Source organism: Flavobacterium sp. SP2, assembly GCF_057626655.1.
This window is the reverse complement of the sequence record NZ_JBVHBT010000012.1, coordinates 1-48,727: the sequence shown is the minus strand read 5'-3', so window position 1 is coordinate 48,727 and position 48,727 is coordinate 1. Positions and strand designations below refer to the sequence as shown.

Here is a 48,727-nt window from a genome sequence, read left to right as displayed (position 1 = left end):
GGCACCGGATGGGATGGAACCTATAATGGTCAAATGCTACCAGCAACCGACTACTGGTTTACAGTAGAGTACTTAGAACAAACAGTGAAAGAATTTAAAGCCCATTTCTCATTAAAAAGATAATGATTTTTAAATAAGATGTAAACTCCCAATGAAGTGTGAACTTTATTGGGAGTTTTTTTTAATGTAAAAATGTAAAAGTCACTTAAGAAAAAGATAAGAATTTTAAGTGCTTTTTTAATTCAATATCTAGTAAAAAACGATTATAGAAATTAATAAATCTGTAAAGTTTGAGATGTAAGTAAATAATAAGTAACGACAATGATAATTGAAAAGTTATAGTCTGTTGTATTTTAAAAGTAAAATGACATAAAATATCTAGTTATATCAATACTTTTGAAATATAAATTAATTCACTAATAGGTCAAAAAAGAATAAATCATATCAACTTTAGATTTAAAATAGATATAAATGAAATTAGCTTTGAAAGAGAAAATAGTAAACAAAAAAAAGGACAAAATATAATTTTGTCCTTTCTGTGGGGAGAGCAGGATTCGAACCTGCGAAGTTTTCACAGCAGATTTACAGTCTGCCCTCGTTGGCCGCTTGAGTATCTCCCCAAAACCGAGTGCAAATATAATAACACTTTTAACTTAAACAAACTTATTTTTAATTAAAATTCTATTTATTTTTTAATCTTTTGGTAATGAATTAAATAAAAATAAATTATTTCGTATTAAGTATTTCAATAACTTTATTTCTCAGTGCATCTCCTGTCAAGTCACGAGCTACGATAACTCCATATTTGTTTAAAATAAATGTTTGTGGGATTGAATTTACCGCATACAGCTTGGCAATTGGATCATTCCATTCTTGTAAATTAGAAACATGATTCCATGTCAGTTGATCATCTGAGATTGCTTTTTTCCATTTTTCAGCATCTTTATCTAATGAAACTCCAATTATGTTCAATCCTTTTGCATGGAACTCGTTATAAAGTTTTACTACATTAGGATTTTCTTTTCTACATGGTCCACACCATGAAGCCCAAAAATCGATAATCGTTACTTTACCAAGTGATTCTTTTAAAGATAAAACCTTACCTTCTGGAGTTTTCGCTGAAAAATCTGGTGCTTTTTTACCAGAATCTGGAATTGCGAATTTTTTAATTAATTTTTCTAAACTTTTACCTTCAGAGGTATTTTTTAGTTCATCACTTAATGAGTTATAATAGTTTTGGATTTCTTTAATATTTACATCAAAATTATTAAACATTGACTTAATTAGTAATATAGAAATAAAAGAATCGTTGTTTTCCTTGATATAATTTAGAGTAAAATCTCTTGATTCTTTTATTAATTTATCATAATTAGCTTGTATTTTTTTTAATACTTCAGTCTTTTTAAATTGCTGTGCTACGATCGCTTTAGGACGATTTACTTTTTCAAAAGTTTCTAATTTTTTAGAAAATTTATATGTTTCTCTTGTAAATTTTTGTAATTCATCATTATTATGAGTTCCTCCGTATTCATTTTTCTGAATCGAATCTTTATCCATCTTAATTTTGATATCTCCACTTTCAAGAATTACATAAGCGGAACTTTTTTCACCTAAAACAGTAATGACATGCATTTTAGGTTCAGATATTTTTCCAGTAAATGTAAATTTACCATCTTTTAGTTTGGTAGTGTCTACGTTTATTGAACCTAATGAATCATCTTGCTTTTGCAGCACAACATATTTACCATTCGGTAAATCATTAATTTCTCCTTCGATTATAAACTCTCCTTCTGCAGATTTTCTACAAGAAAATAAAGTGCTTGCTAACACAATTATAATTGCAATTTTTTTCATTTTTAAAATATTATTTTATTGTGCAAAAGTATTATTTTTTTGATGAAAATGAATAGCATTTAAGATATGTTTTGGATATGATTTGTTAAGGTTAATTTATTTTGATTAATTATATTAAAAGCATATTTAGTGGTAACTTTGACAGATTTATATTTTTAGTTATGAAAAAGATTTTACTAAGTATTCTGTTACTGTTTTTAAATTTTGGTTATTCTCAAATTTTAATCAATGAGTTGGATTCAGATAATATTAGTGTTGATGATAAAGAATTTATCGAACTTAAATCAGCAGTTCCTAATTTTCCACTAGATGGTTATGTTTTAGTTTTTTTTAATGGGACGGGTACCAATGCGAATAAAAGTTACTACACTATTAGTTTAAACGGTTTAACAACCGATGTGAATGGACTTATTTTAATAGGAAATAACTTGGTCGTCCCAGTACCAGAACGTGTTTTTACTAATAGTATCATCCAAAATGGACCAGATGGTGTAGGATTATACAGCGGTTCTTCATTAGATTTTCCTATAAATTCATTGGCAACTACAAATAATTTGATTGATGCATTGGTTTATGATACTAGTGATCCTCAAATTCCTGCTTTACAATCATCTTTAGGTGTTACTGTTCAGGTAAATGAAAATCTTAATAATTTGGGTACAACTCAATCTATACAAAGAAAAATTGATGGTACATGGGAAGTAAAAGCACCCACTCCTGGAGCGAATAATGATGGTTCTGGAATTGTTTTTAATGGTATTACGATAACTACCAATGTTGCCAATAAAAATGAAGGCGATAATTTTCAAATTACATTTACAACTCAATCTAATGTAACATCAGATCTAAATTTTCAAATTACGTTAAATAATGGAACTTTTACTACTTCAGATTTTACCGGATCAACTTCGGTATTTATTCCATCGGGTTCTAATTCTTATACAACAACTATAACATTGGTTGATGATTTACTTGATGAAGGTGATGAGATTTTAAAAATTAAATTCGGAGCCTTACCGTTGGGATTTAATCGATTGAATGATAATGTTGAAATTAGAGTTGTTGATAATGATTTTACTACGTTACCATTTGGTACACCTTTAAATCCTACCTACGGTATTGTAAATTCTACTGCGCCAGCAAACTATTATAGTAGCTTGGAAGGATTATCAGGTAATGCATTGAAACAAGCGCTTCAAGATATTATTGCAAATCCTAATGTGGTTCGGGCTCATAATTATGGAGACATTACTGATATACTTAAAGTTGCCGATCAAAATCCTTTAAACAGCAATCAAGTTTGGCTGATGTATGTTGAAACTCCAAGAGCTAAACTAGATTTTCAAACTTCTTCAAGTAATGTGGGTTCTTGGAATAGAGAGCATATTTATCCGCAGTCGCGAGGCGGATTTGCCAATGCAACGTCGGAAACGCCAGACGGAATCAATGTTTGGTTACCAACTAATGCAGATGATATTGCAGCTGGACATGCTGATGCACATCATTTACGAGCAGAAGATGGACCAGAAAATAGTTCACGCAGTAATAAAGATTATGGTTTGACTGATTATAATGGACCAACGGGTACGCAAGGAAGTTGGCGAGGTGACGTTGCAAGATCAATTTTTTACATGGCAGTTCGGTATAATGCTTTAAATGTTGTGAATGGTAATCCAGCCGATGCAACAGTTGGTCAGCTTGGCGATTTAGCAACATTATTAAACTGGAATACAACCGATCCATCGGATGATTTTGAAATGAATAGAAACAACTATATTTATACGTGGCAAGTAAACAGAAACCCATTTATTGATTATCCAAACCTTGCTAATTATATATTTGGAGCAAATTTTGGACAGCCTTGGTTTTCAACCTTATCGAATGACAATTTTTCTGAATCAAAAATTGTTATTTATCCAATTCCAACAAAAAATTTACTAAATATATCAGGAGTTACTGCTAACGCAAATCTTGAAATTTTCAGTTCTCTTGGGATGAAAGTTTTTGAAACGAGTTTTTACGGTGAAACACAATTAAAAATAAATCTTTCATCAGGAATATATTTTACAAGAATAACATCTGAGGGTAAATCGATAATTAAAAAGATATTTGTAGAGTAACTACTTTCCGATACAATATTTGAAGGTTTTAGCATTTACAATAGTTGCCGAAGATTGGGCAACAAATAGCCATCAAAATGGGCTGAACATCAATAAATACAGGACAAATATAGACAAAATGTTTAAAATTTGTTTACTATCGAATATAATCCTTTTGAACTGTTTTTAGCTTGTAAATTCCATTCTTGATACATTGGAAGCATTTCACAAAACACGTCATTATATGGCTTTGCATAGCCTTCTTTAATCATTATTTCGTTTAAAACTCTACCATCTTTTAGAATTAAATAGCCTAAAAGTCTTCCGTATTTATCAACTAAATTATTTTGTTCCTGTACTAGTGTGCAAACATCACCCAAATTAACTTGATCTTTTAAAAAATTAAATGATAAATAACCAAGTTTGATTAGTAAAGCAGCTGGAACTTGTAATTCAATTTCGTCTTTTTTAATCTTCTTACAGTAGTTTATTTCTGGTGCATCAATACCATATAAACGAACTTCAAATTCTTTTTTTGATACAATATCTTCCAAAATTATTCCATCTCCATCAACAAATTTTACAATTTTGAGCAGACTTTTTGTAATGTTGGTTTCTTTAGCATTTAATTGCATTATATTGCTTTATTTAAGTTGTTGTTTATCAGTTAATTACAATGTAAATTTAATAAAAATTATTGTATAATTGCTAAAACACACAACAAATGGCAAAACAAAAAGGACATATTAAATATGTTGGGACGTTAGGAGAAGTTCGTCACTTCAAAATTAAAGGTAATGAAGGTTACTTTGCAGGTCTAAAAGGCGGTCCAACTGCCGAGCAAGTAAAAACTGCACCAGGCTTTATTCGTACTCGTGAAAATATGTCCGAGTTTGCAGCTTGTGCTAATGCTGGTAAATCAGTGAGAATTGGTTTGTCTGCTTTAATGAAACAAATGACAGATAGTCAATTTACAGGAAGACTAACTGCTATTATGAAAAAAATAAATATTGAGGATGGTTCAGAGGCAAGAGGTCAAAGAGCTGTTTTGGTTTCGCAACAGCCACAATACTTAAAAGGTTTGGATTTCAATAGAAATATTTCCTTTAACGGCATTTTTTCTGCTCCGTTTACTTTAACTGCAAACGTAGACAGAAACGAAAGTACTTTAAGTGTTCCGGCATTTAATCCTTTGAACTTTTTAAATATTCCATCAGGTGCAACACATTTCAGAATTATCAATGCTTTATCAGTAATCTCGGATTTTGTTTTCAATCCTGCTACTGGAGCTTATGAGCCAGCAGAACCAATGTTAAATGAAACATCAAACATTTCATATTCGCCTTACACACCTGTAGACGCAGTAACAACTTTAATTGATGTTGTTGCAGCTTTACCAGATGCTCCAACGATAACAACTAATGTTGCTGTTTTGGGAAGTATTGGAATTGAATTTTATCAGCAAGTAGGAGTGAACTACTATTTGTTCAATGCAGGTAATGCTATGAAAATTCAAGAAGTGTTCTAAAAAAGACCATCAGTTTGTAAAGTTTACTACTTTAAAACCAATTACCCTTTCGAAAGAGAGGGTTTTTTGTTTTGCATCAATTTGTCTATAATGGCGACTTATATAGGGCTAATGGTGCAAATAAGTGCGAAACAACTATGAAGTTTGTTATTTGCGATACCTGTATAAAATTACTCTTCTTATATCATTTATGAGCATAATATCCTCTTTGTATTGTTTTTCTTTTTTCTCCAGAAGTTTGAGAGCTGCAACATTTTTTTGATGCTGTTCGTGTTCTACCATCATCAATCTAGATTGTGGATTGAATTCTTTTTTGAAGTCTGGAAGGCGTAAAAACGGAATTACGGAACCAACTAAATGCTGGTGCCAAAATTTTGTTTGCCATAAACTATAAGCAATGAAAAAAAGGCTTTCGCAGTCCTCCTCGTTTTGAAAAATGATAACAAAACTGTTTGTAAATGGCTCTTTTTGTGGCTTTCCGCTGTTCATCCCTTTGTTAAGCAGGAATAAATGCGGTTTTGAATAAATCGTTCCAACTCGGTGGGTTTTGATGATAAAATTGGTCATAACATTCGGCTTTAAAAATTGATTAGATTTTTAATTTTTCGCGGATTTTCTCTTGAAATGCAGGTGTGCCTCGCTACGCTCGACCTATAAAATTTTTCAAAAGAAAAAAAAGAAAAAAAGAAAGCCGTCTGTTCAAGTGGAAGGTTTCAGATAAAAAAGTTTTTTAAAAAAAATACTACCCGATACATCAACGGAAGTGTGGGCGTGAAAGCGGAAGTGAGTGTTGATGCGAACCGTTATGGGTGGAGATTTTTTTTAAAACCCGTAGGGCTTGAACTTTTTTTTCTGAATACCTGGAACTTATCTTTGCTCTCTTTTTTTTTATTTTTTGTTTTGAATATCCAATCGGAATGTTCTTGTTTAAACGGATTTAGTCTGAAGTAATGGGAGTTGATTTGGAAGATAATCGTCTTTGGAAGTGTATCAATTTTTTGTAGATGGTTGACAGAATGTGTTAAGAAAGAAGGTGTGCTTTAACCATCTGAAAAATTGATACTCTTTCTTGGATTTGATTTTTGAGGATGCCTAATCGTCTTGTGAAAAAAGGAGTTTCAATTTAAACGGAAAGTTGTACTGAAAATGGAAAGCATCTTCAAAAAACAATGCATTATAATACCTAGTGGGACGGTGCAGTAGCGCGTGCAAGTGTATCATTTTTTTATTTGCTGACTGGGATGTTTCTGATTGCTTTTGTGGAAAAGTTGATGCCATAGATTTGAAAGAAAGATAATGCTTCAAGCTTTTAATACATTTTATGAGGAACGGTATGGCATCGGCTTTTCCGCTGAAGCAATTACTTGGGATTTTCTAGCAAATAAATAAATGATACTCTTGCTGGCTTCTCTTGATTTTGTGGGTGTTGTAAAATGCTTATTCCTATACCGTGACTATTAGAAATAGAGTTGATAAGCATTTTACAATACTTACAAAAGCAATGCAAATACTACCGATTTATGTGTAAAGTTGATAAAAACAGTTACCGTGAACGTTCTTGAAAGCAAGTATAACCGTAAAGTTTCCGATGAAATGGCGAACGTTGTTAAAGACAGTGGCGAAGGACGGTGTTTTTTGTAGCTGGGTGATGCGATGGGAGCTGCAAAAAATGTTGTCCTAGAGCCAATGGCAAGCGCGTTGGGTGTGGCGGCTGTTTTACATAAATGATATTATAGCTTCATTGCAAAAAACCAAAAAAACAATAAACTCGCTTTGTGATGAACTATAATACTCAATTATGTAACACAGCTTGGGGAAAAAATTACTGGCGCAAGTTGCGAAGCGTACGTGTTTTTTCTAAAAACTGTGCCAGTAATTTTTTTTGGAGCGTTGGCAAAGGAGTGGCAACTGAAATGTAAAACGTCCTTTTTACCACAGAATGAAAAAAGATATTCACGCTATTGCAATAGTAATTAGCGAAATGAAGCAAACAAAGAATTGATGCTAGGAATACTTGGACTAGGAGCAATTTTTGTGCAGCTGAATGAGATAATGATTTTAAAAAAGATACTTCTCTTTAACAAAAAGTATCTTTTAAAATTAATAGTAAACATTAAAACGTTTTTATGAAACCAACACCCAATTGTTTGCCGTTGTAAAAAGGTGCGATAGCTGACATACTATTTTTTTCCTTGGATTTGAATATTTTTTCCTGTATCCATGGATTTATCCAATAGGCAACTTTTGTGCTTAAAATTCCAATTCCAGCACCAGCGACTACATCGGTTAGCCAATGTTTGTCGTTGTAAATTCTGAATGCTCCTGTACCAGTAGCTATAATGTATCCCGAAATACCATACCAAATGGAAACATCTTTGTATTCTTGCCAAAGGAATTCTGCTCCTGCAAATGCTGTAGATGTATGTCCTGATGGGAAAGAGTTGAAAGCGGAACCGTCTGGGCGTTCTACTTTTGTAATTGATTTTAAACTTAGTACAGAAGTTGACATTAGTAAATATGAAGTACCTAAAATGATTGTTCTGTCTTTAAGGTTGTGTTTACCTTTTATTCCAAAAGCATTAAGACCATAAACCGATGCCGCTGGAAGGTATTGTGAAAAATCATCAATTGTGATTTTTTCATCAATGTTCTCGTTGACTTCTTCTTTTATACCAGAATTTACAAATTTTAATCCATCGCTTTCAATACCAATTACACCATAACCAATTAAAACTGTTGGAATAATAAGTTGTTTGTATTTGAATTTCAGATTTTCTTTTTTAGTATTTTTTAAACTATCTTTTTGTTGTAATTGTTGTGCGTTTGAATAGTAAGAACAGAAAGCGATAATTAAAATTATAATTTTATATTTATTTGATTTCATTTTTAGTTTTTTGATTAATGTTATAAACTATTGAAAAAATAATAATTAGAAAAATACTTGTGTAAATATTTCCAAAATTTAGCCCTGCTGGTTTAGAAATATAATTTCCAAAAGTGGCACCAATTGGGTGAATTATGATGATTGCTAACCAATAAAATAAATCTTTTGAAATTTGTTTGAAACGTAATAATAGAATTGATAAAATTAATAATGCAATTAATAAGATTGTACCGCCATCTGCTCCGAGTGGTGTATCGTTAGACAGAAAATCGCCCGATGTTGTTCCAAATGTACTTGAAGTGAGAATAGCAAACCAATAAAGAAATTCAATTTTCATTTCTGAAATTACACTTGGTTTTTTTGAAATTATTTTAATGGCAAGCAGTATCAAAAAGAACACCAAAATAACTGATAATGAACCATAAATAGTGCCTAAATTTAAATCGATACAAATTAAATCAGCAATATTTGTACCGCCAATATTACCAAGAATGATGAGCAACCAATAAAATAATTGATTGAATTTTTTGGTTAGAATAGAATATAGAATTGCAGAAACAAAAGTAGAAACAAGTAGTATTGAACCAATTTTGTAGCCTAAACCCAAATCTCTAGAAATATAATTGCCTACAATTTCGCCTGTTGTTGTGGCAATTATCATTAGTACCCAATAGATGAAATTTATTTTTGGTATGTGTTTCATTTTAATTTTAATTTGAATTAGCTTTTAGTTTTTTATGAGAATAATAAATTAGGAAAAGCATTATAATTAACGAAACTATTGATGCTTGCAGTGTACCTAAATCTAATCCGCCTTTAGCAAGAGGTTTGGTTAAAAAATCTCCAAAAGTTGCACCAAATGGTCTTGTAAAAACAAAAGCTAACCAAAATAAAAACACTTCGTTAATCTTAGTGTAATAGTGAATTAAAACGACCATTATGATAATTGAAGCAGTTATCAAAGCACCTTGAATGTAGCTCAGTCCAATAACATCCCCTAAATAATCGCCAAATGCAGTTCCAAGACTGTTTGAAAACAAAACTGCAATCCAAAAATATATTTCTTTCTTATTTTCTGTTATTGGATTAACATTCAAATTTTTATATTTTGAATACCACAGATAGAGTGTAAAAAGTAAACCTGATAACAATAGTAAACTACCTATTGTATAACCTAAGTGTAAGCTACGGTCAATGAAATCAGAAATTTCAGTACCTAATGTTGTAGTAGCTATTATAACCAACCAAAACGGTAATGGTTTATATTCTTTGGTTTTAAGTTGATTGTATAGAAGCACAATAAAAAAGACAACGGTTATTGCTATTCCTGTTAAATATCCCAAATTTAAAGTCATTGAAATAAAGTCTCCTAGAGTTTCCCCTAGAGTTGTTGCAACAATTTTCATAACCCAAAACAATATTGTTATTTCAGCTATTTTATTTGTTTTGCTAATTTTTGAAGTTTCCATTTTGTACAAGTTTAATTAATCTTTGATTGTATTAAAATTCAAAATATTAAGTCGATAAAATCTCCAATCCGTTTTTTATTATAGAAACATTAATTTTGTTAGTTCTCACATTGTAATATTCTCCATCAATTTGTATGTCAGTTCCAATATTAGTTGGAATTTCAATACTTAATTTCTGAACTAATGAATGTTGTGCTTTTTTAAACTTTTCGACTTTATTTGATAACACATGTATTCCCAAATTTAATTTATCTATAAAACTCAATTTATAAACCATCACTAAATCTAACCAGCCATCTTGTAAACTTGCTTTTGGTGTTAAACTCATTCCATATCCCATTTCGTTAGAATTAGAAACAAATAACAGAAAAGAGTTTGAATTTATTATCTGATTATTAAAAGCTAGTATCGTTTGAATTGGTTTAAATTGAAAGCTTGACAATATTGATGCTTTTAAATATGCAATTAAAGTTCTTTTTTTGTAAGTCTCATACTTTTTAATAATATGAGCATCAATACCGATACCCATATTACTAAAAAAATAATGTTCATTTACTTGTCCGACATCTATAGTTTGACTGTTTCCGTTTCGGATAATTTCTGTAGCTTTTTTTATTTCTTTTGGAATATTTAAGTTAGAAGCTAAACCGTTACCAGAACCAACTGGAATAATACCCAATTTAATTTTAGTGTTTATTAAACAAGATGCTACTTCGTTAATAGTTCCATCGCCACCACAAGCAACAATACAATCAGGTTTGTTGGCAATTGCTTTTTTTGTAAGCAGAATTGCATGTTTCTTATAGTTAGAGTAATCAACCTCAATTTTAAACTTTTCCTTTGGAAAATGTTTTTCTAATTCGGTTTTACCTATGTTATGATTACCCTTACCTGAAATAGGATTTATTATGAAATGAATGTAAATCATTATTTAAGTAATTTATTTGTAAATAAATAATCCGCCGTTTGATACCAAGAAATAGTTTCATCAAGAAAAGTTTTGTCCATTGGTAATTTTTTCAAACTATTATCTTTTTTATTCCAAGTATAAAAAGCTTGCTTTTTTTGGTCAGACAAAATCATTACTTTTTCTTTTTTCATCAATACTAACTTTCTGTAAGTACCCACTAAAGCACGTTCTTCAAAGTTAGGATTGAATACGTTTTTACCGAAGAAATTACTTTCATAATTCCAATTCATCATAGAAAATAAAGTTGGAAAAACATCTATTTGAGAACATTGTTTTTTTACTTTTTGGTTCATTTCTTGAGGAAAATTGACAATAAAAGCAGGAATATGATAATTAGCAACATCTATTTCGTCTTTACCTGCACTACTAGCACAATGGTCGGCGATAATAACGAAAACCGTATTTTTAAACCAAGGTTTATTCTTTGCTTTTTCAAACAGTTTTTTAATTGCGTAATCTGTATATTTTACAGCTCCTTCACGACTAGTTCCTGATGGAATATCAATTGCATTATCAGGATATGTAAATGGACGATGATTAGAAGTTGTCATTACAAAATTGAAAAAAGGCTTATTGTCTTTATAATGTTCATCGGCAACATTTAGCATTTTAGAATAAATATCTTCATCACAAATTCCCCAAGCATTTTCAAAAGTTACTTCGTTGTCGTTGATATTATTTCGAGTTGTTTTAATTTTATCACTCAAGACACTTCCGCGTCCACGATCATAAATTGTAAAACCATTTCCACCAAAGTAAGCGTTCATATTATCAAAATATCCATCGCCACCATAAAAAAAGTTTGAATTATATCCTTTGGATTTAAAAACATTTGATACAGTAAATAAGTTTTGATTTTCTGGACGTTTCACAATACTTTGTCCTGGTGTTGGCGGAATACAAAGTGTCATTGCTTCCATACCACGAACGGTTCTTGTTCCTGTGGCATATAAGTTATCGAAGAATACACTTTTTTGAACTAAACTATCTAAAAATGGTGTTATGTTTTGCTGGTTGCCAAACTCTTTCATAAAACTGGCACTTAGGCTTTCTACTAATATAAAAACTACATTTTTTTTACTTGGTGTAGCATTTGTAGTATCAGAAATTGTCCTGTGAATAGATAAGTTATTCGATTGAAATTTACTGTTATTGTCTGTTAATTTATTTCTAATGATATTGAAAGCTTCTTTGTCGTTTACAGATGTGTAAAACTCATTATAAACCATTTGATTGTTTCTGAAAGCAGAAAAAAACGAATAAATTCCTGATTTTGAAATTTCGGCATTGTAGCGATTAGAAGACCATTCGGCTTGATTGTTTGTTATAAATGATGTGAAAAACAAACAAGAAACTAAACCAATTCCTAATACAATACTTTTTTCTTTTAAAGTTGCGGTTTGTGAGAATGTATTTTTGAAGGCATTTCTTTTATAAAACAGCAATAAAACTAAAAAAACAATAGCCGAAACACCAATTATTAATACTGGTATTGGATACGATTCTTGAATATTTTTTACAACTTCGTGTGTGTAAATTAAATAATCTACTGCAATGAAGTTAAATCGGGTTTTGAATTCGACCCAAAAAGTAATTTCGGCAAAAAAGGTAAACACGAGTATAAAGGTTACTAATGTTGTGAAAAACCAAATGAAGATTTTATCAACCCAAGAGCCAATCCATTTATTTGGAAAAATGAAGTAATAAATAATGGCAGGAAATACAATAAAACTAATTGTACCAATGTCGAAAAACAATCCTGTTAATACTGTTCCTAAAACAGTAATAATGTTAAACGAAACTTCGTCGTATTGCCATATAAAAAAAATAACTCTTACTATTTGGGAGATAATAAGGAACCATATTACAAAAGAAAGTAATAAAGAGTATCTGCTTGATAAGTTGGTTTTTTTGAACATAATAGTTGGTAAATAATATTTTAAAAAAAAAGTTAATAGTAATCTGTAAATAAAAAAAGCACCCACACGCTATGTGTAGATGCTTAAATAATAAAACTAACTAACCTTGTCTTTTGTTATAAAATTACCGTTTTCATCAAAAAATAAATCTTTGCCTTTTATCTCGGCTTCGTATATAAGATTTCCTTTTTCGGTAATAATTTTAGCTGCTTCTTTTACTTTTTGATTTTTAAAATTAGCATTTAAGTATTGCAACGCTTTTTTAGGTAATTGACTAACTGTAATTGCAATTTCAGTTTCAATAATTTTTCCATTAGCATTGAATAAAACAGAGTTTTCTATTTTATTACTTTCAAAACTAGCTTCATAATTATTTTCCTCTTTATCCCATTTTACATTTTTTGCATTGGGATATTTTGAAATTAGAGATTTAGTTACAATCTCTGGGACTTTTGTTGCTTTTACTTTTTGAGCAAAAGCGATTGTAGATAACACTAATGCCACTACAATAATTACTGATTTTCTCATTGCTATTATATTTTTTTGAATTAATAATAGCCAAAGTTGTAAACCAATGTTGTAGAAATATTGAATTTTGAGTTAAAGGAAAATAAATTTAGTTATTTTTTAAAATTTATAATTATAACCCAATCTAATTACTTGTGTTTCGTAATAATCATTACTGGTGTAACTAAAATCCTGTCCTTGAATTTCTTTTTTAATTACTAACGTATTAAATAGGTCGGTTGCGTTTATAAAAAATTCTCCTTTACCGTTTTGAACTGATTTTTTTAGTCCTAAATCAATTGAAAATCGCGATTTTATTTTGCCTTGTGGAATAATATCTGGAGCTAAATAAATTGCCGTTACTTGAGCATCCACTTTTTTAGTTAAGTGTAATGTGTTGTTCCACTTTATATTTCCGGAGAAAACATCTTGTTTTGCTGCTGAAAACGTATTAGGCTCAGGATATAAATTTTGAACAGTAAACGCACCGATCTGATTGTAATAGGCATTAAGATTAAAATTGGAAGAATACCATTTTGCAAAATCTTGCGAAATTACCATTTCAACACCAGTATTGGAACTTTTATTTACGTTTTGAAAGATGGCATAAATTAGATTACTACTCGGAACAGTTGAAGCTATTCTTGTTATAGTAGCATTGGAAAAACGATGGTAGATAGCGGAATATAAATAGCCTTTTTTCAAGTTTCTTTTGAAACCTAATTCTACTAAATTTGTGAATTGTGGACGTAAACCTGGATTACCAACTTTGATAATTTCTGCATCGTCGTACTTTGGAAATATTCTAATATCTACTTCGTTTGGTCGGTCAATTCTGCGGTTGTAAAATAATGATATTTTGTTGTCATCATTGATTTTATAAGCAAAACGGAAATTAGGGAATGGTTCGAAATATGAATATCCATCTGTAGCATAGGTAGGATGATTGAGATCAACTTCATATTCTAAATCTAAGTATTCTAGGCGAACTCCTATTTCCGCTTCAATTTTATTGGTTTCATAAATGTAGTTTCCATAAACGGCTGGAATGATTTCTTCATACGTAGCTTTACCACCTGCACTAGCATCTAAAGGTGAATTAGTTCCTGGAAAGAATTGCATATTGGTTGGAATAATACGGTTTCGAAATTTGAACCCTGTTTCAATACGACCGTATTTTAATGGCTTTATGTAATCTATATTGAAGTCAATCACACTTTCATCAGATAGCAGTTTGAAAGCATCTTTACTGGTTGAAGTTGGCAAAATATTATCGAAGAAATATTTTTCATCTTCTCTGTGAAAGGTATAGTTGAAACCTATATTCAATATATGTCCGGCTTGTTTGAATTTATGTTGATAGGCAGCAGTTCCCATAACTGTTGTTTTTAATTCATCTTCTAAAAATTGCCAAAGTCGCAATCGCTCGGAATAGTCTGCATTAAAAAAAGGTTGGTCACCGTTATCAATAATTTTTTCAGAACCGAATAAACCCGAAACGGTTAGCGTATTGTAATCATCAATAGTCCAATCAATTCCCGATTTAATTGTTGTAAAATGGGTGTTTCGGTTTCTTTTTAATTGTTGGTTAATTAATGTGCCGTCATTGTATGTTCGTGTTACAAATTCATTTTTATTTAGGGTTTCTGTGTATAGATAATCGCCTTGAAAAAACGCATTAATTTTGTTTTTACGGTAATTGAGTGATAGCGTAGGATTGATTTTTGGTGTTAGTGAATATTGTGGTCTTATTGTAGGCAAATTTTCTTTTCGTTCCCACAAAGCACCGAAACCCGACGTAAAACCCACTTTACCATTAAAGCCTTCTTTTTTATTTTTCTTATAGATTATATTGATAATTCCAGCATTACCATTGGCATCGTATTTGGCTGATGGATTATTAATGATTTCGATTTTATCTATTGCTGAAGCAGGAATATTATCTAAACCCGATTGATTTCCAAAGCCAGTTAAAGCTGTTTGCTTGCCGTCAATCAATACAGTAACTTTATCATTGCCTCTAATTTGTACTTTTCCGTCTTGGACAGTAACACCAGGTAAATTTTGCATGGATTGTAAAATAGAGCCGCCACTTTGACTAATATTGTCAGCCATAGAAAAGGTTTTTTTATCCATTTTCTCGCTGACAGTATTTGTTTTAGAAACCACTACCACTTCTTGTAAGGTTGTAGCATCTTCTTCCAGTTCGATAGTTCCTTGATCTAAAAATTCAGAAAGTGAACCAACATAAACTGATTGTGTCTTGGTTTTGTAACCAATAAAGGAGAATTCTAAAATATAGTTTCCAGATTTTATATTGGCTAATGAAAATCGACCTTCCTCATTGGTTATTGTTCCGGTAATTAACTTATTGTCATTTGAAGTTTTTAAAGAAACATTTACAAATGGTAATGCAAGTTTCGTTGTCTTGTCTTTTGTGTTACCCGAAACTGTTACTGACTTATTTTGTGCCCTTAAATTTGCTACCATTAACAGCAGCATTGTTACTAAAAGAACGTTTTTAATTCGCATCATACTTTTCCCTTTTATTTTTTTTCAACAAAGGTCTGCATGGAGTTTGAAGAAATTCTGAATTTTAGAAAACTATTTCGAAGGTGTGCATTCTATCTATAAAATAGTAGTTGACCGCCCAATGGTTTGTATCTACAATCTTTTTAATAATGGATAATCCCAAACCATTTCCTAGAGAGGATGGATTGGATTTTGAAAAACGCTCAAACATTTTTTCAGTCTGCAATGGTAAAAGTGTTCCTGTATTTGAGAATGTTATACTATCATTAGTAAGTGTAACGATAATCTGACCATTTAGCTCATTGTGATTTATGGTGTTTAAAAATAGATTACTGATTAGCATTTCTGCTAGAAAATGATTTGAACTGACTACAACATTTTCCTCTAGTTCGTTAGTGATACTTATTTTTTTTGAAAGTGCTTGTTCACTAAAAAAGGTTAGTTGATTATTGATGATTTCGTGGAGATTTATTTTTTCAATCTCATAGTATGAATTGCTATCAATTTTTGATAGTACTAACAAATTTTTATTAAGCTTGACCAGTCTTGTAGTAGTATTGTTTAGGTCATCAATTAATTTGAACTGCTCAGAGTTTAAGTCTTTTCGTTGTAATATGTTTTCTAATTTTCCTTTAAAAATTGCAATTGGTGTTTGTAATTCGTGTGCTGCATTTTCAATGAACTCTTTTTGACTTTTATAAATTGAAGTGTTTTTTTCTATTAAATTATTAATTGAATGATTAAGCCTATTAAATTCTTCAATATCACTTGTGTTTAATTTTGAATTTGAACTTTTATCAATTTCAAACTTTTCGATATGTTGCAATGTTTCGTAAAATGGTTTCCACAGTGTTAGAGATAATCTTTTGGTTATAATGAAAAGTCCAATTAATAGTATAATGATAATTATGGTAAAAACTCCCATAATACTTATTGCTAGTTCTGAATTATCAACAAGGTTAATTCTTGCAGAGAATGTATAAGGTTTTTTATTTATACTTATAGGCGCTTTGAGAACACGATATGGTTCATTTTCTTTTACCAGATTGTGATAAAAACTTCGATTAAATAAAGTATCCTTAGAAATAGTGTGCTCAAAATTTTCAATTTGTAAATCACTACTTAATTTATTGAAAATTGCAATTTCATTCTCCTTAAGTTGTGGCAAATAAAAGTTTACAAACTCTTCTTTTTGTACCACAAGTGCTTCATCCGTTTCATGTAAATAGAGCCACTGCGTGATGAAAAAGAACAGTGGCACCCCGAAAAGCATTACTCCAAGAGAGAATAACATGTAGTATTTGAGTGTTTTTTGAAGTAGTTTTTTATTCATCTTCCCATTTATAACCTGTTCCATACACTGATTTTAGATAATCGGTTGCGCCCATTTCTTTGAGCTTTTTTTTCATGTTTTTGATGTGTGCATATACAAAATCATGATTGTCTAACATGTCCGCCATATCGCCAGATAAATGCTCTGCAATTGCACTTTTGGACAAGACTTTATTTTTATTACCAATCAAAAATAGTAATAAATCCATTTCCTTTTTGGTAAACTCGATTTTGTTGCCTTTGATTTTGACCGACTTGCTTATTGTATCAATTTCTATTTCATTAAAAGAAATCACGTTGTTTCCGTTGAATTGTTTTCGTCTAACCAATGCTTGAATTCGAACTAATAATTCGGAAAGATGAAAAGGTTTGGTTAAATAATCGTCAGCACCAAGTGTCAAACCTTCAATCTTAGTTTCTAAAGTGTCTTTGGCGGATATTATAATCACACCATCCGTTTTATTTTGACTTTTGAGTATTTCTAATATTTTAAATCCATCACCATCTGTCAACATTAAATCTAAAAGAATACAATCGTAGGAATATAAATCGATTTTCTCTATTGCTATCTTTAGTGTACTTGCTGATTCACAAACAAAATCATTGCTACTCAAGTAATTTTTAATACTTGTAGCAATTTCGATTTCGTCTTCTATTATTAAAATTTTCATATTACAAAGAAACTAATCAATTTTGAATGAATATTGAATTATCAAAATAATTCTAATCTAATAATAAATCCAAAAAACAACAAAAACAACAATTTGACTTGTACTAAACTTAGATTTCGTGCAGATGAATGTGGTAATGGCTATTTATATTACAAAAACCAAAGGTTGTTTTTACCGAAATCAGGTAGTTTGTCTCCTTCGAAATGTGGAAATATTTGTGCTACCATTTCTGGGTATTTTATGGTTACTGGTAGGTTTTGTTGTTTTATGGATTTCCAATACATTCGGCTGAATTGATATACTTGATCTATTAACTCTTTTACTGTTGGAATGTCTTTTAAATATTCTTCGTCTGTGCAGCTTAATGCTAACTTTACTGGAAATGGATAATCTTTTGTTGTGCCACTTATGCTGTATTTTGCATTATTGAATAGTAAGTATTTTAGCTTTGCTATTTCTATTATGGTTCCGCTTAATGGCATTAACGCTTCGCTACTAGTATCGAATGCTACATAGTCGTTTGCTTCTGTTTTATTGATTGTAATTATTATTACTGGAATATTTAATTTTAATGTTTTTAATACTTTTTGAATTGGGTCTATTTCTTCTTTACCCATCGGTTTGTAGTAGTGGATTATTAAACGCTCGACATCGTTACCATTGTCAACCACGAAGTTTAATATCTTCTTGCCAATTGCTCCGGCTATTAAATCATATTCGTTGTCACGGAAACAATCAAATCCTTTGAACTCTCCTTTGTTGTTGAAACAAAAGGCACTGCCCACAAAGCGCGTATTGGTTTCGGCTGATTTAAAAGCACCAACACCTACAATTAATTCTTGTTTTAACTCTCTATCTAATCGCCACGGAATACCGTCTATTTTTGCCAATAGTGCAGGCGTTATGTTTTCTAGGAATGCACCAAAATAAGTATTGTTTATACTTTCTTTATAGATTACTTGTGAGGTTATTTCGTGTTTTAATAGTTCTTCTTTTACTTGGTAATATAATTGTTTGTTGTCTTGGTCTTCTTTATGAATTGGACTTATGTAAATTGCTACATATCTTGTATTTGGTGTTTTTTCTAAATTGATTAGATGGTGTTTTAGTTCTTTTACAGCTGTTGTTGTACTTTCAAAAGCTAAACTGGTATCTTTATCCATATAGAATGGTTGTTTGATGTGGTTTTTTAGTGCTGGGAAATAACCTTTGAAACCTTTATCAAAATAAGTGTAAAGAGGCAGTACATAATCTTGTCTGTCTGGTTTGTGATAAATGAAGAAAAAACGAACATTTGAATGAGGACTTGCTTGGTGTGGACCAAAACTTTTCATTCCCACTTTAGGGTCAATACCTGTATTGTTGTAAAACCTTAAATTGTTTGAGTTGTAATGTGTGTGATGTACTTCATTTTCTGGAATAGTAAAAAAGCCATTTTCATCTAATGGTAGTATCCTTTTAAATGCTTCTGTGTTTAGATAGTTGCTGTAAAAATCGTTTATGTAGTTAAAGTATGGTTTATATCTATTTCCTTTTTTTGGTACGCTGTGAGGTATGCTGAGGTGGTTCTTTATTGGTATGTTTAGTAATGGAAATACTTGTTCGAGGTTTTGTTTTGCTTCTTCTGAAAGTAAATCGAATTTGAATATTTCTTTTTTATATACTACTGTTTTAAAATAGTTTGATGGAATGTCTATCTTATCTATACTTGTTGTTGCAATTTTGGAAGTTCCGTCATAAGAAAGGAGTAATGCAGGACTTTTTGTTAGACCTGAAAACTCTACTTTTAAAGTGTATTTATTGTATGTTTTGTAACCTGTTGCAACTGCTTTAGTGTCTATAAACCAAACCTCAATATCTTTAACGTAATTGAATTGTATGGCATCTGCAATAGCATAAAAATAATTGTAAACCAATCTTGTATAGTAGTGCTTTGCAAAAGTAGTGCTGTGAAACATATCTACAGATGCCACCATTTCACAATCTTGTGTGTTTGAAAAATTGGAATACAAGAATTTGAGGTCTTGTAATTCTGTCTTAAAATTATCCCATATCTCATTGGGCAAATCTCCTCTATGAATAGGATAGAAGCCGTCTTTTTTTTCTTTGTAAAAACCAAACTCTTTCTTTACCGAAGGATGTTTGAATGGGATGATGTTTATTTTAAGGTTTTCCAAATTATAAATTATTTTTTTTAAATTATTACCATTCTTCTGACTCGAATAAAGGGTCTTTATCTCTGTTTATTTCTTTTTTGAAATCTCTATTAAATTCTTCGATAGTTTCTAATTTGAAATCCTCGTGAATAATATCGTTATATAAATTATGTATCATTCTATAATCTGTAAAGAATTTGTTTTTAGTAGAATTATCTTTATCAACTTCATCTTTTTGCTCCCATTGATTGCCAAATCCTGAACGCCAGTTGTAAAATAATAATGCTTGTTCTGGGTTTGATAATTGAGCTCGTAATATTCTTAGATACTTCCTTTTTTGTTCATAAGATAAAAACGATTCATTTTGATTTGCTACAAATTTTACAGTTAAATATAAGTGTCTATATAAGTGCGCTAAATATGTTGAATTTCCTGTAAAAAGGTCTTTTCGAGATTTATTTGCTTCACTTCTAACACTATCATAAATTTTATGGTCAATTTCTTTATCTTCCTCCTTAATACTGTCGTTATTTATTTTTTTTAAATCAAATTTTAAACCGTTTTGATTTGAATGTAAGCCAAAGAAAAATATATGATATGCTTTTTTAAGTATTTTATTAGGTTCTATTTTTTGCTTTTTATCCTTTTTTAAAATTCTTTTTATTGTATCAAATATTAATTTTAGTTCCTTGTCTAATTCTTCAAATGCTTTTCTACCATTTGTACTTATTAAATTTGATTGGGGATTTCTTATACCTTTTATTATAGTTTTTGTTTCTGAAACGGAAACTTCATTTACATTCTCCTTATGCAGACGTAACATTTCATAAAACTGACTTTCAAATTGTTGAATCTTAAATTGTTTTTGAACTTCTTGATTGGCTTTATATTGAATGTAGAACGCCATAAAAGTCAATATAGAAGCAGATATTGCAATAAAAGGACTCATTAAACCACCAATTGTATCACCAATAGCACCTTTATTTGTAAAATCTAAATTATCTGTAAATGCTTGTTGAGTGAAAATTAATGGTGCAATAAATGAAACTAATAGAAAAACTACTGTTAGAGTTAATCCAATTGGAATGTAGTATTTTTTCAATAGTGTAATAGTTTCTTTTACAAAGGTCATGTCGACTAATTTTTTTTTATTGCTCATACTTTATTATTAATTCATCTTCTAATTCAAAAGCTGACAATACTTTTTTCAATTTGTTGAATTTTGAATTACTATCAGTGTTTACTTCTATGTAGTAAGTATCATTTATAGCATATGCGCTTCTTGGTTTGTCTTTGTCTGTCGTTAGACCTAATGCTTCTTTTAGATCAGTTAATAGAAATTTTGATGGACTTTCTGTGAATAAATCAGTTATAATGTGATTGTACATTTTGGAAAACTCTTTAGTTACTACTAATTCGTCTTTGTATGTATAATATTCTAGTTTTTTATGCTTTGGTTCTGGTGCATCAAATAGCGTATATTCTTCATCGTCATTGTCTTCTGATATTGTAATGCTTGGGTATTTCCAAATTGATGTATAACGATTGTAAAGTAATTTAAAGCGTTCTTCTAGTTCCTCAACATTCCAAACGTCTTTAGTTTTTAATGCTTCATTCATCCAAAGATTACTGTATGCATAACCTTGTCGTCCTTCCTCTTTATTCATATCTCTTTTTTCAGAGAATGACTTGTTTCCTAAAGCTCCATTATTACCTGATAAGGTTAGGTTTGCTATAGTGTTTAAGTATTTTTCAGAAAATAATTTATAATCCGTATCAGTAATATCTGATTTCCATTTTATATCTGGATTTTGCGGAAATATGTGTTCAATTGTAATGTCAGCAGAACTTAAATCTACTCTTTCTGGATTTCTGAAATGTTCCATTTGCTCAAAATAGTACAATCTGTTTTTTGCTTGTGTGTTGTATAAGTCTTTATCTTTTAAAGCAGCTTCTATTTCAATATTATTAGGAAACCTTTGAGAGCTTCTTTTTTTAATTAATGCCTTTTCTATTGATTTTAAATAATTACTTCTATCAACATCTGTATACAATGTCATGAATATTTTATTTAATGCATTGGTTGGTAATCCTACAATAAATCGACGCCAAGTATAAGATTGAATTAGTCTTAACACTTCAATAAACGTATTTTTATCAATATCATTTGTAATATAATCATCATATACCGGCAATAGGAAAGGATAAGAAACATTTATTTCTAATTGTTTTATGCTTCTTAATTCTCTTTGTATTTCTACATCAGTTTCGTTTGATGGGTTTAAAAGTTTATTGTAGATAACTGAATATTGCTTAATAGTTTGTAATGTATTTTGATAGAAATCTACATCACGTTTTTTGAAGCGTGCTTTGAACTCTTCATACACTTTACTTTTGTTAGGTATCTTTTTATTGATTAATGTTAGATAATCTCTTATTAGTTCTGAAACCTTGCTTTCTTGTGAGTTTTCAATTTTTGCATTGTTTTCTATAATTTCCCAATAGTTTTCAAATACTCGTACTTGCTCTCTCGGTTCTAGTCCCATAAGGATATAGTTTCTAATTAAGTCTGCTTGAGATAATTCTAAACCTGTTGAGTTTAAACTTTCGAATATACGCTGTGGATCGTCTTTACCACGTTCTAATGAAATTTCTACAAACAATAAACGGTTTAAACCTTCAGTAACTATTGAAAAATTATCATTATTAAGTGTATTGTAAAAGAAATTGTAATTGTCAATTATTCTTGAATATTCGTTATAATCACTTGGACTATTGTCATTCATTAAGAAACGGAACGCTTTTGCATTTACATCAGTTTGCTTTAACTTTAATTTGCTACTATCTTCTTTTACAAAACGATTTATTAATATTGTTTCGTTAATTTCGGCAGCTTTTTCTTCCATATCATTAGCTAAAGCAAAACGGTATAATGCTAGATATAACAATGTCATTGTAGTCAAACGCTGTTGTCCATCAATAATGACTAATTGTTTTACATCAGAAGAAGTATAGACACCATCATGAATAAATACAATACTTCCAATGAAATGAGTATCATCATTACTGGTTTTATTTCCTACCTCGATTATGTCTTCCAATAGTTGTTTGCATTCAGCCGTTGTCCAATCGTAATTTCTTTGATAGACAGGAATGACAAATTGCGTTTTATTTTGAGTTAAGAAGTTTTTAAATACTGTTTCTGTGGCTTTCATATTGATTATTTTATAGAAGTTTATAGCAAATTACTTTATCTTCATTAGCTATTAAAGTAAAGCCATGATTTAAAACTAATAGTCTATTTATCTCCATTGGTGTTTGAGGAATGCCATTGAAAAAAATTGGATTTTCTTGCGCAAACTGAACGGTTGGTAATTCAATTAAAATACCATTTATATCTCTGTATATTACAAAATGATTTCTATTCATGATACTTATTTTTGTTTAATTCATTGGTTTTATCATACTTTCTATAAAGTCAATTTCAGGCTTACTTAAATCATATTTATCATATAATTGACTATCAATTTCTTGAATTGACTTAGTCCAATCAATATCTGAATCAGATTTAAAGTTTTGAAGCGGAACGAATTTATATGTTTTCGATGTTCCGTGGTGACTAGCTTTAGAAAGACTATGCATAAATCTTGCAAACTTGGAAGTGAAATATTTTGTAAGATTCATTGCCGAATTACCATCTAATTCTAAATTTGCACCAATTACAATGTAGGTTTCTGTACTAATAGTCCCCGGTTGACCTACAAAGGAATTAAAATTGTCATCATTTAATTCAGTACCTATATTATTTGCATATGATGTGAAAACCTTGTATTTATCAATCCATTCTTTATTAACAGTAATTTCTTCTTTATCTAAATATCCAATTGTTTTACTCTTACCATAACAGATTATAGGATTTTCAAGTCCATTTTTTACAAGCCTAAATATTTTATTATTTTTAGTAATATTCCCATCTAAACCAAAAGGTCTTCTAGATGAAACATAGTTTTGAAAGCTTTCGAATTGGTTATTATTTTTAATTTTATTAATGATTGATAAAGATTTCCAATGTCTAATGAATATTTCAGAATCATCAGTTCTCAAAGAACGAATATTTGTTTCAGGTGTTAAATCATTGTTATAAGTAAAAACTTTAGTTAAGTCTTCTGAATTATCATGGTTTTTATCTCTTAAAAAGTAACAAATACCTCCTCTTAAATTAATGTTTTGAAATATTAATTCTGGTTTTAAGAAATCATGCAGCTCTGAAATGTGAATATCATTAAGCATTTCATCTCTAAAACTATCCAAACCTTTACCACCCGCAAACCATCTCGTTGGCATAATCATTGAAATATAACTCGGATTAAGTTTTTTTGCAATATCAACAAAATGATTATAAATAGGTTTTGCGCTAGCTTGAGCACCACCATCTTTTTGTTGATATGGAGGATTGCCAACTATAATATCAAATTTCATATTTTCATTATTTATTAAAATACTTTGTTTTTTTATCAATTTATTATTTGCAATCAAATCATACGAAGTGTAGTTTTCTTCGATATGATTTACATCTAATTCAAGTAGTTTATATACTTTTCTTGTAAACTCATAAGCAATTTTTGATGTCGGTATAGAGTAAAAATTATTAGCTGCCTCTCTACCAAATTTTTTATATACTGCGTAAACAAATTCTCCTTGTTTTGCTGCTATATCTAATTGTAATGTTGAATTATTAACAGCATTTTCAGGTATTGAATTAATTATTTTCTCTGTTACGATTTCTGGTGTTACAATTTCTGAATCAGATAAACGACTAAATTTTTTCATAGCACTGCTAGCCCTTTCCATTGGAGGTAGTCCGGCATCATTTGCTAGAGTGTTTATATTTTGAATTTTATAATCCAATTCACTTAAAATAAAAGGATTAATGTGTTTTTGTAATAAGATTAGAACATTTTTATTTAGTTCTAAATTTAAAGCAATGCGCTGCTGTTCTACATTAGTATCAATTTGATTAATTAATTCGTGAAGTGATTTTACTCTAGAATCTGTTAAGAATGCAAAGAAGAGAATTCTAGCATAATACATAGCAAATTGACCTTTATAATCTACTTCTTCCTCTGAATTACCTGATTTAGTGACTTTATCATTTGGTTCACCATCTTCTGTTGGTTCATCACCTGGATCAATATCATCACCATCACCCTTAGTTGGTTTTATTTCTAAACCCTGTTTTGAATTTATTTTGCCTTGTTTTTCTATTTCAAGCCTTATATCATCAATGTTTAAAAGAGAATAATCAACAGCTATTGTTGTAGCTTCGTCAAACACACTTCTTTCACTTGAATACTTTCTGATAGCATCTAAAATATCGGCAGGTTGAACTTGAACAATTTTATTATTGTTTAAAACAACTATTGGAGAGATTTCCAATTCTCTTTTTATTCTTTCCTCTAATTTACTATTACCATTTGACTCTGTATTTACATTGTAAATTTGGGATTTATGTTCCTGCATTTGGAACATTCTATTAGGATTGAAGTCAACTAATAAGGTTTGAGGTTTCATGTTGTATTTAACAACATCACCACTTGGCTCTTTGAAGACTTTTATATATTGATTTTGTAAACGGAAAATAGCTTGGTCATATTCTTGAGGTGATGCCGTATCTTTAAAGTAGAGCATTGTATCCCATTGGGAAACAGTACTACCTGTAAGCATTCTATTTACTGTCAATGTTATTGTTTTAACATTGTTAGCCTCGCAAGTTTTTATTTTTCTTTTAACTGATTGAGTGTCTTTATAAATTTTATCACTATCAACTCCTGAAATATTTATGATTTCATAGGAATTAAGATTTTTAAATTTATAGTTTTTTAATAATTCCTCTAAAGCATCACATGAGGCACGGAAAGGTAAAACACACACAATATGTCTACACATATTTCCATCTTTAATTTTGTCATATTCAAGAAAGCTTAATAAGTTTTCATCTTCTTGTGAACCATCAATAACCTTAAGCAAATCAATTATTTCGTGCTCGTAAATGAATTTTTTATGATTGTCATTTACTTTATCTTTTGAAATAGATTTTGGTTTGAATAATGTTGAAAAAGCATAGGTTATACCATGCTTTTTCAATTCTTCCATTTTTTTACGAGAAGATTCGTTTGGATTAAAAGCAAAACGTATCATTTGGGGAAAACCATAATATGGATTATCCCATTCTTTAACCTCGTCTTTATTTAAATTATCCGAATCCCATTTTGCTTGATCGTCAGCAATATCTGAAAATTGATAAAAAGCTATTATATCATCATCTGTGAATTCACTATCCATCAAAATACGATATGGTGTACCAGAAAGGTGTAAACGAACTTTAGAATTAATAAATTTTGTAGTCGCATCAAGCTCATCTAACGAATCATCGTTTAATTTTTTTTCGCTATTAATTTCTTTTGATGTTAGCTTTGATTCTAATAAGACTTTACCATATTCTTGGGCTCTAGCACCAAAGTGAGTTTCGTCAATTATAAGTAAGTCTATTTTATTTTCAAATATTTCTTTGTGCTTTGTTTTTATTGAATCACCTTGCAAATCTTGTAAAGTAAGGAATATAACTATTTTCTCGTTTGCTTCAAGTTTCTCATTGATTATAGTATCACTTTGTAAAAGTGAATTACTATCAAGGAAACTATATCCATCAAATTTTAAATGACTTTCTACTGTTTTCTTCCATTCCTCTTTTACATCAGCTTTTGCAGAAACTACCATAACAAATTTTGCCTTCATTTCTACTGCACAGCACATAGAAGTGAAAGACTTACCAAAACGCATTACAGCATACATTAAAAGATTTTTTCTGCCTTTTTTTAATGCTTTTGTAAAACTATCAATTGTTTCTTGTTGATTTGGACGAGGTTCATAATTTTGTGTTCTAGTGTAAGTTTGAGTTATTGGAATACGACTGTTATCAAATTTATAAAACTGGTATTTTAAATCATTATTTGCATAACTAGTTCCAATGTCTTTGATAGCATCTTCTACATCACTTTTAGAAGTGTCTTTAAAAAATTCATTAGAGTAATATGGTATATCTTTAAATGTCTCACGTTGCAATCTAGCCTTGCTACTCTCTTTTTCTAAAAAATAATGAATGGAATGGTCTCTAAAAAAAGTCTCATTATCAACTTTTGCAATACTCTCAAATTTTTTTTCAAGATTTGGAAAATATTTTCTCCATTCATTTAATCTCGTTTCTATAGGTCGATAAGTATCTCCAACTTTAAGGTAATTTGGTGTTGTTTCAGTTGTAAATGCGTAAATATGTGGTTCAACTCTACCAAATATTATTTCGTTTAATATTTCAATATCTATTTTATTGATTTCAGACATACTCTTTTATTGTTTTTCTAAATTAATTTTTAAGTAGGTCAATAAATCTAATTTTTAAACCTTTCTCGCCTTTAAGTGGGTCATTTTCTTTCCAATCGATTATTTCACAATAAACACCATTATGCTCGTTAATTTTTTTTAATTTACAGCCATTACAAAGGATTATATTCAGTTCTAAATCACCAAATATATTTTCATTTTCCTGTACATTACTAATACAGCTATGTGGAATTACGCCTTTTAGTCCGTCCATTTGCCATATGTTCCAAGAAATCACATAGGCAATTTTTTGAATGTATAATAATTCAGGTTCATTTTTAAATTTATCAACATAATATTCAATAAAGGTGAAAAGAAGTGCTTCTCTTGCAAGTAATAAACTATCTCCTTGCCATTCAAAACCATAAGTGCTTTCAAACGCTAATTCAGCCGCTTTTAACCATTCTTCTTCTGTTTCAACATTTTCACTAATAATTCGTAGTTTTCTATCGAGAAAACCAATCCTATTTTTCACGGAAATAAATTTACCCGTTGTTATATCGTATCTACTTGTTAAGTACGGTGCTTCACCACATGCAACTTCAAGTCTATTTTGACTTATATAATCTACCCAAGATTTACCCTTTGGGAATTTTATTTTTTCACTATTACTCTTCCATGTAGAAGTACCATCACTATTTAGTATACTCTTATTGAAAACATTTTTTCTTTGAAACCACGCATTATCTACGGCATTATTTTGCTCATTACAAATCCATGATGGAGTAAAAACTTCAGCCATATTTTTAACTCTAGAGTGTTGAAGTAATTTATCTTTTAGAACTCTCGGCATAATAACTTTACCATTTTGACCTGTAATCAAATTAGTTGTTATTGAGGATGAAAATTGATAATCATTTCCTAACGGCTCATAGTTATCAGTAGCCCAAAATATATTCTTTTTAGTTGTTTGGTCGCACAACAGTATATCAAGTATACTTGGATACTTGCTTAATATTTTGTCCTCAATTATATCAACTACTTTTTGCATTATTTATATTAACATTTTCCAATACTGCATTATATGTATACATTATATGGAATTATACAGATTAATTTAATTAGATTTTTATAAAATTCGTTAATCACCAAAAATAGTAAAATTTAACTTCTTTTTTTTGTTTTTGTTTAACTTTAGATGATTTTTGTATATGTCCCATATTCAGGTTGTTGTAAGTAATTGCCTAAACAACTTTTTAAGAAAGTGCCGACCGTTCTTTCTGCTATATTGAAGGTCGCTCCTAATTCCACTGCTTCTTTTCGTGTGAAGTGATTTGGCAAGGCATCAAAGAATAGTTTTTTGTTTTGCCCTTTTTTGAATGGTCCATTTTCTTCGTCCTCTTGTTTTGGTAGGTTCTCGAACATTAGAATATTGTGTTTTAAATAGACTTCAATTAATTGTGATGCTGTTTCAAAATCTTCGTCTAAACACTGAATGTCGGTTGCTTGTTCTTGGGCTTGGAATTTGCGAATGCTTGTAAAAATCATACACATTCTATACAAAACCAATCCTAAACGTTTTACAATACTTTGGGCATCTTCGGAAACAAAGGCACTGATTTGACTTAAATACTCGCTGAATGTTGGGTTGAATTTGTCCCATTGTTCTCTAGTTAAATGTAATTTGGTTTTGCCACTATCGAGAAACAAAACCATTTCGTACACTGCAATAGATAGCTTTGCAAAATGGTCGGTTAAATTTACTCTGTTGCCATACGGAGAAGGGTCAATCCATTTGCTGTTGGTTTTGAAAACATAGAATACAAAACGACTGAATAAACCATCTTCGGCAGATGCAATGATATTATACACTTGTTGAGGTGTTCCCGAAAGTGCAACAGCTAAACGAGGATTGTTAATTTCGAAATACTCATTATTGGTTTTTCTGGAAATGGATATTTTTTCGCTATGGAATGCTTTTCGTAACAAATCAGAATAAGAACCCCAATCGTTTTTGAATACTTGTCCTAGTGTATCGGCTTCGGTTTCGCAAATAATACCTGTACCGTCATTTTGTTGTAAGTGTTGTATTATCTTTGCATTACTAGTATTGGCAGGAATGAATACTACTTTGAATGGTGGTTCTTCGGGAATATCCTCTTGGGTATTGTCGTCTTTCTTTTGGAAACGTTGCGCTTTTTTGTAAGCTGCCATTTTTAGGTCGTATTCTTTTTTTTGCTCTCTTGAATTTTTTAGGACTTCTTCGTGGTATTTATCGGCTAATTCTTTAGAAGATTGTAACGCACCTTTACCTGATGCAGCAGGAGCAAGAATGAAAGAAAATAAATGAGGATATACGGTTCTGCCACCATACTCACCAGTAACATTTGGTAAGCAACCTGATAGAATTGCTAAAGCACCTGTTAGAAACGTATCTCTTTCTCTTGGTTCGGAGAATGCTTCTGCACCTTGCTTAAGAATAGGAGGTAAGTTGTCGTAAACCGATTGCGGAATTGTTGGTGTGTTTAGTAAATAGTTTTCGTCGTCTATTGGCTCTTTTTTTGCATTGCTAATTGTTTTTTGTTGTATAGGTTTACGGTTGGCAAAGTCGGCAAACTTGGCAAAATCTGCCGACTGATTTTTGTAAGCACTTTGAACTGATGCTTTGATTTCTTTTTCGTCTAAATCGAAATTAGTAGTACAATAATCTAGTGTATCAGCTTCGGTTATCCCGAAGCGATTGGCATTGGACGCAAATAGATGAATGAAGTTATTTCTGTTACCGTTAGTATATTGTTCTTTTTGCTCTGTGAATTTTAGGCATTTGTCCAATAAAGTATCGGTTGCTTCAAAAGAGGTTGTTTCCATTTTTTGCGGTTTTGGAAGTGGTATTGCTTCTTCTTGAACTTCAAATATTATTGCATCTTCCTTTATATAAATTTCTGGATCATAAGAAACAAAACACAATCGGGTAATGTCTTTGCATTTTGCATCAAAATCATAACCTGATAGGTTTTTATAAAAAGTTGCCACTTGATTGTATGCGATAGCGTGTTGTGTTGCATTGGAGTTGATTTTAATGAATACTTTAATTCCTTCGCCACTTGGACTAATAAACGATGCGAAAGTGTATTTGCAGTCGTTTATTAGCTTTACCAATGTGTAGAGTTCTGTAACTGGAATGTGGTCGAAGTCTAAACCTATTATTTGAGAATAGGTGTTGAGGTTGGCTTTGGTTCTACTTGTTCCAAACGTACCGGACATTGTAAAACCATTTAAGCTGCTTTTAATTTCATCGGCTGTTTTCTCATCTCCTTTGTGTAATGCGTAACGAATTGAATTTACTTCACTTTGGTATTTATCGGATTTGATTTCTTGAAGAACATCAATAAGGTTTCTTTCTCCCAAGTTGTATTTAAACTCTTTATACACGCTTACCATCAGCTGTTTGTTTACTACTTCACTCATTTTTTCTTTGGTTTATAGTTTTCGTTAAGTAGGTTTTGAATGTCTTTTAGGCGGTAATAGATTTTGTTACCTAACTGACAATAGCCGATAAATCCGCTGTCTCTCCAACTTTGCGCTAATCGTTTGCTTATGTTCATAATTTTCATAAACTCTTGATTGTCGCAGAATAAGTCGTCTGGGTTCATTTGCTGTTTTTCTTTGAGAATAACAGTAATCTCTTTTAAATGTTCTTGGATTTCTTGGAACATTTTTTCTGAAGGTTCGTAGAATGGCATCGCTTACTTTCTTTTGTGAGTTAGTAAATAGTTGGCTGCCATTGTCTCGATTTCGTCGGTTGAGGTTTGACGATTGCGTTGTAGCCATTCGTCTAATTCTGCACGATTGAAATAGAGTTTTTTACCTTGTGGACAGAAATGTGGAATTGATTTCTGACTGGTCAATTTGTAGAGGTGTGATGCGCTTATGTCTAAATAGTTGCAGGCATCGTTGAAGTTTAGGACTTCTTTCATTAGGAGATTTTGTTCTCCAATTCTTTGCTCTAGTTTTTCGAGCTTTTCTAAAATTAAAATTTCGTTACTCATTGTGTTACGTTTTAAATTGTTTAACAATCATTTCTGACGGCTAAATTCCTGCGTAACGCTATGGTAAATAGTAAGTTAGTAATGTCTTACTACTATATCTTACTCATCTTACTGTTTTTATTTATAGTTGTTTAATTATTTCATCAATATTGTCTTGTTCTTTAGGAAACTTGTTATTGTTTTTATACAGATTATTTCGTTTTAAAGGTGTTCCTTTTTTAGAATAAAACAAATTGGATTGTTCTATTGAAGTAGGATTGAAATTGCTGAAATAATGTTCTAGTTTTGAAATTATATAACTGAATTGGGTTGTTTCGCATCTTAAATGTATTTGTGGAGCACCGAGTTTTAAGTCTAGACTGGTTAATACGCTTACTAAATTATCAACCGAAGTATGGTCTTCGTTTAAAAGTTCAATGTTTCTATTTAATGCTTGTATAACTGATTTTAATTTGGTTGTATTTCCGTTAAAGCCAAATGATAAACGAGTGTTTTTTGGTATCTTAAAATCATCTATACCTAAAAGAATATTATGAACCGTTTGAAATTCAGGAGTTGTTTTATCTAAATCAATTTCTGGAATTGGTTGTTTCAGTAATTCTCCAAATAGTTCATTTTTAGTTGATGGTATGTCTGCCAAATAATGTGGATATAATTTTTCGGTTTCTATTAAAAAACGGATTACGTTAATAATAAGTTGAGGTATTACATAGGCGGTTAATTCTGTTTTTGGAAAATTTTCTTGGTCTGTTCCAATACAAAACAAAATATCTTTGCACGACTTTACAACGTTTTGTATGATCTCTTTTTTTTGAATTTCGTCAATGTCTTTGTTCATAAACTTGAAAACTCTATCAGTCAATCGTGTAGCTTCGTTGAATAAAAGAAAATGATAAAATTTTTGTGTTGTGGTTATGGGTTCTGCCAAAGTTACTTCTACTAATGGATGCAGTATTTCGTGACTTATATCGGTGTTAGGTTGCGCCATATAGATTTCTAAACCATCTTCTTTGAATAAGTTGGGTTTGTCCTTGTGAAGCTCTTTTAATGCCTTGTAGTACTCGTTTATAGTTGGTGTAGGCTTAATAAAGTTTGTTGATAGATTTTGTCTGTAAAATTTATCATTTATAGCGTTACTTGCCCAGGGTTTTAATTCACCGTAAACAATGCTTTTAAAAATTGTTAGTTCCATATTAGAAATCGAGTTTAATTCTGTTAGCTGCTTCCATTTTCTTTTCGTCAATTATTTTGGCATATACTTGGGTGGTTCTGATGTCTTTGTGACCTAGTAATTTTGATACTGTAAATATATCAGTTCCTAACGTGAGTTGCAAAGTTGCATAAGTATGACGCGCACAATGGAATGTAATTGTTTTACTTATTCCAGCTTTCATAACCCATTGCTGTAATTTTAGATTGTGCCACGCACTGTATTTTAATCCTTTGAAAACTCTTTCTTCGGGTTCTCCGATTTCTTTTAATAAATCACGAGCTTGGTCTGACATTGGTAATGTTTCAGCTCCTTTGGTTTTCTTTTGTCTGAAACGAATGTACCACCCGTAATCATTTGAGTGCTGCACTTCTGACCAAACTAATTTATTTATATCCGACCATCGCAAACCAGTTAGGCAACTGAATACAAAAGCCGATTTTAGGATTGGAATTTCACATTCGTGTTTTAGTATGCTTTGTAATTCTTCTAACGTTAGAAACTCTCTTTCGCTGTCGCCTTGTGGTAAACAGTCTACTTGCTCGGCAGGATTAGAACGAATAATTCCATCTTTAACGGCTTGCTTTAAAGCTGCTCTAAATTTATTGAAATAAGAGTGTGCTGAATTATCAGAAAGGTTTTTATTGCTAGGTGTCTTTGCTGTTTTGGTTAAATAGTCTTTGAAGCCTTCAACAAATTTCCTATCCAATTGAGCAAATGAAATATCTTTTGGACAAAACTTTCTTAAATGCTTGATAGTACTATCCCAGTTGTCATAATTGCCTTTGCTTTCCATTCTCATTTCGGCAAGTGTTTCCATATAGATAATGAAGAAGCCTTTTAACTTCTCCTGGTCATTAAAGCCATACATTCCGTTTTGAATTTCTAAATGTCTTTTGGAACGAACACTTTCCGCTAACGAAAGGATTTTTTTGTTTTCGTCTTTTTGTGCTTGTGTCAACTTTCCTTTTTCGGGTTCTGGGATGAGGTATAAACCTAAATACTCATATTCTCGTTTACCATTTTTATAGTAATCAAGATACAAGCTAATTTTATTTGCTTTCTGTCTTTGTCTTAAAGTAACTTTCATAATACCATCAATTAAAAAGTTTATCTATCTGTGTGCGTTGAATTATTTTCTTTCTGCCAAACTTGTGTATTTGTAGTTCTCCACGTTTTATCATTCTGTTGATTGTCCATCGGCTAACGCCAATTAGTTCTGCTGCATCTTGAACGGATAAAAAGTTTTTAGATGTAAGAGAGTTGGAGTTTGCAGATTGCAAGGTTGGCAAACTTTGCATTGTTTGCTGTTGCTCAACTAATGAGTTTTGAATTTTGTCTTCCTTGACTTTTTGCTTGTAGTGTCTAGAATTACAAGTATGGCCACAATATCTGGTTAAAGTGGTTTTGGCTATAAAAGCCTTACCACAATAAGAACAGGTTTTAGGAATTGCCATATTGCTACTCATAATATGTTGCGTTGTGTTGCATAATGTAGCGAAGTGTAGCAATATGTAGCATCATTTCGCCAAGATTGTTGCCTTTAAATTTGGGCAACAAAATCTATCATTGGGCAACAATAGAACAACAAATATAACGAATAAAGAGTAATAAGGCAACAAATAAAAGAAGAATATTTGTTATAAAGTCAATAAAAATAGGTAGTTAGCAAATAAAAGAATGATTATTACTTTCCGATACAGAAATTAGCAAATATATTACCCAATAATTCATCGTTAGTAACTTCGCCAGTAATTTCGCCAAAGTAGTACAATGCTTGGCGAATATCGATTGCCATTAAATCTGATGATAGATTAGTTTGGATACCGTATTTTACTTTTGAAATTTCTTCCAATGCTTTATGTAGCGAATCATAATGTCTAGTATTGGTAATAATTGTTTCATTGTTTCTTAATGCACCAGTATTAACGAACGATAGTAATTGATGTTTTAAATTATCAATTCCAATTTTATTTTTGGCAGAAATTAGTAAAGAGTTTGAAATTTCAGAGTTTATATTTTCTACTAACTCAGATGACATCAAATCCATTTTATTGAAGATTACCAACAAGGTCTTTAATGGATATTTGTTTTTTATGAGTTCAATTTCTGATTTTAACGATTCCAAACTGTTATTGATTAACTGAGAACTATCAATCAAAAATAATACTACTTGTGCTTGTTCAATTTTTTCAAATGTTTTCTTAATTCCGATGCTTTCTACAACATCTATTGTTTCACGAATTCCGGCGGTATCTATAAATCTAAATCCGATTCCATCAATTACTAATTCATCTTCAATAGTGTCACGAGTTGTACCTGCAATATCGGAAACAATCGCACGCTCTTCGTTCAACAAAGCATTTAGAAGTGTCGATTTTCCAACATTTGGCTCACCAACAATAGCAACGGGAATACCATTTTTAATTACATTACCAACCGCAAATGAGTCGATTAATCGTTTTAAAACAAATTCTATTCGGTTCAGTAATTCGTTAAATTGTGTTCTATCGGCAAAAGCTACATCTTCTTCTGCGAAATCCAATTCCAATTCAATTAAGGAAGCAAAATTCAATAACTCTTCTCTTAATTTTGATATTTCATTACTAAAACCACCGCGCATTTGCTGCATCGCAATTTGATGTGAAGCTTCATTATCAGATGAAATTAAATCGGCTACAGCTTCGGCTTGCGATAAATCTAACTTTCCGTTTAAAAATGCACGCAATGTGAATTCTCCAGCTTGTGCCATTCGACATCCTTTGCGTAATAGTAACTGAATTATTTGTTGTTGAATAAAAGTAGAACCGTGGCACGATATTTCGATTACATCTTCGCCAGTATAAGAATTTGGATTTTTAAATATCGAAACCAGAACCTGATCGTAAATTTTTGTACCGTCTACAATCGTACCAAGATGAATTGTATGAGTTTTTTGAGTAGTAATATTTTTTTCTGAAACCGATTGAAATACATCAGCAGCTATAGTAATTGCATCTTTCCCAGACATTCTAATAATTGCAATTGCTCCAGCACCAGATGGCGTTGCAAGTGCTACTATTGTTTCGTTATTAATCATAGTTTTATTTTATTTTGCAAAGGTAGATTTTTTTGCACACATTTCTTTTAATTAAAAAAAACCGCCATGTAAAACAAGACGGTTTTCAAATATAAAAATGGTTGGTTAGTTTTTAATTGTTTAACATAACAGGCATAACAAGCATTGTTACTGTTTCTCCATCGTCTAGACCGTCAACTGGAGTTAAAATCCCAGCACGATTGGGCATCGACATTTCCAATTGAATTTCGTCTGATTGCAAGTTATTCAGCATTTCTAATAAGAAACGTGAGTTGAAGCCAATTTGCATATCATCGCCTTGGTAATCGCAAGTCAATCGTTCTTCTGCTTTGTTCGAATAATCAATATCTTCTGCAGAAATATTTAATTCTGCTCCAGCAATTTTCAAACGAATTTGGTGTGTAGTTTTATTGGAGAAAATCGCAACACGACGAACCGAACTTAAAAATTGTGAACGATCAATCAATAATTTATTTGGATTTTCTTTTGGAATAACTGCTTCATAATTTGGATATTTCCCATCAATTAATCGACAAGTAAGAATGTAATTTTCGAAAGAGAACGTTGCATTAGCATCGTTGTAATCAATTTTTACTTCTGCATCCGAAGCGCCAAGAATACTTTTCAAAATATTCAAAGGTTTTTTTGGCATAATAAAATCGGCAACATGAGACGCTTTAACATCGGTTCTTGCATATTTTACTAGTTTGTGAGCATCCGTTGCAACAAATATCAAACCTTCTGGAGAAAATTGAAAAAATACCCCAGACATTACTGGACGCAAATCGTCATTTCCTGCTGCAAAAATAGTTTTGCTGATTGCAATAGCCAAAACTTCTGCTGGAACTAATGTTGATGAAGGTTCTTCCAATTGAACCGATTTTGGAAATTCTTCTCCTGGAGCATAAGCAATAGCATATTTCCCTGAATTAGAACTTATTTCAATAGTACTATTTTCTTCAACAGTAAACGTTAGCGGTTGCTCTGGAAATGTTTTTAAAATATCTAACAACAATTTTGCAGGCACGGCAACGCTTCCTTTATCTGTAGATTCGATTTCTAAAGTGGCAGACATAGTAGTTTCTAAATCGGATGAAGAAACCGTAAGTTCTTTAGAATCCAACTCAAAAAGAAAATTGTCCAATATAGGTAAGGTATTGCTATTGTTGATAACGCTACCCAAAACTTGTAGTTGTTTTAATAAGTACGAACTTGATACTATAAATTTCATTTCTAATTTTTTTAAATTCAACTATTTTAAATTACAAATAGTTTATTTTTTACAAATATATCTTAAAGATGTTGATTTCTAAAACATATTTATTAACATTATTTGCTGTATTTTCTTTTTCTGATAATTGTAAATACTATTCCGAAAACTAGTAAAATTAGGATTGGAACTCCGACAGTTATGATTTGAGTAAAGGTATAATCTTCGATAACTTTTTGTTGGTCCAGAATTGGTAAATCAACTTCCTTGTTGCGGATGTTAATAAGTCCGTTATCGTCCAATAAATAATTCACACAATTTATCATGAATTCCTTATTGGCATACAATTTATTAGTCCATTTATCATATCCTAATTCTAATGGTTGCCCATCTTTATCCAGCTGATTTTTGATTACATCTCCATCAGAAATTACAATCATTTTGTTTTCTTTTCCGATAGGAGTGAAGCTACTTTCTTTAAAAGGCAGCACACGATTTTCATATACCGAATGAAATTTTCCTTCCAATAATACGGCAACTGGAATGTTTCCAGAATTCACAAAATCCTTTTGTTCTGGCTGTTCTTCCACCATAGCAAGACTAACTTGAACTGGACTTCCAATTGGTTTAGAATAAGGCGAGGATTGCAATAAAATAGTTTTCTTGATATCGTTTTTAAGCAGCTCAATAGGATTGGCAAATTCAAATTTTGATCCGTCAAGATTATTTACAATAGCATTAATCTTGGATTTGTCATTTTCTAGTGGAGGATAAATTACTGGCGAATACAACCAGGAATATTGTTTGTATTGCGTTTCACTTCCTTCATTTCCAGATGCTAGCGAAATTGGAGCGGCAACAATATCTTTTATCAAATCGGGTTTTATTCGGATTCCGTATTTAAAAAACATATCGTTTAAATTCAAATCTTTTGGGAATGCCAAATTGGTTCCGGTTTGCATCAAACTATCCATTTCCATCGAAACTTGATCTATCAGCCAAATGGTTTTTCCACCGTTAATAATAAACTGATCTAAAACTTGCTTCTCTGAATCCGTAAAGGCTTGAGACGGTTTTGCAATCACGGCTAAATCGTATTTTTTCAACTCCTTTAAAGTGTTTTCTGGACTTGTTGCTACTGAGTCTAATGTGAACGGACCGATATAGTAATTCTCTTTAACTCCTCGTAAAAAATCGGCTATTTGATAATCTTTAAGTTCGTTATTTCCCTGAATTACAGCTATTTTTTTCTGTCTATTTTTAGAAATGGTATTGAAGGCATTTGTAAAAGAATACTCTAAATGTTGTACTGAACTTACGACTTTTTGAGCTGTAGTTTGCGTCATAGAGTTTTTTAGTAATGGAATTTTCACCACTTTGTTTTGGTAAATCGCTATTGCCCAAGGCAAAACTGTTTCTTGAGTTTGCTTGCCTTTATCGTTCATTGTTACTTGAACTGGAAGCATTTGGTTTCCGAAAAATGATTTTTGTAACGCTTCATTCAAATCGGTAATTCCATCAATGCTTTTCTTTATTTCTGTGGCTTCTTCTTTGCTTGTGATTTTTCCGTTTATTTTGAATAAATCAAATATCAATTGTTTTTTTTCAGCACTTGCTTCTTCATCTTCAGCTATCGGATTGTAAAATCGAAACTGAATATTCGAATTATAAGCTTTAAACTCTTCAAGTAATTGTTGGGTTTCTGTTTGTAATTTCTTGAACTCACCAGGAAAATTACCTTGTAAAAAAACATCAACATAGATTGGTTCTTTTATACCGTCGATAATTTTTAATGAAGTATCGGAAAGAGTATAACGTTGATCTGCTGTTAAATCGAAACGCTTAAAAACATAATTTCCTGCGATGTTTAAAACAACCAATAGTCCGATAGTTGCAAGCAGTTTTTTTAGATTAGATTTATTGGTATTCATTACGATTTCAACGATTTTAATTTATAAACGGTCAACGATAAAAATAAAACGGCAATACTTACAAAGTACAAAACATCGCGAGTGTCTATTACGCCACGACTCATACTTTTAAAGTGATAATCCATTCCCAAGGAAGCTATTACATCGCTAAATGTTTTTGAAAATGTGGAAATTCCTTCAAATCCAAAGTAAAAAAGAAAACATAAAAACACCGAAATTATAAAGGCAACAATTTGATTTTCTGACAGAGTAGAAGTAAAAATTCCGATAGCTGTGTAACCTGCAATTAAAAATAACAATCCGAAGTAGGAACCCATTGTACTTCCCATATCAATATTTCCGGCTGGCATTCCAAGTGATGAAATAACCTGTACATATATAAATGTTGGAACAATTGCGATGACAATTAGCAAAAACGCTCCAAAGAATTTTCCGTTTACAATTTGCCAAATACTTAATGGCTTGGTCAACAGTAACTCTATTGTTCCTTGTTTTTTTTCGTCAGAAAAGCTACGCATGGTAACTGCTGGAATTAGAAAAATTAAAATCCATGGCGAAAGAGTAAAAAACGGTGATAAATCAGCAAAACCGCTATTTAAAATATTAAAATCGCCTTCAAAAACCCACAGGAATAAACCATTGAGTAACAGGAAAATTGCGATTACCAAATAACCTATTGGCGAACCAAAAAAGGATTTAATTTCTCTTAATAGTATTGATTTCATTTATTATTTTTTCATTTATTTGAAAATCGTAATTCTTAATTCGTAATTTTTAATTCTTAATTATATTAGGCTAACCAATTTATCCACGCTCCAAGCTTCAGGTTTATCGTTGAATAATTTTTTTGTAAACTCCCAAACATCATAAAACAACTCTGACTTTCGGTAGTTTTCTAAATCTTCTTCGGTTTCCCAATAACTATAGGTAAAGAAAATGCATTTATTGTTTTTATCTTTATACAGTTCTAGAAAACGGTTTCCAGGTGCATTTCGTATTTTGTCTTTCATCAGTTCAAAATTTTCCAAAAATGCTGGAATATTTTCTTCGTGAAAAGATAATTTTACAATTCGTACAAACATAGTTAATTCTTAAATTCAATAGTTATTAAATCCCTGTAATTCAAACCTAGCAAACTACTTGCCGAACCAACTTTGGCCGGATTACTCCTGAATATCGCAATTTCTAAATACCCAGCTTCATTAAAAATTGCTAATTTTTGTCCTTCGTAATTTTTTATTGGATACAAATCTGAAATTCCAATGTCCGAATATTTGGCAAAAATAGTTTTTATGTCTTTATTTTTAAAACGAATTTCGTAAGGTCGTCCTTTTGCATTTTCTAAAAATAATTTCTTGGAAATATTACAAACTGCATTTCCTAGATGATCGATATATATAATGTAGCCTTTTATCGAGTTGAAATCGGCCGAAATCGTCGCTTGTAACTCGGTTACTTCTTTTATCGCTTGAATTTCTTTTCCAATAACATTCAATAATCCGCCTTTTGCAAGATGGCACGCGACTTTTATAAATACATCCAAATCAGATGCATCGGGCAATAAGCGATCGTGAATATTGATGGTAACCATTTTTTGCGGAATTATTTTCTGGGTAAGAATACTCAAAATTCCGTTATCAGCACATATAAAATACTGGTCGTTCCACTGAATTGCAATGTGTTGCGTTTCTTTATTTCGTTCAATATCAACTCCTATTATATGTACTGTACCTTTAGGAAAACTTTCGTAAGAGGCATTCAAAATATAACTGGCTTCTGAAATATTAAACGGATCAATGTCATGCGAAATATCGACAATAGTTGCTTCCTTATATTCCGAAAGTAACTTCCCTTTCAAAGCGCCAACAAAGTGGTCTTTTAATCCGTAATCGGTGATAAGGGTAATTATTGACATAAAATTGTTTATAACTAAATGGGAAACGTATTGGTCTATTCCTTAAATTTGGAATGATTGCAAAGCTACTAATTATTAGTAAAAAATTAATTAAAAAAACCACACCTTTTGAACGAACGTATCATTGAACTCCACGACATCGCACCAAAAGATTTTTGGGGCGCACAAGACACTCATCTTGAAACAATTAAAAAGTACTATCCAAAACTTAAAATCGTAGCTCGAGGTACAACACTTAAGGCATTTGGCGAAAAAGAAGAACTCGATGAGTTTGAAAATCGATTCAACCGATTGATGCTTCATTTTACTAGATACAATAATATTGACAACAATGTTATCGATAGAGTCATTCAAAGCACAACTCAAGAAGAGCAACGCATGCCCGATCACGATAAAATTTTGGTTCACGGCATTGGCGGTAAACTCATAAAAGCAATGACGCCCAACCAACAAAAATTGGTAGAAGCCGTTTTTAAAAACGATATGGTTTTTGCCGTTGGTCCAGCTGGAACAGGAAAAACCTATACTGGTGTTGCTTTGGCAGTAAAAGCATTGAAAGAAAAGCAAGTAAAGCGAATCGTTTTAACACGTCCAGCGGTAGAAGCTGGAGAAAATCTTGGTTTTCTTCCTGGTGATATGAAAGAAAAACTGGATCCATACATGCAACCATTGTACGATGCTTTGCGCGATATGTTGCCTCCGCAAACACTGGAAGATTATATTCTTAAAGGAATAATTCAAATTGCACCGCTGGCTTTTATGCGTGGAAGAACTTTAGATAACGCCTTTGTAATTTTGGATGAAGCGCAAAATACCACACATTCGCAGATGAAAATGTTTCTGACACGTATGGGTAAAAACGCCAAATTCATCATAACAGGCGATCCAGGACAAGTAGATTTACCACGAAGAACAATATCTGGATTAAAAGAAGCAATTCTGGTTCTAAAAGACATTGACGGCATCGGAATTATTTACCTTGATGATAAAGATATTGTAAGACACCGATTGGTTAAAAAAGTCATCGATGCCTACAAGCAGATTGAAAATAATGATTAAAAATACTATTAGATTTTGGAGCGAAATGCTTGCGAATTTCTATAGATGTAATTCCTGCTTTACATTGCAATAAAAAAAATCCCGAAACAATCGGGATTTTTTTTATTTTCATTACAATCAGGGCTAGATTGGTTTTGTATTGATAAAAATTTAGATTATACATGAAAGAATATTTTAAATATTTAATTTTAGTTTCTATAATTAGCCTGAGTTCTTTTGCTCAAAACTCCAACATAAAATGGGGTTTGTATGGAACTAAAACAGTTGAAGAACGAAGAGCCACTTTTCCATTTCGCGATGCTAAGAAAGTAGTATTAGTTGCATTTCCTAGCCCATATATGTCAGGAGCGAATAGTGATACAGGTGCAACTTTGAAAATAGATAGTTTAAATTTAGTCAGATGGAACTATAAAATCATTAAATCGTTTGAATTAACTGAAAAAGAATATAAATATTTTGCAACTGAGATTATTGAATTGAATCAGTCTTCAATTGATACTTTAAGCAATTTGTTGCTAAATTATAAATTAAAAAAAGACAAACTTCCAAGGGAATATAATGTTTTAGGATGGGGTTGTTATGAACCTAGAAATGCAATCTTGTTTTTAGATGAAAATAATAATGTGTTTAATTGGATTGAAGTATGCTTTGAGTGTCATCAATTTTATCAACTTCCAAATGAAACGATTCCAAATTTCAATAAATTTAGTGGTTTAAATGAATCCTTTAAAATAATGATTGATTTTATTAAAGAGTTTTTTATTGCAAAAGGAATTAAATACGGAGTTGAAGATAAATAATATGAAAGAATATTTTAAATACGCGAACGGTTACATCAACATCAACAATGAAAACATATTCCTAACCAATTCTGGAAATTGGTCGGAAACGCATACCTTGATGGAAAAATCTCCAAAATCCATCAGAAAAAATAAATTTAAGGGTTTTAGAATATACATTTATCTATTCGTTGTAGCTTGTCTTATCATTTTAGTTGTTTCAAAATCCAAAAGTGGTTCGATTCCTGTTGGACTTATTTTGTTAGGATTAGCAGTCTACACTTATATGAAGCGCGAGACCGGAAAACAATACAAAATTCCAATTACTAAAATCAAAGAAATAACAATTTCTGGAAATCAAACTAAAATCATTTTTCTAAATGAAGTGAACCATGAGGATTTTGAAATTATAGATAATTTAGAAAATAATGGTATCGCAATATTGTCAAAAATAAAACTATTTGATTAACTTTTATTATCAAGTTTCTATAAATAAGGCATAAATATTTTTGTATTATGTATTTTATCGAGTATTTACTGATTATTTAGTAACTTGTTAACACTATAACGTTTTCGTAAATTATACTCTATTTCTCAGTCAAAAAATAGTAATATATTTAACATGTAGATCCCAAATCTGCAATAATATATTAATCTAAATCTACTATTTATGAAAAAAAGAGTAATTAAATTCGCCCTTTTAACATCACTAATTTTTAATCTTTCGTGTAGTGATGAAAACGAAAATCAAAGTTTAAAAGATTCAAAAAGCAACAAAATTGTCCAAGTAACCAAGCACGATGGAAAGCCATTTAGCACTGGTACTGCAATCTCTGCTACAGGAAAGTATGTTGCCAAACCTGGTGGCGGAGTAATGATGCAGGCATTCTATTGGGATTGTCCAGCAGGCGGAAATTGGTGGAATACCGTCAACTCCAAAATAACCGACTGGGGAAATGCCGGAATAGAATCAATTTGGTTACCTCCAGTTTCGAAAGCTCAAAATGGTCCGTTTTCGATGGGTTATGATCCAACAGATTATTTTGATTTTGGTGATTTTAACCAAAATGGAACGGTAGAAACGAGATTTGGTTCTAAAGCTGAATTAGTAAGTTTGATAAGTAAAGTACATGCTGAGGATATGAAAGTTTATGCAGATATTGTTATTAACCACAATAGTGGTGGTCAATCTGAAAGTAATCCCTATACAGGAACGAGTACTTATACAAATTTTAACGGTGTTGCTTCAGGTAAATTTAAGCGTTCTTTTCATGATTTTTATAAAAATTCATTTGGAAACAATGATGAAGGCGCTTTTGGTGGCTTTCCAGATCTATGTCATGCAACTCCATATGTCCAAGAATGGCTTTGGCAAAGAACCGATGGAGTTGGAAAATATTACAAAAATACTATGAAATTTGACGGCTGGCGTTTTGATTACGTTAAAGGATTCGGTGCTTGGGTTGTAAATAATTGGAATGCCAACGTTGGAGGTTTTTCTGTAGGAGAATATTGGGATTCCAATGCTGCATTACTAGAAACTTGGGCTAATAATGCTAATAGTTCTGCGTTCGATTTTGCTTGTTATTATAAAATGGACGAAGCATTTGATAATAATGATTTGAATAGATTAAATGATGATATGCTTTGGAAACGCAATCCGTACAAAGCGGTAACATTTGTTGCAAATCACGATACAGATATTATTTATAAAAAAATGCTTGCTTATGCGTATATATTGACCCACGAAGGTTATCCAACTATTTTTTATAGAGATTATGAAGAATGGCTTGATAAGTCTAAAATGAATAATTTAATATGGATTCATAACAATAAAGCAACCGGAAATACATCCAATTTGTATACTGATAATGATGAATATATAGCAAGAAGAAATGGTTACAACGGAAATCCAGGACTGATTGTTTATATAAATAATTCGTCATCATGGCAAGAACGCTGGATTCAAACCAATTGGTCAAACACAGTAATTAAAGATTATACTGGTAATTCAGGTTGGCAGCCAACAACTCAAGGTGATAAATGGGTGAAAATTCAATGTCCTCCAAATGGTTATTCAATTTGGTCAACATTGTAATCGAGTTCATTTTAAAGTAAAAGCTATCAATTTATGGTAGCTTTTATTTTTATAAGAAACATTTCTTTGTGGTTTCTTTAAAAGAACTTATTTTTGTGCAAACAAAACATACACAACACTACTCAATTAATGAACACAATAACTACTACCAATTTCAATTTTCCAAACCAAAAAAATGTTTATCGCGGTAAAGTAAGAGAAGTTTATAATATAAATGAGGAACTTTTAGTAATGGTTGCCACCGATAGATTATCAGCATTTGATGTGGTTTTACCAAAAGGTATTCCTTACAAAGGTCAAATTCTGAATCAAATTGCAACAAAATTCATGGAACTTACCCAAGATATTGTTCCGAATTGGTTGCTTGCAACGCCAGATCCAAATGTAGCAGTAGGACATTTATGCGAACCTTTCAAGGTAGAAATGGTAATTCGTGGTTATTTATCTGGGCATGCAGCAAGAGAATATGCGGCAGGAAAAAGAACAATATGTGGTGTTACAATGCCAGAAGGATTAAAGGAAAATGATAAATTTCCGAAACCAATCATAACGCCAACAACTAAAGCAGATAATGGTTCGCATGATGAAGATATTTCTCGTGAGGCAATTTTGGAAAACGGAATTGTTACCGAAGAAGATTATTTGGTTTTAGAAAAATATACCCATGCATTATACCAACGAGGAACTGAAATTGCGGCTTCTCGCGGCTTGATTCTTGTTGATACGAAATACGAATTTGGTAAAACTAAAGAGGGTGTAATTGTATTGATTGATGAAATTCATACACCAGATTCGTCAAGATATTTTTATTCAGAAGGTTATCAAGAACGCCAAGATAATAATGAAGAGCAGAAACAATTGTCTAAAGAATTTGTTCGCAGATGGCTAATCGAAAATGGTTTTCAAGGAAAAGACGGACAAGAAATTCCTAATATGACTGATGAGTACATCGAAACTGTATCAGAAAGATATATCGAATTGTATGAGAATATCTTGGGTGAAAAGTTTATAAAAGCAGATATTTCGAACATTAATGAACGAATTGAAACAAACGTTTTGAATTATTTAAAAACGGTTTAGAATATTTATAAAATATAAAAAGTCCCAGAATAATTAATTTTGGGACTTTTTTTTGTTCACTATGTTTTTAATTTCCTGTTATACTTCCTGAACCAACAGAGTTTTTATCAATTTTTTCTGGATTTCCTTTGTATTGAATATTTCCAGAACCAACAGATTTGGCTTGCAAATTTTTAGAACAATATAATTGTATACTTCCAGAACCAGATTGGTTTGCTACAGCATTTTCAGAAGTTAGTTCAGATAGACTAGCGTTGCCAGAACCAGTATTGATGACTTCAAGATTAGTTGTTTTGCCTTTTACATTTAAATTTCCTGATCCAGCTTTGGTTATTTTTAGGTTGGTTGAAACAGATTCAAATTTTACATTTCCAGAACCTGACATCGTAAAATCTAGATTTTCAGAATTTATGGAATCCGAACTGCTTAAATTTCCCGAACCAGTAAAGTTTAATTGGTTTATTTTTTCAAAAGGAATGGTAATTTCGATTGTTGAATTATAATTGAGTTGAATGTTTTTTCCTTTTTCAAAATATACTTTTAATGTCCCGTCTTTAACTTCCGTCTTAATATATTCCAATAAGTTTTCATCTCCTTTTATAGATATTTCTCCTTCTTTTCCAGAAATTAGTTTTACGTCAAATGAACCTGCAGCGGATATTTTATCATATTGAGGTGTTGTTCTTGTTAGGGTTACAATTTTTTCGTTACCCTTGATTTTTTTAAATTTTTGAGCGTTCGAAATGGTAAAGCAAAGTAATGCTAGAAGTAAAATCGATTTTTTCATAAGTAAAAGTTTTGATTGATAGTATAAAGATAAAAAAAATCCGAATGTTTAGTTCGGATTTTTTAAAAACTTAATAAATTGGTAACGGCCTTTCTTCATTAGCCCTGATTGAATGGAATAACATCCCAATTTTTATTGGGATTTATGGTAAGAAAGCAGGAATTGCAATTATCGAAGAAGCCCAAGCCATTCGCTTCTACTTAAAATAAGAGAAATCGTGGTTGTTTTCTATTTTTAAAAGACTTTCGTAAATTAGTTTTATTACATTTTCTACATCATCGCGGTGAACCATTTCGACAGTTGTGTGCATGTAACGTAACGATAAAGATATTAATGCTGATGCTACTCCGCCATTACTGTAGGCAAAAGCATCAGTATCGGTTCCTGTAACTCGCGATGTGGCGTGACGCTGAAATGGAATTTCTTTTTCTTTCGCAGTATCAACTATTAATTCACGTAAAATATTTTGAGTTGCTGGCGCATAAGCAATAACCGGACCTTTTCCCATTTGTAAATCGCCTTCAATTTTCTTATCAATCATTGGCGTTGTCGTATCGTGGCATACATCGGTAACAATTGCAACGTTTGGTTTGATGGTTTGTGTAATCATTTCGGCACCGCGAAGTCCAATTTCTTCCTGCACAGAATTTACTATGTACAACCCGAATGGTACTTTATTATTATTTTCCTTTAAGAGTCGAGCGACTTCAGCAATCATAAATCCGCCCATTCGATTATCTATTGCTCGGCAAACAAATTTATTTTCGTTTAGAATCATAAATTCATCTGGATACGTAATTACACAGCCTACATGAATACCAAGTTTTTCAACTTCTTCTTTAGTTTCGCAACCGCAGTCTATAAATATATTATGTAATGTAGCGGCTTCTTCTTTGCCACGATTTCTGGTGTGGATTGCTGGCCAACCAAAAACTCCTTTTATAATTCCGTTTTTGGTATGTATGTTTACACGTTTTGATGGCGCAATCTGATGATCAGAACCACCATTTCGTATTACATATATAAGACCGTTGTCTGTAATGTAGTTTACATACCAGGAAATTTCGTCAGAATGTCCTTCTATTACTACTTTGAATTCGGCATCGGGATTGATAACTCCAACCGCTGTTCCATAGGTGTCGGTAATAAATGTATCTACATAAGGTTTTAGATATTCCATCCATATTTTCTGTCCGCCAGATTCATAACCAGTCGGAGAAGGATTGTTCAAGTATTTTTCAAGAAATGTAATTGATTCTTTTGTGAGTATTGATTTAGTTGCCATAAAATTATTTTTTGCGAATTTATAAATTTGGCATTACACTTGTTAAGTATATTATATATTTTTACCGTAAATTTATTAGACTATGTTTAAAATGAAGTTTTTTGCTTTTATATTGTTACTTTCTTCAGTTTCTTTTTCACAAATAAAAAGAGATTCCATATATAACGAAATTGATTTATCTCATTATGATACAATTTCAAATGATACTATTAGATTACAAGAAGTACTAATTAATAAAGAAAAACTTGATCCTGAAGCAAAGAAACAATTTTTACTTCTTCAAAATAGAGTATATAAGGTTTATCCATTCGCAAAAACTGCTAGCGACAGATTGACAGCAATGAATAAAAATTTGGAAAAGTTAAAAACTAACAAAGAGAAAAAAAGGTATTTCAAAATAGTTGAAGATTATATGGACAATGAATTTAAGGCCAAACTTAAAAAGCTATCTAAAAAGCAAGGACAAATCCTCGTTAAATTAATTCATCGTCAAACTGGTAGTACGACATTTGATATAATTAAAGACTATAAAAGCGGATGGAAAGCTTTTTGGTCAAACAATACGGCTAAATTATTTGATATAAATCTCAAGAAAAAGTATGATCCTTATCAAGACAACGAAGATTATTTAATAGAGACAATCTTGTCGCGAGCATTTATTAGCGGTCGATTAGTTGAGCAAAAGTCTGCAAATCCAGTTGACCTTGATAAATTAGATGGCTATTGGCAACAAAAATTTAACGAGTTAAAGTCCAAATCAGCTAATTAAATTTTCAGCAGCGAAAGTTTCGGGCATTTTCATCAGAGGTATTTCCCGCTTTCTTTGCAATAAAAGCTGTTTTTAAGAAAAAACAGTTTTTATTTCCACTACAATCGGGGCTATTAGAATAAACCATTTGAATAGATTTTGAATTTCAAGAGATACTATTACTGTGAAATCAAATTTA

The 48,727-nt window shown here is 31.1% G+C and carries 41 protein-coding genes and 1 tRNA gene; 9 read left to right on the top strand and 33 right to left on the bottom strand.

The features are described 5' to 3' along the window. Positions 1-123, top strand: a 123-nt coding sequence (locus ACZ098_RS16985; protein WP_487312343.1) for a T9SS type B sorting domain-containing protein, incomplete at its 5' end; no start/stop codon positions are given. A gap of 416 nt (positions 124-539) precedes the next feature. Here ACZ098_RS16985 and ACZ098_RS16980 read toward each other — a convergent pair. Then, positions 540-620 (bottom strand) — tRNA-Tyr (locus tag ACZ098_RS16980). Positions 621-726: 106 nt separating this feature from the next. Then, positions 727-1,854 (bottom strand): redoxin domain-containing protein, encoded by a 1,128-nt coding sequence (locus ACZ098_RS16975; RefSeq protein ID WP_487312959.1) that lies wholly within the window; start codon positions 1,852-1,854, stop codon positions 727-729. Between the two features lie 161 nt (positions 1,855-2,015). On the opposite strand from ACZ098_RS16975, the gene ACZ098_RS16970 reads away from it, so the two are divergent. Continuing rightward, on the top strand, positions 2,016-3,974 hold the full coding sequence (locus tag ACZ098_RS16970) for an endonuclease (protein WP_487312958.1): 1,959 nt from the start codon (positions 2,016-2,018) through the stop codon (positions 3,972-3,974). 122 nt (positions 3,975-4,096) lie between these two features. Here the strand turns inward: ACZ098_RS16970 and ACZ098_RS16965 are convergent, their stop codons facing one another. Further along, positions 4,097-4,588 (bottom strand): thermonuclease family protein, encoded by a 492-nt coding sequence (locus ACZ098_RS16965; protein WP_487312957.1) that lies wholly within the window; start codon positions 4,586-4,588, stop codon positions 4,097-4,099. Positions 4,589-4,677: 89 nt separating this feature from the next. Between ACZ098_RS16965 and ACZ098_RS16960 the strand changes: the two genes are divergently transcribed. Continuing rightward, the gene (locus ACZ098_RS16960; RefSeq protein WP_487312956.1) at positions 4,678-5,481 is read left to right on the top strand and encodes a hypothetical protein; all 804 of its coding nucleotides are present in this window, start codon (positions 4,678-4,680) and stop codon (positions 5,479-5,481) included. Between the two features lie 147 nt (positions 5,482-5,628). On the opposite strand, the gene ACZ098_RS16955 is transcribed toward ACZ098_RS16960, so the two are convergent. From ACZ098_RS16955 to ACZ098_RS16820, 28 genes are all read right to left on the bottom strand, one after another. Beyond that, a complete protein-coding gene (locus tag ACZ098_RS16955; RefSeq protein ID WP_487312955.1) occupies positions 5,629-6,048 on the bottom strand; it encodes a DUF6943 family protein in 420 nt (139 codons plus the stop codon). A 1,546-nt stretch (positions 6,049-7,594) separates the two neighbouring features. Beyond that, positions 7,595-8,365, bottom strand: coding sequence for a phosphatase PAP2 family protein (locus ACZ098_RS16950; protein ID WP_487312954.1), 771 nt, complete (start codon positions 8,363-8,365; stop codon positions 7,595-7,597). Next, positions 8,352-9,068 (bottom strand): hypothetical protein, encoded by a 717-nt coding sequence (locus tag ACZ098_RS16945; RefSeq protein ID WP_487312953.1) that lies wholly within the window; start codon positions 9,066-9,068, stop codon positions 8,352-8,354. Before ACZ098_RS16945 ends, ACZ098_RS16950 begins: the two co-directional genes overlap by 14 nt. 7 nt (positions 9,069-9,075) lie before the next feature. Next, positions 9,076-9,834 (bottom strand): COG4705 family protein, encoded by a 759-nt coding sequence (locus tag ACZ098_RS16940; RefSeq protein ID WP_487312952.1) that lies wholly within the window; start codon positions 9,832-9,834, stop codon positions 9,076-9,078. 46 nt (positions 9,835-9,880) lie between these two features. Then, positions 9,881-10,762 carry a diacylglycerol/lipid kinase family protein gene (locus tag ACZ098_RS16935; protein WP_487312951.1) on the bottom strand — a complete coding sequence of 294 codons (882 nt, stop codon included), beginning with the start codon at positions 10,760-10,762 and terminating at the stop codon, positions 9,881-9,883. Further along, on the bottom strand, positions 10,762-12,723 hold the full coding sequence (locus ACZ098_RS16930) for an LTA synthase family protein (RefSeq protein WP_487312950.1): 1,962 nt from the start codon (positions 12,721-12,723) through the stop codon (positions 10,762-10,764). Before ACZ098_RS16930 ends, ACZ098_RS16935 begins: the two co-directional genes overlap by 1 nt. A gap of 96 nt (positions 12,724-12,819) precedes the next feature. Continuing rightward, on the bottom strand, positions 12,820-13,251 hold the full coding sequence (locus ACZ098_RS16925) for a PepSY-like domain-containing protein (protein ID WP_487312949.1): 432 nt from the start codon (positions 13,249-13,251) through the stop codon (positions 12,820-12,822). A gap of 99 nt (positions 13,252-13,350) precedes the next feature. Next, the gene (locus tag ACZ098_RS16920; RefSeq protein WP_487312948.1) at positions 13,351-15,765 is read right to left on the bottom strand and encodes an outer membrane beta-barrel protein; all 2,415 of its coding nucleotides are present in this window, start codon (positions 15,763-15,765) and stop codon (positions 13,351-13,353) included. 61 nt (positions 15,766-15,826) lie between these two features. After that, positions 15,827-17,119 carry a sensor histidine kinase gene (locus tag ACZ098_RS16915; protein WP_487312947.1) on the bottom strand — a complete coding sequence of 431 codons (1,293 nt, stop codon included), beginning with the start codon at positions 17,117-17,119 and terminating at the stop codon, positions 15,827-15,829. After that, positions 17,088-17,765, bottom strand: a complete 678-nt coding sequence (locus tag ACZ098_RS16910) for a response regulator transcription factor (protein ID WP_487312946.1) — start codon at positions 17,763-17,765, stop codon at positions 17,088-17,090. Before ACZ098_RS16910 ends, ACZ098_RS16915 begins: the two co-directional genes overlap by 32 nt. Before the next feature lie 149 nt (positions 17,766-17,914). Further along, complete coding sequence (locus ACZ098_RS16905) at positions 17,915-19,942, bottom strand: Piwi domain-containing protein (RefSeq protein WP_487312945.1); 2,028 nt, start codon at positions 19,940-19,942, stop codon at positions 17,915-17,917. 25 nt (positions 19,943-19,967) lie between these two features. Next, on the bottom strand, positions 19,968-21,023 hold the full coding sequence (locus ACZ098_RS16900; protein ID WP_487312944.1) for a putative phage abortive infection protein: 1,056 nt from the start codon (positions 21,021-21,023) through the stop codon (positions 19,968-19,970). Positions 21,024-21,069: 46 nt separating this feature from the next. Next, entirely contained in the window at positions 21,070-23,136 is a 2,067-nt protein-coding gene (locus ACZ098_RS16895) for a DUF262 domain-containing protein (protein ID WP_487312943.1), read from the bottom strand. 10 nt (positions 23,137-23,146) lie between these two features. Then, complete coding sequence (locus ACZ098_RS16890) at positions 23,147-23,350, bottom strand: hypothetical protein (protein ID WP_487312942.1); 204 nt, start codon at positions 23,348-23,350, stop codon at positions 23,147-23,149. Positions 23,351-23,365: 15 nt separating this feature from the next. Further along, positions 23,366-27,319, bottom strand: coding sequence for an Eco57I restriction-modification methylase domain-containing protein (locus tag ACZ098_RS16885; protein ID WP_487312941.1), 3,954 nt, complete (start codon positions 27,317-27,319; stop codon positions 23,366-23,368). A 22-nt stretch (positions 27,320-27,341) separates the two neighbouring features. Next, a complete protein-coding gene (locus ACZ098_RS16880; RefSeq protein WP_487312940.1) occupies positions 27,342-28,349 on the bottom strand; it encodes a restriction endonuclease subunit M in 1,008 nt (335 codons plus the stop codon). Between the two features lie 143 nt (positions 28,350-28,492). Then, positions 28,493-30,766, bottom strand: coding sequence for a DUF3987 domain-containing protein (locus tag ACZ098_RS16875; protein WP_487312939.1), 2,274 nt, complete (start codon positions 30,764-30,766; stop codon positions 28,493-28,495). Beyond that, positions 30,763-31,041: a helix-turn-helix domain-containing protein gene (locus tag ACZ098_RS16870; protein ID WP_094168444.1), complete on the bottom strand. Its 279-nt coding sequence runs from the start codon at positions 31,039-31,041 to the stop codon at positions 30,763-30,765. Before ACZ098_RS16870 ends, ACZ098_RS16875 begins: the two co-directional genes overlap by 4 nt. Positions 31,042-31,044: 3 nt before the next feature. After that, positions 31,045-31,347 (bottom strand): helix-turn-helix domain-containing protein, encoded by a 303-nt coding sequence (locus tag ACZ098_RS16865; RefSeq protein WP_171222873.1) that lies wholly within the window; start codon positions 31,345-31,347, stop codon positions 31,045-31,047. A gap of 121 nt (positions 31,348-31,468) precedes the next feature. Further along, positions 31,469-32,539: a DUF6617 family protein gene (locus tag ACZ098_RS16860; protein ID WP_487312938.1), complete on the bottom strand. Its 1,071-nt coding sequence runs from the start codon at positions 32,537-32,539 to the stop codon at positions 31,469-31,471. Between the two features lies 1 nt (position 32,540). After that, positions 32,541-33,647 carry a phage integrase SAM-like domain-containing protein gene (locus ACZ098_RS16855; protein ID WP_487312937.1) on the bottom strand — a complete coding sequence of 369 codons (1,107 nt, stop codon included), beginning with the start codon at positions 33,645-33,647 and terminating at the stop codon, positions 32,541-32,543. A gap of 7 nt (positions 33,648-33,654) precedes the next feature. Next, entirely contained in the window at positions 33,655-34,026 is a 372-nt protein-coding gene (locus ACZ098_RS16850; RefSeq protein ID WP_487312936.1) for a helix-turn-helix domain-containing protein, read from the bottom strand. Between the two features lie 218 nt (positions 34,027-34,244). Beyond that, a complete protein-coding gene (mnmE, locus tag ACZ098_RS16845) occupies positions 34,245-35,636 on the bottom strand; it encodes a tRNA uridine-5-carboxymethylaminomethyl(34) synthesis GTPase MnmE (protein ID WP_487312935.1) in 1,392 nt (463 codons plus the stop codon). Between the two features lie 112 nt (positions 35,637-35,748). Further along, on the bottom strand, positions 35,749-36,867 hold the full coding sequence (gene dnaN, locus ACZ098_RS16840; protein ID WP_487312934.1) for a DNA polymerase III subunit beta: 1,119 nt from the start codon (positions 36,865-36,867) through the stop codon (positions 35,749-35,751). A 98-nt stretch (positions 36,868-36,965) separates the two neighbouring features. Further along, positions 36,966-38,777, bottom strand: a complete 1,812-nt coding sequence (gene gldG / locus ACZ098_RS16835; RefSeq protein ID WP_487312933.1) for a gliding motility-associated ABC transporter substrate-binding protein GldG — start codon at positions 38,775-38,777, stop codon at positions 36,966-36,968. After that, complete coding sequence (gene gldF, locus ACZ098_RS16830) at positions 38,777-39,502, bottom strand: gliding motility-associated ABC transporter permease subunit GldF (RefSeq protein WP_487312932.1); 726 nt, start codon at positions 39,500-39,502, stop codon at positions 38,777-38,779. Before gldF ends, gldG begins: the two co-directional genes overlap by 1 nt. 60 nt (positions 39,503-39,562) lie before the next feature. Beyond that, a complete protein-coding gene (locus tag ACZ098_RS16825; RefSeq protein ID WP_487312931.1) occupies positions 39,563-39,859 on the bottom strand; it encodes a putative quinol monooxygenase in 297 nt (98 codons plus the stop codon). A 2-nt stretch (positions 39,860-39,861) separates the two neighbouring features. Further along, the gene (locus tag ACZ098_RS16820) at positions 39,862-40,692 is read right to left on the bottom strand and encodes an SAM hydrolase/SAM-dependent halogenase family protein (RefSeq protein ID WP_487312930.1); all 831 of its coding nucleotides are present in this window, start codon (positions 40,690-40,692) and stop codon (positions 39,862-39,864) included. Between the two features lie 108 nt (positions 40,693-40,800). On the opposite strand from ACZ098_RS16820, the gene ACZ098_RS16815 reads away from it, so the two are divergent. The 5 genes from ACZ098_RS16815 (at position 40,801) to ACZ098_RS16795 (ending at position 45,708) form a co-directional block, all read left to right on the top strand. Beyond that, positions 40,801-41,751 (top strand): PhoH family protein, encoded by a 951-nt coding sequence (locus ACZ098_RS16815; RefSeq protein WP_487312929.1) that lies wholly within the window; start codon positions 40,801-40,803, stop codon positions 41,749-41,751. Positions 41,752-41,912: 161 nt separating this feature from the next. Continuing rightward, positions 41,913-42,551, top strand: coding sequence for a hypothetical protein (locus tag ACZ098_RS16810; RefSeq protein ID WP_487312928.1), 639 nt, complete (start codon positions 41,913-41,915; stop codon positions 42,549-42,551). Position 42,552: 1 nt separating this feature from the next. Next, complete coding sequence (locus tag ACZ098_RS16805; protein ID WP_487312927.1) at positions 42,553-42,999, top strand: hypothetical protein; 447 nt, start codon at positions 42,553-42,555, stop codon at positions 42,997-42,999. A 201-nt stretch (positions 43,000-43,200) separates the two neighbouring features. Then, positions 43,201-44,628 carry an alpha-amylase gene (locus ACZ098_RS16800; RefSeq protein WP_487312926.1) on the top strand — a complete coding sequence of 476 codons (1,428 nt, stop codon included), beginning with the start codon at positions 43,201-43,203 and terminating at the stop codon, positions 44,626-44,628. Positions 44,629-44,757: 129 nt separating this feature from the next. Further along, positions 44,758-45,708, top strand: a complete 951-nt coding sequence (locus ACZ098_RS16795; RefSeq protein WP_487312925.1) for a phosphoribosylaminoimidazolesuccinocarboxamide synthase — start codon at positions 44,758-44,760, stop codon at positions 45,706-45,708. Between the two features lie 67 nt (positions 45,709-45,775). On the opposite strand, the gene ACZ098_RS16790 is transcribed toward ACZ098_RS16795, so the two are convergent. Both ACZ098_RS16790 and ACZ098_RS16785 read right to left on the bottom strand, forming a co-directional pair. Then, positions 45,776-46,495 carry a head GIN domain-containing protein gene (locus ACZ098_RS16790; RefSeq protein ID WP_487312924.1) on the bottom strand — a complete coding sequence of 240 codons (720 nt, stop codon included), beginning with the start codon at positions 46,493-46,495 and terminating at the stop codon, positions 45,776-45,778. Between the two features lie 196 nt (positions 46,496-46,691). Continuing rightward, entirely contained in the window at positions 46,692-47,780 is a 1,089-nt protein-coding gene (locus ACZ098_RS16785; RefSeq protein ID WP_487312923.1) for a M42 family metallopeptidase, read from the bottom strand. Between the two features lie 91 nt (positions 47,781-47,871). Here ACZ098_RS16785 and ACZ098_RS16780 point away from each other — a divergent pair, with 91 nt between their 5' ends. Beyond that, a complete protein-coding gene (locus ACZ098_RS16780) occupies positions 47,872-48,549 on the top strand; it encodes a DUF4294 domain-containing protein (RefSeq protein ID WP_487312922.1) in 678 nt (225 codons plus the stop codon). The last annotated feature ends 178 nt before the right edge of the window (positions 48,550-48,727 follow it).

Coding starts and splice junctions, on each gene's coding strand:
- ACZ098_RS16975 (WP_487312959.1), bottom strand. CDS start 1,854: ATGAAAAAAATTGCAATTATAATTGTGTTAGCAAGCACTTTATTTTCT.
- ACZ098_RS16970 (WP_487312958.1), top strand. CDS start 2,016: ATGAAAAAGATTTTACTAAGTATTCTGTTACTGTTTTTAAATTTTGGT.
- ACZ098_RS16965 (WP_487312957.1), bottom strand. CDS start 4,588: ATGCAATTAAATGCTAAAGAAACCAACATTACAAAAAGTCTGCTCAAA.
- ACZ098_RS16960 (WP_487312956.1), top strand. CDS start 4,678: ATGGCAAAACAAAAAGGACATATTAAATATGTTGGGACGTTAGGAGAA.
- ACZ098_RS16955 (WP_487312955.1), bottom strand. CDS start 6,048: ATGACCAATTTTATCATCAAAACCCACCGAGTTGGAACGATTTATTCA.
- ACZ098_RS16950 (WP_487312954.1), bottom strand. CDS start 8,365: ATGAAATCAAATAAATATAAAATTATAATTTTAATTATCGCTTTCTGT.
- ACZ098_RS16945 (WP_487312953.1), bottom strand. CDS start 9,068: ATGAAACACATACCAAAAATAAATTTCATCTATTGGGTACTAATGATA.
- ACZ098_RS16940 (WP_487312952.1), bottom strand. CDS start 9,834: ATGGAAACTTCAAAAATTAGCAAAACAAATAAAATAGCTGAAATAACA.
- ACZ098_RS16935 (WP_487312951.1), bottom strand. CDS start 10,762: ATGATTTACATTCATTTCATAATAAATCCTATTTCAGGTAAGGGTAAT.
- ACZ098_RS16930 (WP_487312950.1), bottom strand. CDS start 12,723: ATGTTCAAAAAAACCAACTTATCAAGCAGATACTCTTTATTACTTTCT.
- ACZ098_RS16925 (WP_487312949.1), bottom strand. CDS start 13,251: ATGAGAAAATCAGTAATTATTGTAGTGGCATTAGTGTTATCTACAATC.
- ACZ098_RS16920 (WP_487312948.1), bottom strand. CDS start 15,765: ATGATGCGAATTAAAAACGTTCTTTTAGTAACAATGCTGCTGTTAATG.
- ACZ098_RS16915 (WP_487312947.1), bottom strand. CDS start 17,119: ATGGAACAGGTTATAAATGGGAAGATGAATAAAAAACTACTTCAAAAA.
- ACZ098_RS16910 (WP_487312946.1), bottom strand. CDS start 17,765: ATGAAAATTTTAATAATAGAAGACGAAATCGAAATTGCTACAAGTATT.
- ACZ098_RS16895 (WP_487312943.1), bottom strand. CDS start 23,136: ATGAAAGCCACAGAAACAGTATTTAAAAACTTCTTAACTCAAAATAAA.
- ACZ098_RS16890 (WP_487312942.1), bottom strand. CDS start 23,350: ATGAATAGAAATCATTTTGTAATATACAGAGATATAAATGGTATTTTA.
- ACZ098_RS16885 (WP_487312941.1), bottom strand. CDS start 27,319: ATGTCTGAAATCAATAAAATAGATATTGAAATATTAAACGAAATAATA.
- ACZ098_RS16880 (WP_487312940.1), bottom strand. CDS start 28,349: ATGCAAAAAGTAGTTGATATAATTGAGGACAAAATATTAAGCAAGTAT.
- ACZ098_RS16875 (WP_487312939.1), bottom strand. CDS start 30,766: ATGAGTGAAGTAGTAAACAAACAGCTGATGGTAAGCGTGTATAAAGAG.
- ACZ098_RS16870 (WP_094168444.1), bottom strand. CDS start 31,041: ATGCCATTCTACGAACCTTCAGAAAAAATGTTCCAAGAAATCCAAGAA.
- ACZ098_RS16865 (WP_171222873.1), bottom strand. CDS start 31,347: ATGAGTAACGAAATTTTAATTTTAGAAAAGCTCGAAAAACTAGAGCAA.
- ACZ098_RS16860 (WP_487312938.1), bottom strand. CDS start 32,539: ATGGAACTAACAATTTTTAAAAGCATTGTTTACGGTGAATTAAAACCC.
- ACZ098_RS16855 (WP_487312937.1), bottom strand. CDS start 33,647: ATGAAAGTTACTTTAAGACAAAGACAGAAAGCAAATAAAATTAGCTTG.
- ACZ098_RS16850 (WP_487312936.1), bottom strand. CDS start 34,026: ATGAGTAGCAATATGGCAATTCCTAAAACCTGTTCTTATTGTGGTAAG.
- mnmE (WP_487312935.1), bottom strand. CDS start 35,636: ATGATTAATAACGAAACAATAGTAGCACTTGCAACGCCATCTGGTGCT.
- dnaN (WP_487312934.1), bottom strand. CDS start 36,867: ATGAAATTTATAGTATCAAGTTCGTACTTATTAAAACAACTACAAGTT.
- gldG (WP_487312933.1), bottom strand. CDS start 38,777: ATGAATACCAATAAATCTAATCTAAAAAAACTGCTTGCAACTATCGGA.
- gldF (WP_487312932.1), bottom strand. CDS start 39,502: ATGAAATCAATACTATTAAGAGAAATTAAATCCTTTTTTGGTTCGCCA.
- ACZ098_RS16825 (WP_487312931.1), bottom strand. CDS start 39,859: ATGTTTGTACGAATTGTAAAATTATCTTTTCACGAAGAAAATATTCCA.
- ACZ098_RS16820 (WP_487312930.1), bottom strand. CDS start 40,692: ATGTCAATAATTACCCTTATCACCGATTACGGATTAAAAGACCACTTT.
- ACZ098_RS16810 (WP_487312928.1), top strand. CDS start 41,913: ATGAAAGAATATTTTAAATATTTAATTTTAGTTTCTATAATTAGCCTG.
- ACZ098_RS16805 (WP_487312927.1), top strand. CDS start 42,553: ATGAAAGAATATTTTAAATACGCGAACGGTTACATCAACATCAACAAT.
- ACZ098_RS16800 (WP_487312926.1), top strand. CDS start 43,201: ATGAAAAAAAGAGTAATTAAATTCGCCCTTTTAACATCACTAATTTTT.
- ACZ098_RS16795 (WP_487312925.1), top strand. CDS start 44,758: ATGAACACAATAACTACTACCAATTTCAATTTTCCAAACCAAAAAAAT.
- ACZ098_RS16790 (WP_487312924.1), bottom strand. CDS start 46,495: ATGAAAAAATCGATTTTACTTCTAGCATTACTTTGCTTTACCATTTCG.
- ACZ098_RS16785 (WP_487312923.1), bottom strand. CDS start 47,780: ATGGCAACTAAATCAATACTCACAAAAGAATCAATTACATTTCTTGAA.
- ACZ098_RS16780 (WP_487312922.1), top strand. CDS start 47,872: ATGAAGTTTTTTGCTTTTATATTGTTACTTTCTTCAGTTTCTTTTTCA.